The organism is Acinetobacter sp. TAC-1 (genome assembly GCF_029025845.1).
In the GTDB taxonomy this organism is placed as follows: Bacteria; Pseudomonadota; Gammaproteobacteria; order Pseudomonadales; family Moraxellaceae; genus Acinetobacter; species Acinetobacter guillouiae.
In genome coordinates, this window is sequence record NZ_CP118892.1 from 1,669,875 (window position 1) to 1,727,545 (window position 57,671).

Below are 57,671 nucleotides of genomic sequence, written 5' to 3' on the forward strand. Positions count from 1 at the left end.
TTATGATGCACTAGGTGATTTTAAAGCATATGGCTTGATGCATATGGGATCAAATTTTATTGTAAATGATCAGTGGGATATTGCTGTGGGTTTATATAATGTTTTTGATAAAAACTTTGTTGATTATCAAAAAGTAGGCGCAGACTATTATAATCGGTATAAAAATACCCAAGAAGGACGCCGAGTTCAATTGAGCACAACGTTTAAATTTTAATAAAACGCATCTTCGATTAGCATTAGAAAAGCCCTATTTGTATAGGGCTTTTCTATATAAAACTATAAAAGAAATAAGGGAATATTCAATACGCCCTTGTTTCGATTATTTTGGTTCAGGTGGTGTCATTCCAAACTGTAAATAGGCTTGGTTGGTTGCAATACGCCCACGAGCAGTACGCATAGCATAACCTTGCTGAATCAAATAGGGTTCAATCACATCTTCTAAGGTGCCTGAATCTTCAGCCATTGCTGCAGCTAAAGCTTCAACACCAGCAGGGCCGCCATCAAAACGCTCTAATAACATCGATAAATAACGACGGTCTAATGTATCTAAACCATCTTTATCAACATTTAACATATCCAATGCACGTTGTGCCATGTGTTGAGTAACTTCACCTGTGCCTTTAACCTGTGCATAGTCACGAACACGACGTAACAAACGGTTAGCAATACGCGGAGTACCACGCGCACGACGAGCAATTTCTTTTGCACCGTCTGCTGTTGTGGGAACATTCATTAATGATGCTGAACGCGCCACAATATGAGTTAAATCTTCAACTGAATAAAATTCTAAACGTTGCACAATTCCAAAACGATCACGCAAAGGCGAGGTGAGTAGACCAGCACGCGTTGTCGCAGCAACCAAGGTAAATGGTGGTAAGTCTAATTTTATCGAACGTGCGCCAGGGCCTTCACCAATCATGATGTCGAGTTGGTAATCTTCCATCGCAGGATAAAGAATTTCTTCAATTACTGGAGAGAGGCGATGAATTTCATCAATAAATAGCACATCACCTTCTTCCAGATTGGTCAGCATTGCAGCCAAATCACCTGCACGTTCCAATACTGGACCAGAGGTAGATTTAAGATTTCCCCCCATTTCACGAGCAATAATATTGGCCAATGTGGTTTTACCTAAACCGGGTGGGCCAAAGATCAAGGTATGATCAAGTGCTTCACCACGACCACGAGCAGCACCAATGAAGATTTCCATTTGCTCTCGTACAACAGGTTGGCCTATATAATCATCCAAAGAGGTTGGACGAATGGCACGATCAAAATGATCTTCGGGTTTTTCAGCCCCACTGATTAAACGGTCTTGCATGAGTGTCTTAATCTGTCTTATTTATTCATGGATTTAAGTGCAGCACGGATAATGTCGCTTGCTTCAGTATAGTCTGCTTTCACGGCATTAATCAGTTTTTGTGCTTCCAAAGGTTTATAACCTAAAGATTGCAATGCCGCTTCAGCTTCTGCAACAGCAGAATTACCCGTAAATTGTATTTGAGTTGAAGTTGAATTACTCGGTGTAGTACCTGTAGCAAAGGCTTTAAAGCGATCACGAAGTTCAATCATTAAACGTTCGGCTGTTTTCGCACCAACGCCAGGGACTTTAACTAAAGTTTTGACATCACCATTCTCAACAGTATGTACCAACATTTCGACACTGAGTGTAGATAGAATACCTAAAGCCATTTTAGGACCGACACCATTCACTTTTAGCAGGGTGCGAAAGATGGTTTTTTCTTGAGCATTAGAGAAGCCATATAGCAATTGAGCATCTTCACGGACGGCTAAATGTGTCCATAAGGTAACTTTTTGACCTTTTTGTAATTGGCAAAATGTTGAGAGTGGAGTGTCAATCTCATAACCCACGCCATTTACATTTAAAAGTACGGTAGGTGCTTCTAAAGCTAAGACTTCACCAATAAGACATCCGATCATTGAGTTTGTTCACTTATTTGTTAATGGTTGAATAGTAGATGCCATTTGCTCTAAACGCAAAATTGCTTTAAGAATTTCTTTGCGATTTCGGGCAGATTTTATCCAAGCAGGTAAACGATTAAAATAGGTTTTATTGGTATTTAAATAAGTTCTTTGTCTAAGGTTTGCAGAAATATAATCTTTTAAACAGTTAATATGTTCTTGATTATAGGCGAAAACAAGTCCATTTCTTGTTGATACACATAGTGTTAGGCAATAACCAAAATAAGGATCTGTATTGAAGCCGCGATTAAATTGTTTGCGTATATCAAATTGGTTAGGATAGATCCGTTTGGAAATTGGGCAAAAGTTGCAATTCAATTCAATAAATTGAGGAACAAAACTCTTTTTTGCATAGTATTGATGAAACTGAAATTTTCCACGTTTACAACGACAAGTTTCTTCAATATCTAAATAAACCCCAGAGAAATAGCCTAAGTTATTTTCCTGTTTGGCTTTTTGGTCAAATGATTTACAACAATTTTGGCAACTAAAAAAGGGTTGCTCGAAATCAACATCATCAATTTTTTCCGTATAGACGGTGGCATTTTTTAAACAAAATGGACATTCTACTAAAATAGGTTGCCGAGAAAATCTATTCAATGTGATTCCATCATCTACAAACCGTTTCATCAAAAGAATCCTACTTTATTACCTTGGAGTTCTTGCGCTAAGTTATAGGCTTGGTGGTCTGAAAATTTACTCACGATATCTAAGACTTGCATAATATTGTCATAGTGATGATCACTAAAGCGTGCACCAAACCGTTCTAAAATAGACAGTAAACGACCATCTTTAAAACTTAATGTTTTATTCGGTGTGGTAAGGGGAATAAAGGCATCTAAAATATGCTGTAAACTTTGATGGGCAATAATTTCCAAACCTGATTTTTGCGGGTGTTCAAAGATTTTTTCACGGGCAAGGTTCTTTGCTCGATCAATCCCAATCTCAATATCTTCAGCACAGTATTGCAATAACGAACCTTTTAGTTGCCCTGACAAAATTTGATAATGTTGTTTTGCGAAAGCAGTGGTTACTTCATCGACCAAACGTTTCATAACACGACCACGTAAAGCGGCAATTTTTTGTTGCCAAGTCATATACGGCATACTGAGTTCAGCGGGAACGCCATAATCTCCTAATAAATCAAGAAAAATAGGTTCAACTTCTTCATAGCTGAGCATATTGAGAATAATGCCGTCTTCTAAATCAATTAAGGCATAACAAATGTCATCAGCCGCTTCTAGTAAATACGTCAGCGGATGACGACACCAATGATATTCACCCAATTGAATTAAACCGAGTTGATCTGCAATCTGTTTAAGAATTTCTTTTTCAGCTTGATAACAGCCAAATTTAGCACGTTTGCTTGCAGGGGTATTTCCTTGAGATTCGATGGTCTTTGAGAGCCAAGGATACTTTAAGTAAGCTCCTAACGTTGCGTAAGTAAGACGCATCCCCCCATCATGAGGATGATAGTCAATTTTAGTAAGCAGTCTTAAACCTTGGGCATTACCTTCGAACTGTCGTACATCTGCTTGTTGTTCAGGGCTTAGGTCTTGTAAAAAATTTGTATGTGCAGCGTCATCAAACCATTCACGAATCGCATATTCACCAGCATGTCCAAAGGGTGGATTACCAATATCATGTGCCAAACATGCAGCTTGAATAATCGCCCCTACATCTGCTGGGGAGATCCAAACGGGGAGTTCATTTTTGATTTTTTCAGCAGCGAGCATTCCCAAAGAACGCCCAATACATGACACCTCTAAAGAGTGCGTAAGCCGTGTATGAATACCATCATGTTGGGTCAGTGGATGGACTTGAGTTTTACGATTGAGTTGTCTAAAGCTTTGCGAAAATATAATGCGGTCATAATCTTTATGAAATGGACTTCGTGCCTGTTCTGTACTTTGCTTTTTACTACCTAAACGAACTGTTGAAAGGAGTTCTAACCAACGCATTTGAGTCATTTATCATTATTCATTCTTTCGTTAATCGTATGATGCCAAATTTATTGAAAATGTACTAGGGGCGGGCGACATAAGTTGTCTTGGTCGGTTTATATTTGAGAAATATTTTCCCAGTATTTTTCACCCTTATATTTAAAATAATTCATAATGAAGTTATAAAAATTGGCCTCAACACTAAACCAATCATCTCTCGCTGTAATTGGATTCACGACAACAACAGAGCCATAATCAGGTTTTTTAGAATCAAGGCGAATTAAAAGCTGTTCACCATCATCTAAAAATTATCCAATAATACAATCGCCTGTTAATTTTTGATCTTTTCTATCCACTAAATATTGAGCAGTAAATTTTAGAATGATCAGTAAACCAATTTATAATCTAGATAGTCCAAACACTAGGAAAATTTCCATGATTAAAGTTAATATGTTTAGACTTATAAACAGTTAATATGAATAAATATTATCCTTGTATCATTAAAAAATAGAGTAAAGCATGAATAAAAATTTCTTCTTATTAACTATGATTATTCTATTTGCAGCGTGTAGCCCCACTGATAAAAATAGATCCAATCAAAACAAAGAAATCGAAACTCAGAAAAAGATTGAAGTGAGCAAACCTATAATCGAAGAAAGCATTCCTGCGAAGCCTGAACCAGTAGATCAAGCTTTAGCAACCTTTGCTTTTCAAGAAACGCCAGATGGTCATCTGATAAATAATTGTATTTGGACAGATGATCCAAATGCGCAAAATAAACAGTATTGGAGTATCTTACCGAGCAGTATGTTGAATGGAAAAGCTAAATTTACAATAGATGATCTTACGCCTAGCAAGGTGAAGGTTGGACAACCAATTAAAAACTGCAACGAAGCTTATAAAAATGATAGGGCAAACTATGCGTATGCGATCAATAAAAGTGGTGATTTGGTCAATGCGGTGGCACTGAAACTCGATCGAATGACTCAAAATGCGGATCATACCTATACAATTGATCTGAATAAGAACTCGCATCCTGAAAAAATCTATGTGTGCTATAACATGGAAAGTTTAGATGTATTTTTCCTTGACTCTGCATCTCAAAAACCATATTTGGAACATATCAATGTCCGATTATCCTATGATATTGATGGTGAAATCGATCCTGAGATTTCTTGTGGAAAAGTCTTTTATCAAAAAAGTGGAATCATTGCGAAAGAAGATCCTAAAATGGGTGAGTTTCATTATACAGCTCAATAATTCAATTGTTACGAATCATGTTTAAAGACGAAAGTCAAAGTAAATCGGATATTTAAAACCAAGATTTCAGCGTTTTTTAAGTGGGATATGACTAGCTGAAATCTTGCTTTCACAGTAGAATATGCGCTCTCTTCAAGTCACATTGAGGTAGGTTGCCAAAACCTGCCCGTGGAGCCAAAAACAGCATGTTTATCGTTGCCGGTGCACCTGCACACTCTTCTTTTAAGCAAACACAACTATTAACACGCCTTGCGTCGATCAGTTCTGTTCAATCAATAGAAAGCCAATGGGTTTACCTTTTCGACCAAACGCTCAACGAGCAACAACAGCAATCTGCTTTACAGCTTTTAAACGATGGCGCATCGTTTGAAGTTCGTCAGGCTGCAAGTGACGAAGTCCAGATTTTAGTCACGCCACGTGTCGGTACAATTTCACCGTGGTCATCTAAGGCAACCGATATTTTTGCCAACTGTAATACACCTGTACACCGCTTAGAACGCGGTGTTTTGTTTACTTTAAAGGGGATTTCTGAAATCTCTGATGCAGTAAAACAAATTTTACATGACCGTATGACAGAAAGCGTTTTCAATAAAATTGATGACGCAACAGCTTTATTCTCTGAAACTGAGCCTAAACCTTTAAACTCAATTGATATTTTGGGGCAAGGTAAAGATGCACTGGTTAAAGCAAACTCTGAGTTTGGCTTTGCATTGTCAGATGAAGAAATTGATTATTTAACCGCAGCATTTAATAAGATGGGGCGTAACCCACATGACATCGAGTTGATGATGTTTGCTCAAGCAAACTCAGAACATTGTCGTCATAAAATCTTTGGTTCAGAGTGGACAATTGATGGTGAAAAACAACCATTATCATTGTTCCAAATGATTAAAAACACTTATAAAGAATCACCTACAGATGTTTTGTCAGCATATAAAGATAATGCTTCTGTAATTGTGGGTTTTGACACACAGCGTTTCTATCCGAAAAAAGATGAAGCTACGGGTCACCATATTTATAAATATAAGAGCCAAGCTGCCCACATTCTCATGAAAGTGGAAACCCACAACCATCCAACAGCAATTGCTCCATTTGCAGGTGCTGCGACAGGTTCTGGTGGTGAAATTCGTGATGAAGGTGCAACAGGCCGTGGTGGTAAACCAAAAGCGGGTTTAACGGGCTTTACGGTTTCTAACCTTAATATTCCCGGTTTTGAACAGCCTTGGGAAGAAAACTACGGTAAACCATCTCGTATGGCATCACCACTTCAGATCATGATTGATGGTCCTTTAGGTGGTGCAGCATTTAACAACGAGTTTGGTCGCCCTGCGTTAAATGGTTACTTCCGTACTTTTGAGCAAAATGTTAATGGCGAAGTAAAAGGTTTCCATAAACCGATTATGATTGCGGGTGGTTACGGAAATATCCGTCCTGACCATGTTGAAAAAGATGCAATTCAGCCAGGCGATTTACTGATTGTACTGGGTGGCCCTGCGATGCTCATTGGTTTGGGCGGTGGTGCAGCTTCTTCTGTAGATAGTGGTAAATTGGGTGAAAACCTAGATTTTGCTTCTGTACAACGTGAAAACCCAGAAATGGAGCGTCGTTGTCAGGAAGTGATTGATGCATGTTGGAGAATGGAAGACTTTAACCCGATCGTATCTGTACACGATGTAGGTGCGGGTGGTGTTTCCAATGCAATGCCTGAACTTGTGAATGATCACGAATTGGGTGCAACTCTTGATCTTCGTAAAATCCCATCGCTTGAACCAGGCATGTCGCCAATGGAAATCTGGTCAAATGAAGCGCAAGAACGTTATGTGCTTGCCATCAAACCAGAATCATTAGAGTTATTTGAATCGATTTGTGCACGTGAACGTTGCCCATTTGCGGTATTGGGTGAAGCGACTGAAGCACGTCAATTAACTGTAAACGATCCATTGTTTGAAAACAAAGCAGTGGATATGCCAATGCAAGTTATGCTTGGTGGCACGCCACGTATGAGCCGTTCATATGAAACGATTCAACGTAAAGGTGATGAGTTTGATGCATCTAAAGTCGATTTAAAAGATGCGATCTTCCGTGTATTGAAAAACCCGACAGTGGCTTCAAAATCATTCCTAATCACCATTGGTGACCGTTCAATCACGGGTATGGTATCACGTGATCAGATGGTGGGTCGTTGGCAAGTTCCAGTTGCGGATGCTGCGGTAACCACAACAAGCTTACAAGGCTATACCGGTGAAGCAATGGCAATGGGTGAACGTCCTCCAGTTGCATTGTTAAATCCTGCTGCTTCGGCACGTTTGGCTGTGGCTGAGTCCATCACCAATATCATGTGTGCCAATATTGAACAGATCAGCGATATTAAACTGTCTGCTAACTGGATGGCGGCCGCAGGTCAAAAAGGTGAAGATCAAGCATTATTCGAAGGCGTAAAAGCTATCGGTATGGAAATGTGTCCTGCATTGGGTATCGCAATTCCAGTGGGTAAAGACTCATTGTCAATGCGTACGACTTGGAATGACGAAGGCGAAGATAAATCTGTGACTTCACCAATGTCTGGTGTTATCACTGCATTTGCACCTGTGTTGGATGTTCGTAAAACATTGACACCAGAATTGAAAAATGAAGATTCAGTTCTGGTACGTATTGACTTATCTAAAGGTCAGTTCCGTTTAGGCGGTTCGATCCTTGCACAAGTGTATAAGGCAATTGGTTCTGTTACACCTGATGTTGATAACTTTGATGAGTTCAAAGCATTCTTTGCATTGGTTCAAGATTGGAATAATCGCGGTTTGATCAAGGCATATCATGACATCGGTGATGGTGGCTTATTGGCAACTGTTGCTGAAATGATGTTTGCTTCACGCTTAGGTGTAGCACTTGAAGATCAATCTAATGAAAGCTTATTTGCTGAAGAAATCGGCGCAGTATTGCAAATTTCTAAAGCAGACTGGGCAAGTTTGACAGATGAAGTTGCAACTTCTAGTTTAAGAGAAGCAATTCGTGTTGTTGGTACTGTCAATGATTCTGATAAGTTGTCAGTGAATGGTTTGGTACTTGATCGTGCTGAATTGCAACAAGCTTGGACTGAAGTGTCTCATCAAATTCAACGTTTACGTGATAACGTAGAAACCGCTGATTCAGAATTTGCATTAATTGGTGATAAAAACCATAAAGGTATAATTGCATTACCAACATTTGATTTAAATGAGCCTGTTGAAGCACCTTATATCAATGAACGCCGTCCAAACATGATGATTTTACGTGAACAAGGCGTAAATGGTCATGTTGAAATGGCTGCGGCATTCGATAAAGTGGGTTTTAATACTGTTGATGTTCACATGAGTGATTTACTTTCAGGTCGTGTAGATTTAGACGACTTTGAAGGTCTGGTTGCTTGTGGTGGTTTCTCTTATGGCGATGTTTTAGGTGCTGGTGGTGGTTGGGCTAAGTCTGTACTGTTTAATCCGAAACTTCGTGATCAATTTGAGAAATTCTTTAACCGTGATAATACTTTCTCTGTAGGTATTTGTAATGGTTGTCAAATGTTGGCTCAGCTTGCGCCACTCATTCCGGGTGCAGACAACTGGCCACGTTTCCGCCGTAATACTTCAGAAGTATTTGAAGCACGTGTTGTGAATGTGAAAGTTGAGAAATCTCGATCGATTCTTCTAGAAGGTATGGAAGGCTCTATTTTACCAATCGCTGTTGCACATGGTGAAGGTCGTGCAGAAACTTCTGCTGAAAACTTTGCTGCGCTAAATGCGGGTAATCAAGTAATTTTACGTTATGTAGACAGCATGGGTAATGCAACTCAACAATACCCATTGAACCCTAATGGCTCTCCTGAAGCGATTTCTGGGGTGACTTCAAAAGATGGTCGTGCAACGATTATGATGCCGCATCCTGAACGTAATTTCCGTGCTATTCAGCATTCTTGGAAACCTGAAGAGTGGACTGAAGATGGTGCATGGTTACGTATGTTCCGCAATGCGCGTAAGTTTATTGGTTAATTAGACTAGACCAATAGATTAAAAAAGCCCCGTAAGGGGCTTTTTTGTTTTTAAACTGATCAATATTTTCATTATCTCCACTCAAGGGTGAGATTTATGCTGCTACGTGTGATAGTGGCACTATGTATGATTAAATAATGAAACATCAAAATGAGTTGATTTATATAAAGTTAATTATATAGATAAGTATAAGATAATTTTAGTTACAGTTTTAACGTTGGTTTATTTTTTGCATGTTATACATTGTCTATTAAAAGACCGATGTTTTGCCCCAATGATGTTCCATGATGTAGCAAGAATGAGGTGATAAAATGATAAGAACAGTCAATTATTCAACAGCAGATAAGGTCATCCTTCGCCAAAAAGGCTGGAAATGGTTTAGTGTTATTTTAGCTGTACAAATGCTGATTATTCTCAGTGCGTATTTAATTGCATAGCTAAAGAAACGAGTACGTTTTCTGATTGATAATTTTAAATGCTAATGACAAAAGCCACTTTATTGTGGTTTTTGTGCATTAAAGATCTTTCATGAATCAAAAAATGATCATGTGGAGTGAATTATATTAGTATTGAGAGTTCCTTCTCCCTATGGGCATAGGTATCTACACAATTAAATCTATTTAAGTTAAATTGGAGAGCATGCTCTCCAATTTAACATTCCACACTTAGATAACCGATTAGTTAAACGCTACGGACGTCTTGTAAAACTTAATATGAATCCACTTGCTTCATTAGCCCCAGCGCTTAAAGATATTGCCTCTACCCAAAAGACTAGCTTTGCTACAACCCAAGCAGTTTGGCGTTTCTTAAATAACGAAAACGTTTCATTTCAACAACTCAATCAGCCTCTTCAAAAACTTGCGTTTGAACAAATCGCTCTATCGAATCACCACTATGCCTTAGTTGCTCATGATTGGTCTCAACTACAATATTTCAAACATAACAACAAGTTAAATAGATTCAAAAGAACACATGCAAGTGACAAAGGCTATGAATTACAAAGCAGTTTATTAATTGATGCTGAAACGGGTTTACCCATTGCACCATTAGATCAAACTTTATGTGATGCTACTGGACGTTATTCAACATTTACTGATGGGCATAAAATAAAAGAAACCCACTTAAATGCACTATGTGAACAAATCGAACATATTGAGTCTTTACCAATAGAAAAGAAACTCGTACATATTATTGATCGTGAAGGAGATTCAATTGCTCATCTTAGATTATTGAATCAACAAGAACATTTATTTCTTATTCGAGGTAAAGAAGGAAATCGTGTTGAATATCAAGGAGAAGATGTTAAGTTAAGAGACGTATCAGACCAAATACCGACCTCACAAACCCATACAATTCAATATAAAGGGAATTGCGAACAACTCTATGTTGGTGAAACTCAAATCAGTATTACGCGTAATGCAAGACCAATGCAAAAAGACGAAACGGGAAAAAGAGTTCCACCACAAAAGGGAAAGTCATTAACCGTTCGACTGATTGTAGTTGAAGTTAAAAATAAGCAAGGAAAATCACTTTCTCGTTGGAGCTTATTAAGTAATGTATCATCAGAAATTCCAAGTATAGAATTGGCAACTTGGTATTATTGGCGTTGGAAAATAGAAAACTATTTTAAGTTGTTAAAACAGGCGGGCCATGACATTGAGTCATGGCTACAAACAACTCCGCAAGCGATATTAAGACGACTCTTAATTGCAAGTATGGCATGTGTGTTAACTTGGAGAATACAGCGAGAAAATGATGAGAAAAATTCAAGAGTTAGAGTCTTTCTAACACGTCTATCAGGAAGGCAACAAAAAAGAGGAACAAGGGAAAGTGCTCCTGCAATTTTGGCTGGTCTGTCAATATTACTGAATACACTACAATTATTATCTGAACATTCGGTGGATGACCTTAAGCTGATTGCTGAAATTGCATTAGAGTCTCTACAAAAAGATGTGTAGATACCAATGCCCTATGGGAGAAGGTTAGGATGAGGGTGCTTTTATGTTGATTTATGGTTTTAAAAAGGGCTTATGAAAGAAGTCTATTATGAATTTTTATAATTTTTTGTTCATAAAAATAAATGACCTAATCGTGACTTTAGAGTCCTTATAAAGCTTATTGCTTTCACAAACGACTGCTGGAAAATAATCTATGAAACAGTTTCAGAATATAAATAAAATAAGTTTACTAATCGTCGGTTTGATTTCTACACAATTGGTAAATGCTCAGAATATTCACATAGATACACTTATCGATACTAAAGCGATCAATTGTGATGCAATTTTTCAACATCCTGAAAGTAAAATAGCTGTTCTTTTGCAAGATTTTAGTCGTGATGGGCAGAAAAATGTAAAGCTGAATAAATCTAAACAGACGATGATTATTGGAAATAATACATATTATGGCGTGCAAGGTTATCGCTATTATAAAACTGCACACACTGAACAGGATGATTTAGCAGTAGATCGTCATGTTTTTGGATCACAACTGATCAAAATTGCCTTACAAAAACATAAATCGGGTAAAACTCAATCCAATGGCTACTATTTTGTATTTAAGGGTACACCGACAACGGTGCTTTATCATTTACGTAAGGTTGTGGGTGATAATTGGAATATTGAGAACGCTTTAGATGAAACACCACAAGGAAACTCAAAATTGAGCTGTGGCTATACAAGGTAAATGAATGAATAGATATATATTTCTAATACCAATACTGATTTCACTTAGCGCATGTTATCCATATATAGAAAAAACCATACCTGAAATTGAAGTAACTGTAAAAGATTCTGAAGGGAAATTGGTGGATCTTGCTTATGTCGTTTTAACGACGACAGTTAAAGAGGGTAAAACGATCAAAAACTACAAGACCCAATATACTAAAAATGGCAAAGCGTATTTTGATGTTAATAGATCTTTTGCACTGAATATGGGGTTGGAGAGAAAATATACATGGTCGCTCTGTGTATCTAAACAAGGCTATAAAAAGCAATATTATAGTATTTCAGATAAAAGTATTTTTGATATACATTTAGAAAGTTTGGAAGATCCAAAAGTGAATCAAAAATGCCAGAACAATAAACTTAGAATAAGGTGACTATAATTTCCCATATGTTAAAATTAATTTAGAAAAATCAAAAATTTTTTAAATAGATAAGATTATGAAAAGAAACATATTTCTAGTACCAATCCTTATTTTTTTAACTAGCTGTTATCCGATATATAAAACACAGAAGCCTCAAGTGACTGTGACTGTTCTAAATGAGCAGGGAGTAGCAATTCCTGATGTAAAAGTCGTGTTAGTAACGGCAGTACATCCTGCAAAAATAGATGATCAATATGATGAAAAGTTCACAAATAAATTGGGGATAGTGAATTTTAAAAAACAGGCCGAATGGAAAGTTGAAAGCTTAATGATTCATGGGGGGGCAAGTTTACGATTGGAATGTATGCCTTGCAAAAGATGGTTATTTAACCCAAAAATTTATTAAGATAGCTTCAGATTCAAAAATTAAAATAATATTGCTCAAAGGAAACAATCCATCAAGAGAGTTTCCTTATTTTTGTTAATTAATTAGAGAAAATCACAATTAATTTATAATAAAAATATCAAAATTACGGCTGTGTTGAACATGATATTGATTCTGCAACGGATCTAATTTTAAATCTCCAGCTTTTGCAAAGACGACCAATTTTTGCTTAGATTTAATTGCTTGGTTAAATTGTGAAAACTTCCAAAGATACTGCGCTTTGTTGGCTTCAAAAAGTAAGCCATCTTTAAGTTCAAGGGAGGAACTATCAGTATTTACTTTTGCCCAATCTTTTACAACATAAACAGGATTTTTGAGATTCAATAAGAAAGGAACATCATAGAAATAATTATCATAAAAAACGATAGGTAGATTCTTTGGAATATCTTGAACAAAACTAACCTGATTTGAGTTAGATTTAACATCAAAGAATTGCACGCTACTACTTGCCATACTACATAGCAGCATCATACAAGCAACAATAAAGGTAAAAAATTCAATTTTATGTTTTTTAAACAAGACGATTAAGATACCGCAGAGAATCATCACAATTCCTGCAACTGCGAAAATTTGGTTTTTCTCAGCGGAGTAAAAGCCAATATCTCGATGCATGGTAAATGGGGCAACGACTAAGCTACTCGCCAATGCAAATAGTAATGTTGGAAGTGCATAAACTTGGAACTTGCTCAATTTATTTTCTTCAATGATTCGATTTGTCATAAGTGCGAAAATCATTGTAAATGGGGCAATTGAGGGTAAAATATAACCTGCAAGTTTCGATGGTGGGATCGAGAAGAACAATAAAACGGACAACGCCCACCAAATGAGTAAACTAAAAATAGGTTGGGTTGTTTGTGCGCGAATGGCGGTGCTCGAAAATTTGAAGCCATTAGCGAGTATGATTGGTAAAAAATTCACAAACAGTAAGGCAGCATAAAAATACCAACCTTGTTTATTATTAAATTCGCCAGAGTTAAATCGACTAAATTGTTGCTCAATAAAAAAGTAGTGTAAAAAGTTTGGATAATGTTGTTGAACGATAAATACCCAAGGCAAAGCAATTAGCGCAAATAACAAGAGACCAAACGGGTTTAAAACTGCTGGGATTTTTTTCCATTGTCCTATGTAAATCATCCAAGGAAGAATAACCATTCCTGGAATCAGTACACCAATTAATCCTTTACTTAAAAATGCACATGAACATGCAAAATAACCCAAGAATAAAATATTTCTTTTACCACTGAGGATGAAATCTGCAAAGCAAAATACTGCTAAGCTAATCCAAGATGCAACTAATATGTCATGATTAATGTATTCAGCGCAGCCATAAAATAATAACCCAGTTGCTAAAATAGCAGTCGAAATTTGGGCAATTCTTTCATTCACATGTTTCTTAGTAAAAACAAATAAACTGACCAACATGATAATGCCAGCAAATGCAGGAACTAGACGAGCAACCCAAACATGTGAACCAAATATTTCCATTAAACTTGCTGTTAACCAGTGTAGTAAGGGTGGTTTATGCATAAATGGAATACCATTTAATCGTGGTATTAACCAATCACCACTTTCATACATCCAGCGGCTAATATCCCCATAACGTCCTTCATCTGGTACAGACATTGGGCGAATAAAAACTGAGATGAGTAACCAAAGTGATAAGCAAATCAGCAAAGTTTTAGATGAACGAAAAATAGGTTTCATGGCGCTTATCCTGAAAATTTAAAAGCAAAAAACTTGCTTAAAAAAAATGTAAAAATTGCTGTAATCACAATAGTTAAAATGATAAGAGTTGATAAATTTTCAGCATGGAAAAAATGCTGGGTCGTGAGTAGGAATGCTTCGTTAAAGATAAAACCTAGACAAGCAACAAGTAAAAATTTGGGTAATACATGTATATGTCGAGTTTTTTGCGCATTGAAGGTAATAATGCGATGCCCAAAGTAGCTCACCCAAAATGCAATGCTGAACGCGATTAAATTCTCTAACGCAAGTGTTATTGATGTGAGGTGGATAAGCAGCATTAACACCAAATAATGTGTTAATGCTGCAGCGCCACCAACGATACAAAACTTTGAAAACGCATAAATATTTGAATTAACCATATTTTTAAAAGATTTTATTTTTATTAGAAGGTGTGTAATGAAGGTACTTCGTATTGGAGTATTTATTGGAAACAATATAACGAGGTCGATCTTTTGTTTCCGTATAAATTCGGCTGATATATTCCCCCAATATTCCAATAAATAATAATTGAATACCGCCCAATAAGCTGATTTCAACAATTAATGTTGCCCAACCTGGGACTTTTATACCTTCGGCTAAAGTCTCAAAAATAATATAGAAGCCATAAGAAACCGAACAAAGTGCCAACAAAGCTCCAAATGCGATACACGCTCTTAAAGGAAGATTAGAAAATCCTGTAAGTCCTGAAAGGGCAAGGTTAAATAACGCCTTGAAGTTAAAGCTTGATTGACCATTTTTTCTTTCTAACTCAGAGAAGTGAATACCAATTGATTTAAAGCCGACCCACGCATATAAACCTTTCATATAACGGTTTTTCTCGGGAAGTGTTTTAATCGCTTCTACGACTTTTTCATCTAATAAGCGGAAGTCGCCTGCATTTTCAGGAATAACGACTTCTGAACTTAAATTGAGAATTCTATAATAAACATATGTAAATAAACGTTTTAGCCCAGATTCAGTATTTCTATTGCGAATTCCATAAACCATGTCATAACCATTTTTCCAAAGATTGATCATGGTGGGAATAGCATCAAGAGGATGCTGGAAATCAGCATCGATCATTAAGGTTAGATTCCCCGTTGTATGATCTAGCCCTGCACTTAAGGCGGCTTCTTTACCAAAATTTCGTGACAGTTCTAAAATTTTAAGCGGATAGCGATCCAACATACTTTCAAGCACGGTCATGGTATTGTCTTTGCTACCATCATCAATCACGATGATTTCAAAGGAAACTTTTTGCTGTTCCAATGTTGCTGCAAGAGCTGGAATAAATGTTTTTAAATTTTCTGCCTCATTATATGCAGGCACAACACATGAAATAAATGGTTCTAATCTATTCATAGCATTTCTACTCATAGCATTTGGCCTATTGGTTGGAGTTCAATATTGAAAGTTTTACAATCCCGAAAAAATTGTTCAGAGTTGAAATATTGGTACTCATCAATACGAGCATCTTGGATTTCATCAAATTCTTTTGGTTGAGCAGCAGCAGGGTGGCACATGATCAATAACCCATTTTGAGCGGATTTTAGCCATTCATAATTCAGTGCAGCATAATTTTCATTCTTGAAATCATAAATTCCAGCAAAATAAGTATTCGTTTTGAAATGATTTTTTTGATTAAGTTTTAGTGTCTTTTTAGCACCAAGATATTCTAATGTTTTGCTTTTGAATTGATATTTTTGAACAGAAATGGTGTGATCTAGATTGCGAATCCACCCGTTAAAGTTTTTTTCTTTTAATACATCGATTAAAACTTCACGAATGACAGGAAATTGGTGGATATGTTGGTGTCCATCTACAAAATTTGGCTGTGTACCAAGTGCTTCAACAAAAAGTTCCCATTGCTGAATAATGCTTGTTCTTATTTTTTCTTTATTTAAAGTTCTTGACCATGCTCTTAACATGAGTTCATTAAGTGGATAATAAAGGAAGTTGCTATGCTCAAAATAATGGGTAAAGTTAAGATGTAAACCAATTTCAATTGGATGATTTATCTCCGCTTTAAGCGCACGTAATTTATTTGCTTGTTTATGCCAAATTGGTGATTGGGTCATACATGATGTTGCTTGCAAGGCATTTTTTTTAAGAAGTACACATACGGCATGACTGATTTCATCATTCAATGCAAAATCATCAGCACAATAACAAATCATTTTCATGTGTAGCACTTCCAATTGTTTATAGTGATTGAAAATTAAACAAAATTGTATTCCACATGTTCTTAGAACATATTGGACTGCTACTATTAAAAAAATGACTTAAAATAACCTGAATCGGAACTTAAAACGTTTTAAGCAAGAGAAGCCTAATCAATTGTTATAATCTATGTTTATGAAATTTATAAAAATATTAAAATAATTATTTATCTGCAGTTTAAGCAAGTATATGCATTTATTTTGTAAGTAAATTTACCGCTTAAATTTTGATAACTATAGCGTATAAAAAAACCACCCGAAGGTGGTTTCTCTGATCTTAAAAATTAATGTGTGGCATCAAAATTATAAGATTTTTGTTTTTCAGTATCGAATTTGCCTTCCCATTTACTAATCACGAGAACAGCGAGTGCATTACCAATCACATTTAATACAGTACGAGCCATATCTAAAATACGGTCAATACCCGCAATAAATGCTAAGCCTTCTAGTGGGATACCCACGCTGCCTAAAGTTGCCAATAGAACCACGAAAGACACACCAGGAACGCCTGCGATACCCTTAGAGGTAATCATCAGGGTCAAGACCAAAACAAGCTGTTGAGTGATGGTTAAATTAATACCGTAAAGTTGTGCAATAAAGATAGCAGCAATACTTTGATAGAGTGTTGAACCATCTAAGTTAAATGAATAACCGATAGGAACAACAAAACTGGTAATTGATTTTGGCGCACCATAAGCTTCCATTTTTTCCATCATACGTGGTAAAACGGTTTCAGAGCTTGCAGTGGAGTAGGCAAGAATAAGTTCATCTTTTAAGATTTTGATAATTGTCCAGATACTGAAACCACAGAATCTAGCCACAAAACCAAGCACAATAAAGATAAAGAACAGAATTGCCCCATAAACTAAAACAGCAAGTTTAATTAACGGTAATAATGAACTAAAACCAAAGTTTGCTACAGTCGCAGCAATCAAGCCGAATACACCAAATGGTGCAAACATCATGATCATGTGAGTTACTTTGAACATTGTTTCAGAAACAGCTTTTAACACGTCAATTAACGGTTGCTTGGTTTCTTTAGACAATGAACCTAGACCAATACCGAAAATGACTGCAAAGAAAATAATCGGCAACATGTGCCCATCACCCATTGCAGCAAAAATATTCGGTGGGATAAGTGAAAGAACTGTATTCACTAAGCCATGAGCTTCATGGCTGACTTCCTGTGTCGTTTCTTTATATTGCGAAATATCAGAGGTTGTCAGTGTAGACATATCAATGCCTGCACCAGGTTGGAATACATTGGCAGCAACTAAGCCTACAATAATTGCAACTGTCGTAATAATCTCAAAATAAACAATGGTTTTTAACCCAAGTTTACCGACACTTTTACTGTCACCCGCATTGGCAATTCCTAAAATCAGCATGGAAAGCACAAGTGGAATTACAATCATTTTGATCAGATTAATGAAAATCTTACCCAATGGTTGTAAAAAGTTTGCAATGATGTCACCGCGAATTTCAGGTGCGTTGTGCAAAAAAGCACCAACAAGAATACCTAAGAAGAGCGCAATAACAATTTGCCAAGCGAGGCTAATTCTCATTTTCTTCATACTGAGCCCTTAAAATTCAGATTTTGGCGAAAAGGAAAACTCTATCAAAAAAACAGAAAAGAAATCCCGCTAAAGCATGTGGGTGCCTTAGGGTGGGAGATTCTGAGTATTCAGAGTATTTCGAAAATGGCCTATTCTGACGCTATTTGCGTCAGCAATACTAACTTTTTTATCAAAAACGCGTTCAAATGATTAAAAATAGTTCAGTTTGATTAAAAGATTCGATTTTATTGTTAATTTTAATTCATTATATAAATTAAATTTCACACAACTATTCTTATTTTTTATATGTTTGCGTTAGGCGTATATATGCCCATATCATCAAAATTCCTGTTAAGCATACGAGATAAATTAACTTAGGAATAATCACCTGAATCGGCACACCCATTTGATTTAACTGAATAAATAAATTAATCCCTTGAGTGGACGGGAAGAGGTGAGCAAAATACTGCATCCAAGTTGGCATTGCTTGCAGGGGCCAAGCTGCACCTGATAGTAAAAACAATGGAATTGAGGTGAAAACGATCAGATGTCCAGCACGTTCTGAAATATCTAGATAGCTGGCTAAAAGCATTGCCATTGCAATCACGCAACTAATAAAAATTGGAACGGAAAACAGCATGCCCCAGAAATTGCCGCCTCTCGGATAATCATTGATCCAGTAAGTGAAACCAAATAGATAATAGCAACCGAGGCAACCAATCGTGAGCGCTGCTAGATAGATTCCAAAAAACTCAGCGGTTGTGGCTCGCCATCGTCGTTCACGATACCCCGCAATCAACATGCACAGACCTAGAACAATAGTCTGGTGAATGATCAGCGGTGCAATTGCAGGAAAGATATAACTGCCATATCCTGAAAGTGTGTTAAACAACGGGATTTGATGGATCGGAAGCGCGACTTGGAAATGTGAAATTTTGCCAAACCTTTCGGCTTGCTCTGCAACAGCATTTTCAATTGCAGTGGCTAAGCCTAAACCAATTTGTTTGGTTTTAAGAAAATAAGCACTACTCAAATATAAACCAATACCACCAGCCTCACCTCGAACCACACTATTGGATAGGTTCTCTGGTAATAACAAAATACCATCGGCTTTTTGCTCTTGAACCATGCGTTTTGCTTGTTCAAAATTTCCAGTAATTTCAGTAATTTTTACATTGGGACTTTTGGCAACTTCAGTAATGATGGTATTACTTAGATAGCTTTGTTCTTCATCTACAATAATAATTGGCAAACTTTCAGCCGTTTGCGCTTTATAGGCTGTAGGATAAAAAATGCTATAAAAAAATACTGAAAGCACCATGGTGGTCAAAATAGACGAGTTTTTCCCAATATTTTTAAAAGTGTCTATATAGTATCGAGCGAGCGCTTTAAAGAATTTAATCATGTTTTACTCCTTTTAAATTTTTATTGAGGAGTAAACTTGATAATGCAAAATAGAAAATACAATATGCGGCAAGAATAGCTAGAGGAATCATCGAAATAAAACTAGGACTGCCAACAACCCATTGCTCAGTTTGTAATTTCGCATATGGTGTATAGGGAATAATATTGGCCCAAAATTTGGTAAAAATTGGTGCATTATTTAAGGGAAGCGTTACGCCTGCAAAACTCAGCGAGGAGCCACCATAGACTGCAATAAATCCAAAAGTTTTAGATAAATTTTTAGTTGCGAGAACAACGGTACTACTGATCAGTGCATAGGCTGAATAAAGTAAGAACTGTCCAAGTAAAATCATCCATAGACTGCCAGCAATGAACCAACCTCGGATCACCACCAGCCAAAACAGCCATACCCAAGTCCAAAAACAGAAAATTAACACATAGACCATATTTTTTGCCAAAAGTGCATTCAATACAGATTTGTCTTGGACCCATTGATTTAAAGTGCCATATTTCAATTCTTGACCCACTGCAAAAGCCACACAACAACACAGCAATAAGTGCAAAATTGCTGGAATCATAAAGGGTTCTAAGTAGAACTCATAACTGAGATTGGGATTGAACAGGGGAGAAATTTTTATATTTGCGGTGGAAAGTTCAGCATAAGGAATTTTATTTTCAAAATATGAATTTTTGGCAAAATCAGCAATGGCTTCAACTGTAGAGAGAAGCATTGCTGAAGAAATTCCATTACCAATACTAAAATAGGACTGATTAAAAGCAATACTGATCTGTGCATCTTGTGCTTGAACCATGCGTTGTTCAGCACCTGCTGGAATATGCACATATCCCCAAATCTTGGTCTGATTGAGCAGATGCTCAACTTCATTGGGATTGTCTGATACTGTGTAGATTGAAAGGGTATGATTATGACTCAGATACTTTTCTATATTGCGACTCAGTTCACTTTGATCTTGATCAATAATTGCAATCGGTAAATGTTCAGCTTTTCCTGCATAAAACATACTACTGAATAAAATAATCACAAAGAGCGGGGCAAGTGTGACTAAGCATAAATCCCATTTATGCTTGAGCAAATATTGAAGCTCTCTTAACATGCCCGCCCACATGTTTATTGGCTCTCTTTTAATTTAAAGATCACACTCATGCCTACTTTTAATTCAGGCACGGCTTCAGCGGGTGTAAGCTTGACTTTAAAACTACGAATATCATATCCACCTGTCTGACGGGTGGTTTTAATAGTCGCAAACTCACCTTCTGCATCTATATTTTTGATGTTAAATGACACTGTTTTATTGAGTGCGGGTATAAAACCATCTAAGCTTTTTGCTTGATAAACTTGGGTGTATTGATCTTCACGGACATTTAAACTGACCCAATTTTCTTCATCTTGAATAATACTCACAACAGGGACACCAATAGCCACCAGTTCTGAGGGTTTACCATAAGTTTTAGATACAGTGCCGTTTACAGGAGAATATAGTTTGGTTTCTGCCTCTAAAGCATTGGCTTCCGCAACAGCGGCTTTTGCAATTTCGACTTGTGCATCAGCCCCAGATTTTTGTTCAGCGGTACTGCCACGTTTTGCACGTGCATATTGCTGGTAAGCGGCTTCACTCATTTGAGTGGCTGATTGCGCAGCGGCATGCATTTCATCACGGCGTTGACGCGAAATTACCCCTTGTGCAAAGAGGTTAGCACCACGTTGATAGGTCATTTTTGCAAGATTTTCTTGTGCTTTTACACTTTGCCAATTGGCATATAAGGTATCAATATTTTCTTGTTGAGAACCTCTGTCTGCAGTCGATTGTAAGGCTAAGGCGGATTGTAAACTTGCCAGTGCTTGTTGTTTTTTGGCAGCAATTTCTGGACTACTTAGGGTAACTAACAGTTGTCCTTTTTCAATTTTTTGACCATCGCTGACAAAAATGCCTTCTATCCGACTTGGAATTTTAGTGCTGACATGTAATGTTTCAGCTTCAACACGTCCTTGAACATCGACTGTTTTAGGTTGATAACTTTTCCATAGACCAAACGCAATCAATCCCAATAATAGAATTAAAATTATTGCGCCAATGACCAAAATTGTTTTCTTTTTAGAAGGTTTTTGATCAGCGTTGATGTTTGTCGCAGCGCTTTGTTCCTGTGCTGAATCTCTGATTGGTGTCTCTTTTTCAGATTCAATTTGATTGGCTGTAGGTTGTTGCGCTACAGCTGCATCAGATAAAGCAGTCGGATCTGTATTGTTTTGTCTATTCATTTCTGGATGAACTAAATTTTCATTTGATGAAATATCTGAGTTTGCATCAGCTTGCGAAGTTGAAGATGAATCATTTTGTCCATTGTGATGGTCATGCTGTTTTGTCATTTTATGCTCCATCTTAACGAATATAATCTGTATTAGTTTGATTGACGTAGTCTTTAAATTGTTCAATAGAACCATGGCTTTGTAGCAAAGTTGCTAGAGAGAGTACGTATTTATAGGCATTGAGTGCTTTTTCTGTTTTGAGTAGGCTGAGTTGATTCTGTGCATCGATGACTTGAGTGGCGGTGCCCATATCTTCTTTAAATGATAATTGTTGGATTCTTAAATTCTCTAACACTGCTTGTTCATTTTGTTGCAGTAATTGATTGGACTGCTGTGCTGTGGCGAGTTCACTATAGGATTTGTAGATAATATTCTCAATCTCTTGTTGGGTGCGCGCTGTCATAAGCTCTGTTGCATATCTTTGTAATTCAGCGGCTTGGACATTTTTATTTTTATCAATCCCTGAAAATAGGTTGTAGCGAGCAGCAACACCCACAATCCAGTTTTGGTTTTGATCTAAACTATATTCCCCAAACGCAAAAAGGGTTGGTTTTTTTGCGGCGCTCTGTATTTTGACATTCTGATTGGCAAGCTGCGTATCCATTTGCATTTTTCGAACTAGGCTTGAAGTTTCAGGATAAGAAGCAAGGAGTTGGTTGAGTGATTGGCTTTGCTGACGATTGACAAATAAGGGTGTCGTCAGTTGATCAATTTTGGATTTATGCAATAAATTTTGAAGTTGGAACTGACTGGCTTGTAAATTTGCCGAAGCATTTTGTTCTGAACGCTGGGCATTATTGCGCGCAACTTCAAATTGCATGCGCTGTCCTTTGCTAATAAATCCCTGTTTTTCAAGTTTGAGTGAATTGTCATAGTGTTGTTGCATTGCACTCAAATTGAATTGACTGGCATTGAACAGCTGTTGTTGTAATTGCACATTAAAATACGCCTGAATCACTTCAAAACGTTGTGTATCTTGCTGTTGTTTAGCATCGAGTTGACTACGTTCAACTTTTAAATTGGCAATCTGCTTTGTTGTCGAGGTAATCCCGCCAGTATAAATTGGCATCATCACAGAAACTGTAGGGCGAACAACTTCATCTTCAAGGACAACATTGGCTGTATCTGGAATTAAGCCAATACCACTATGAATTCCTTGGTTTAGTCCTTGTTTTAAAGGATCTGTGATATTCGATGGAATGTTCTGTTCAGATTGCCATTGATCAACCCGATCATTCACCCCTTGTGAAAGCGTCTGTTCCAGATTATTTTTGACCCCATTTAGCGGAATATCTGTTTCAGTATGAAACTTATAGGCACGTACATTTAAATCGATGCGAGGTAGACCAATATTTTTGACAGCCTCTGCTTGAAGTTTAGATGCTTGATTGAGTGCTTGATTGGCTTGGGTGGTATAAGAATTTTCAAGTAAATATTGTTCTGCTTGTACATAGCTTAGATTTTCAGCAAAGGTGACAGATACAAAGGCCGTATTTAAGGCTGCAAAACTGCTTACTTGTATCAATTTTGATAATGCTTTAAGTGAATAGCAAGTTTTAAATTTCATCTGAAAAATCATCAGCATTTGTTTAAATTTGAGACTATTCTAACCTTGAATGACTAGAATAAATAATCTAAATGTATACTTTAATATGTGTGGTTTTTGTAGTTTCGATAATCAGTATAAACCCGATTAAATTATAATCAAAACTATGATAATTCAATCAATAAATTGAATCTCAAAATATATCTAGGGAGAATAAAAATGGCAAGAATTACCGTTGAGTCCGTGGTCACAGCACCAATTGAATTGGTTTGGGATATTTATAATAATCCTGAGGATATACAGCAATGGAATACCGCTTCAGCGGATTGGCACACGGTCAATTCTAAAAACGATTTACGTGTGGGTGGTCAATTTTCAAATCGTATGGAAGCCAAAGATGGCAGTATGGGCTTTGATTTTGCGGGTACATATACTGAAATTATTCCGCATAAAAAAATTGCCTATTCTTTTGGCGAGCGAAATGCTGAAGTTCACTTTGCACAGAAAAATGATGCTGTTGTGGTGAGAATTAGTTTTGATCCTGAAACGATCTATCCGATTGAACAACAGCAAGCAGGTTGGCAAGCAATTTTAGATAATTTTGCACGCTATGTAGAAAATAAAGTTTAGTTCTGCACAAACGTACAATACAAAACATTTCCACAGATTTACTTTGAGTTTCTGAAATTCGTTTAGATCAAAGTTGAGTGTTGTTGTGGAAATCTTTCTTTATACCTTGAGTGTGATGTATAGCCCCGGTCCTGTAAATTTCATTGGATTGAATTCAGGACTGCTTGGGCAGCTTAAACAATCCATCGGTTTTTTCATTGGGGTGGGTTGTGCAATGTTATTTCTATTTCTGACCTTGGGCTATGTTGGTGAGGCTGTTATTCCTCACCACTGGCTACACTATATTTCTTTGGTTGGGGCGGTGTATACCTTTTATATGGCTGTTAAAATGTTGACAGCCTATTTAGAAAGTACTGACAAAGCCGAACATCAACTGAGCTTCTTAAATGGTTTCTTAATTCAATTATTTAACCCTAAAGGGATTCTGGTTATTTTACCCGTCACGACAATTATGTATCCTGCTGCTAAAATTACAGGCGTGATGATTTTCGTTGTATCTTTGATCATTTCAATGGGTGCTGCTGGAGCGCCATTTGTATATGCTTTGGCGGGCAGGTTTTTAGGAGATAAAATTTCTGATCCTAAATGGTTTAATTATTTAAATAAAATTATGGCAATCATACTGATTGTTACAGGGCTTGGAATGCTACGCGATTTTATTATAGGAATGCATTTGCTGTGATGAAACACCAGTTTGAAATGAATCTTTATGTATTTTACGCCTAAGGCAAGTGATTGATCTTTTTCCAATGCGCAGGGCTGAGCCCAAACGCTTGTTTAAAATGTCGGGTCATATGGCTTTGATCATAAAATCCAGCATCTGTTGCCGCCGCAACCAAAGAAGCCCCTTTGATTAAATTGATTTTAACTTTTTCCAGCCTGCGCATGGTTAAATAACGATGTGGGCTGGTTCCAAACAATAAACGAAAGTCGCGTGACAAACTCCAGCGGTCGCGTCCAATACTTTTTTCTAAATCATCCAAGCTGATATTTCGTTCAGATACAGCATGAATAAATTCTCGAGCTTGTTCTGCTGCACGATAATCAAAACTCAACCGTTGTGATAATGGTTGAACAGAAATCTCATTTAAAGCCATGGCCAGATCATACAGCGCATCTTCTTCTTCCAAGACTTCCATATGATTTTCGATGCTTTGTAGAAAAGTATTGGTGGCTTTAAATAATCGAGGATCTGTGCTGATCCCGTGTTGGATAAAGGGGAGAGGTTTACCCTTTAAAATAGGTTGAATTTTTGCAGGTTCTATATACACCATACGATAGCGGAAACCGTCTTGAGTACCTGATTCACCATCATGTTTTTCATCAGGATGCAGCACCATGGTCATACCTTGCTGGCTATGTTGCATGACACCTTGATAATGAAAACTTTGAACGCCTGAAAGTGTGCGACCAATGGCATAGGTATCATGCCGATGTGGTTCATAGGCATGATCATTAAAAAATGCTTCGATACGTTCAAATCGATCTATTTCCGATGCTGTGCGAATCCAATCCTGATGATTTGATGTTGGCATTGAACATCACCAATGAATAAAGTTTAAGCTGGATAAATTATAACTGAGTTCAGCTGATAAATTGAGTTTTCTATTGGTATATGGTTATGCGCAACGAATGTTCTAGTCTTGTGCAGTCAGCTAGAAAAGCAGGTCGATAACAAGTCATTGTTTTAGCGTTGTGTTTAAAAATATCAATGAGTAGTCTAGCGACAATATTTTGCTTCTCTCAATATCGATAGTTAATTGAATTATCAACTCTAAATCTCTAAACATATTGAAATATTGACTGACAAAGCTACTGCATGAAAGGTCGATTTGTGGTTAAATGCGCCTATTTCATTCGTTTCACTTTAAAAAAGGGAAAAATCATGCGCGCGTACAATTTCTGTGCTGGTCCTGCTGCATTACCTACTGCCGTTTTAGAAAAAGCTCAGGCTGAGTTATTGGATTGGCATGGTAAAGGCTTATCCATCATGGAAATGAGCCATCGTAGCAAAGACTATGTGGCTGTCGCTGAAAAAGCAGAAGCAGATTTACGTAAATTGATGAACATTCCAGAGAACTATAAAGTATTGTTCTTACAAGGTGGTGCATCACTTCAGTTTTCTGCAATTCCACTCAATTTATTGGGTAAAAATTCTAAAGCTGATTATATTCATACTGGGATTTGGTCAGAAAAAGCCACTCAAGAAGCGCAACGTTATGGCGATATCAATATCGTTGAAGCGGCAACAAGCATCAATGGAAAGCTTGCAATTTCTGAGCAAAGTACATGGAACTTGTCAGACGATGCGGCTTATGTCCATTATGCTGAAAATGAAACAATTGGCGGTATTCAATTTGCCAATATTCCAGAAACAGATAAACCTTTAGTTTCTGATTTTTCATCAAGTATTTTATCTGCACCATTAGACGTATCTAAGTTTGGTTTGATCTATGCTGGAGCACAAAAGAATATTGGTCCAGCAGGTTTAACCCTTGTGATCGTGCGTGATGATTTATTGGATCAAGCAAAACCTGAAATTCCAAGCTTGTTAAAATATGGTTCACAAGCAAAGAATGATTCTATGGTGAATACGCCAGCAACTTATGCTTGGTATTTGTCTGGTTTGGTTTTTGAATGGTTACTTGAGCAGGGCGGTGTAGACGCAATGTATAAAACCAACCTTGAAAAATCTAAATTGCTATATGGTTATATTGATTCTAGTGATTTTTATAATAACCCGATCGCACTTCCAAACCGTTCAATCATGAATGTACCGTTTACTTTAGTAGATGAAGCACTGGATAAATTATTCTTGAAAGAAGCTGAAGAAAATCATTTGCTCAATCTTGCTGGTCATCGTTCAGTGGGTGGTATGCGAGCAAGTATTTATAACGCTGTACCTTTGGAAGGCGTACAAGCACTTGTCAACTTTATGGATGACTTTGCTCAACGTAACGGCTAATCTCACTTCAAAACATTTAAATGATTTGTTGTAGTTGAACAGGACCTTAATTTTTCCTTGATTGAATAAACAGGGGAGGGGAAATTAGGGTCTGTAGACATTTCATAAATGGCTTGCGTTGTAGGTTAAAATTGAGCAGGCAAGGCATGAAAAGAAGAGAATAGCGAGACTATTTTCGAGTTTCATAACGAAGGCTGAGATAATTTTAGCCACAACCCTTCGGGACTAGCGTGTTTTTTGCCGCTACTTTGTTACGAACTACTTATTTAGAATGACTAAATTTCGTATTTCGTGCCTAGTATCGCCTAAAAAACACACGTAGTCGCAAACGTAGACGAATTGTCAACAGACCCTAAAGTCTTAGACATAAAAAAATCCCTCCAGAGTGAGGGATTTTTTTATGTGAGATAAATGTCGTAAAACATTAAGTCGTCGGGAATATGCCTAATATATGGATCATCATTGCAGCTAAAAACATACCTAGAACAAAAAAGCAGCAGGCTCCTTTATCCAAGCGTAAGTGAAAACCACTAACTTGATTGATTAGACTAGTCGATTGTTCAGGTATAATTTTCATTACTGAGCCTAGATTTTTAAATTATTGTTTAAATCCTATTGGTTCGTCGTATTTTTAACATAATTGACTGGTTAAATAAAGTGCTAAATTACATTATTAATATGTTGCGGCTTTTATTATCTCCCGATCAATAAAAATATTATGAATTTATAATCATGATTTTGTGGATACATTGTGGATAACTTGTCTATTTTTTAGTCTTTATATCGAAAATAATCCGATTTAGGTATAAAAACGAAGTCTATTTTTTAACAAGATCATGATATTTATTGGTTTAATTTTTATGCTTAAGCTGCTGTTTTTAAATTTATTTTTGAATTCGTTTTCTTGAGATTTTTCAAATCGGGGAATGTATTTATTATTTAAATAAACAGGCGATATTCTTCAACTTAAATAATTTTAAAAAGGGCTGATTATTTAATTTTGAATTTAAACTGTGGATAACTGGTAATTTTGAATTCAAAAAGATAAAAAGTGAGAGCATCTATTTAGATATAATAGAAATGTTACAAAACATGTAATAAAAAAGCATGATGGGTTTTCCATCATGCTGATCATGTGTTTTTTGAATCAAGCAGCAGAATAAATGTTTGCTTGAATCCAGATATTACCGCGAATATATTGTCCAATTTCAAAATTTTTGAAAGCAGGATTCTTGGTTGCGATACGGACTAAGATTGCAGGTTGGTTCTCTTCAAGAATTAAAGTCACATCATAAAGGGTATAGTCTTGTTGCATAAACTGCATTTGAGTTTTACCGACCACTTTACCTTGAAACCAAGCTTCATCCTCTTGCCCTAGCGTTTCTCCATAGAGGTATGCCACCATTTTAGAAAAATCGACAGTAACAGGTGCTTTATCATCTTCTGACTTCGCTTCCCATGCATCAATTTGCTCTTGAAGGTTTTCAGGTGCAATACCATTATTTTGTGACAGGATATCGTTTAATGCACGATGGTGTTTGATTGAAGCAGGATCATCAACAATGATTTGTTCATGGTCAGAAACTTTTTCAAGTTCATAGGCCCATGCATTCAGTTGAACTTTATATTGCTGATCTTGCAAATATTGGTGGCCGTTTACACTGTACAAGCTGTCAAATGCATAAACTACGCTATTTGTTCCTACTTTTAAGCTAAGTACTGCTTGAGTATTGGTTTTACAGGTAATAATACGGTCAATAGAAGCATTTAATTGATAGGGACTTTCAAAACTTGGGAAAGCCGTTTTTACAGCTTTAGGTTTGTTATTCTCAACATCAATCACTTGACAGAGCTGTACAGAAGAACCGCTTGGACCTTGGATTAACCAAGTTGATACATCCATATCGCATTCTTTTGAACAAAGCCCCATGGGCATCACTGGTGCATCCAAAGCCAAACCTAACCATTTGGGCACTTCGGACGTTGGATTTTCAGTCAATAGACTCCAATGTTCGACATGGCTACCAAAATTCTGATCTTCTATGATAATTGTTTCAGGTCTGTTTTGATTGTTCATTTTCACGATTTTAAATGCCTCTCTTATGCTATTAAATCGAGGATGATTGCTAGATTTCAAGTCCTGAAATGTAAAATCATAAGAAAAACCAGAATATTAAACTCAATTACCATAAACCACGCCCGAAATTGTACTTTTAATCACCAAAAGCGAGATGCAAAGTTTGATTGAATCTGAAAGTCGTTAAAGATTTGCGCAATAAATAAAAGAATATGCATAGGACAGCGAAGCGGCATTTTGCTAAAATGTTGAAAAATCTTTATCAGAGATGTTGTGTGCTGCCATTTAAACTTTGGGTCGATGCAGATGCTTTACCTAAAATTCTTCGTGAAGTGATCTTACGTGCATCAGACCGTTATCAATTAGAAGTTACTTTTGTTGCAAATCAGCCTGTGGGCATTACGCCGTCTGTACGGATCAACTCAATTCAAGCAATGTCAGGTGCAGATCAAGCTGACCAAGAAATTGTTGATCGGATGGGTGAGCATGATATCGTGATTACTCAGGATATCCCTTTAGCGGCAGAGGTCATTGAAAAGGGTGGTGTGGCAATTCACCCACGTGGAGAGGTATACACTTCAGCCAATGTCAAAGCTCGCCTACATTTGCGTGATTTTATGGATACTTTGCGTGGTGCAGGTGTACAAACAGGTGGACCACCACCGATTTCTGAGCGTGATAAACGTGAATTTTCGAGTAGCTTAGACCAAACCATTCTCAAGCAGAAACGTAAGACTTCGATATAAGTTTAACTCATGCTTCGAATAATCATCTGCGACTGATTTTTTCGACCTTTTGAATGACTCGATCTTGCTTTTCAATAGATCTTCACATTGTGTGATTAAGATTTAATTGAATTTGCAAAGATCAATGTAGAAATTCATTTTTAAACCCAGCACATTTTAATTCACATCCAGCAGTCATTTAGGAATCTATATGCCCTCCAAATCCAACCTGATGACGACTTATATTTTATTGGTCTTCATTTGGGCAAGTACGCCTTTGGCAATTGTATGGAGTGTGGCAGATTTACATATGATGTGGGCTTTGGTTTTGCGGTTTTTTATCGCTTTGCCGATTGCTTTAATTCTATTGCTGATTTTAAAAGTTAAATTACCGTTCAATAAAATTGCTTTACATAGTTATTTAGCCGGCTCATTTAGTCTGATTGGTTCGCAAATTTTTACCTATGCTGCGACCAGTTATTTAAGTTCAGGTATTATTGCTTTGATGTTTGGATTAGCTCCAATTATGGCAGGGCTTATTGGTCGTTTTGTTTTTGGTCAAAGATTATTGGGGATTCAATGGCTTGGGATGCTGGTTGCTGTTATTGGCCTCGCCATTATTTGTACCAGTAGTGGGGCAAGTCAACATGTGCATCCTGTTGGAATCTTGTTGATGTTGATGAGTGTATTTACCTATGCTTTTTCGATCTTTTGGGTAAAAAAAGTAAATGCAGATGTTGTTCCGATGGCGCAAGCAACAGGTTCAATCTTGGTTTCTACGCTGGCTGCAATGTGTATTATTCCTTTTATTTGGCAGTATGCACCTACGCATATTCCCGAAACCAAATCATTATTGGCGTTGATTTATACCGTATTGATGGCTTCATTACTGGCGATGTTTTGTTATTTTAAGTTGGTGCAAAATATTAAAGCCACGACTTTATCATTGACGACTGTGATGACCCCGATGATTGCCATGTTTTTAGGTGCGATGCTCAATAATGAAAAACCGACAATGAGTGTGTTTATTGGTGCGGCGGTTTTGATCTTTGGACTAATTTTATACTTCTATAAAGATTTTAAAGCACGTCAATTGCTGGCTAAAAAGATTGAAAATTAGCATCGAATTTTTCTTTTGTTTTTAGATTTTATCCTGAGTGATTAACCTTAAACTAAGTTTGGATTCATGCTTTTTAAATAAGATGTGTTTTTAATTTTTATACTAAGTTAATCATGCTACTTACAAAATGATGAAAGCCAATATGAGTTATTTTAAATAAAGCACTTTGTATAAAATAGTATATTTACTTCACCATTTTAGATAAAAGCAATCATGATAATAATTGAAGATATTGAGATAAAAGAATAAAGATAAATGGCATAGGATAAAAATAATAACCAAAATGAGTTGAAGAGAAATGACGAAGCAGATCCGCTTTAACGCCTTTGAAATGAATTGTATTGCCCATCAATCTCCTGGTTTATGGCGTCATCCTTCAGATCGTTCGACAGAATATAAAGATATTGAGTATTGGACTGACCTTGCTAAAATCTTGGAAAAGGGCGTGTTTGATGGCATTTTTATTGCGGATGTACTCGGGATATATGATGTTTACCACCACAGTGCAGAACATGCATTAACAGGTGCAGTACAAGTCCCGGTCAATGATCCTTTGCAAATTGTTCCAGCGATGGCTGCGGTGACCAAGCATTTAGGTTTCGGTGTAACTACATCAATATCTTTTGAACATCCTTATCCTTTTGCACGAAGAATCAGTACATTAGATCATCTTACCAAAGGTCGGGTGGGATGGAATATTGTCACCTCTTATCTGGAAAGTGGTTCTAAGAACTTGGGGCTAACTACGCAATTAAATCATGATGATCGCTACGATATTGCCGATGAGTATTTAGAAGTGCTGTATAAGCTGTGGGAAGGGTCTTGGGAAAGTGATGCTGTTTTAAGAGATAAGCAGTCTGGAATCTTTGCTGATCATACAAAAGTTCATCCCATTTTACATGAGGGGAAATACTTTAAAGTCCCTGGTATTCATATTTGTGAACCTTCACCACAACGCACGCCTGTGCTATACCAAGCAGGTGCGTCAGCTCGGGGACAAAAATTTGCAAGTCAAAATGCCGAATGTATTTTTATTGCGCCACCGTCAAAAATAGCCGCTAAGAAAATTGTTCAAAGTATTCGTGAAAAATTAAAACAGGAAGGGCGAGATCCTTATGCTGTTAAAATTTATAGCTTATTGTCAATTGTAACGGATGAAACGGATCAAAAGGCACAGGCGAAATTTAAAGAATATCAGTCTTATGGGAGTTATGATGGTGCTTTAACTTTGGTGTCTGGTTGGTCTGGTGTGGATTTTTCACAGTATCAACCACATGATAAAGTTGAGTATATTGAAACCAATGCAATCCAATCAATGCTAGATGCTTATGTCAATGCAGATCCTAAGCGTATTTGGACCATAGAAGAAATTGCCCATTGGAATAGTGTGGGGGGAAATGGCCCTGTATTGGTTGGTTCAGCACAGACGGTCGCTGATGAGTTACAACAATGGGTAGAATATACCGATGTCGATGGTTTTAATTTAGCTTATATTCTTGCTCATCAAACTTTTATTGATATTGTAGATTTTATTGTACCTGAGTTACAACGCCGTGGTGTTTATCAAACAGAATATCGTCAGGGGACTTTACGAGAGAAACTATTTCAACAAAGTGCTTATTTGCCAGAGAATCATCGAGGTGCACAATATCGCAAAGACAATAAGAATAGCTTAGCGCAAGCAAGTTAGTCTAAGCCCAATTTTAAATAAGCATCTAAAATAATTGTTTATTGCATATTGATTGTGCCCATCCTTTAGAAATTAGTCCACATTATGTGGGCTTTTTTTATGATTTTAATAGTTATGAATTTTAATGATAAATTTATGATTTTGTTTTGAATAATAAATGCATTTATTCATATAAATAGTATAAAAAAATAGTGCTAGTTTAAATCCATGCTTATTTAAAAGAGTAACAACAATGACTGATTTAAACCAAAAAAACTTTTCTTCTCAGACAGCGGTTCCTTTGCAATTTTTTGAATTGAATCATGATGCACATGTTATTCAATCAGATGCGGAAGCTATTCAAGTGGCGAAAAATTTGGCTAAAGAATTTGCCAAAGAGGCATCACAACGTGATTATGAACGTCGTTTGCCGCTTGAAGAGATACAGCTCTATTCACAAAGTGGTTTATGGGGAATTAATATTCCTCAGGCATTTGGTGGGGCTGAAGTGAAATATCGTACTTTAGCCGAAGTGGTGAAGACGATTTCTAGTGTAGACCCTTCACTTGGACAAATTGCTCAAAATCATTGGGCTTTTATTGAGCATCTCCGTTTAGATGCCAGTCCTGAACAGCAACAATTTTTCTTTGCTGAAATTTTAAAAGGTCGACGTTTAGGCAATGCGTTTTCAGAAAAAGGCAGCAAGACCGTTGCTGACTTAGAAACCAAAATACATAAAACATCCCAAGGTTATGAAGTTAATGGTCAAAAATTCTTTGCTACAGGGGCTTTATTGGCACATTGGGTACCTGTCGTAGCAGTTAATGAAGATGGGCTGCCTGTGGTTGCCTTAACGCCACGAACCAGTACAGGTCTGGAAATTGTCAATGATTGGTCTGGATTTGGACAAAGAACTACAGCGAGTGGAACTGTGTTACTAAAACAAGTTCAAGTCGATGAAAAATATATTGTGCCGATTCACAAAGCCTTTGAAAGACCTACAGCAGCAGGTGCGATTTCTCAATTTATTCAAGCCGCAGTAGATGCGGGTATTGCTCGTGGTGCAATTGATGAAACGATTCAATATGTACGCTTACATTCACGCCCTTGGATTGACTCAGGTTTAGAAAAAGCCAGTGATGATCCGTATACCATTGCAAGTATAGGGGAGTTAAAAATCAAATTACGTGCAGCCGAGGCTGTTTTAGACTTGGCTGGTGATGCAATTGATCAAGCAATTGCTGATCCATCTGAAGAGAATGCCAATCAGGCGGCATTACTGGTTGCAGAAGCCAAGGTATTAACAACTGAAATTGCCATTCTGGCTTCAAATAGATTATTTGAATTATCAGGTACTCGTTCAACATTGTCTGAATTAAATTTAGATCGCCATTGGCGTAATGCCCGTACTCATACTTTGCATGATCCTGTACGTTGGAAATTTAATTTAGTCGGTAATTATTATCTCAATAACATTCACTTACCACGCCATGCGTGGAGTTAAGAATAACAATAACCAACAGATGGAGAGAAAAAATGGGTAACTTAGATATTCAAAACCGTTTTATTGAAGATTTATCAATCTCAGCAGACTATGAAAAGGTTGCATCAAAATATCGTGCAATTTTTGAAAAAATTGCACAGGGTGTCGTTGAACGTGAGCAACAGCGTATATTGCCGTATGAGCAAATCGACTGGTTAAAACATGCGGGTTTTGGTGCATTACGTGTACCAGTCAAGTTTGGTGGAGATGGGGTGTCTTTACCTCAGTTATTTCAATTGCTCACTGAACTAGCTCAGACCGATTCAAATATTGTACAAGCATTGCGAGGGCATTTCGCTTTTGTTGAAGATCGATTAAATGCACATAAGTTTAAGAGTCAAGAATTATGGTTTAAACGCTTTGTCCAAGGTGATTTGGTGGGGAATGCATGGACTGAAATCGGCCATGTAAAAATTGGTGATGTGATTACCCGAGTGACTCAAAATAATAATCAATTGCTGGTCAATGGGAAGAAGTACTATTCGACAGGCACAATCTTTGCGGATTGGGTTGATTTATTTGCCTACGATGAACGTACGGATCAGCATGTTATTGCTGCGATTTCTCGACATGCTTCTGGGGTTGAAGTACAGGATGATTGGGATGGTTTCGGTCAAAAAACTACGGGGAGTGGCACTTTAACGTTAAGCAATGTTGCAGTCGAAGCAGACCATATTTTGCCTTTTGAGCAACGTTTTAAATATCAGACTGCGTTCTACCAAGTGATTCATTTGGCGACCTTATCAGGGATTGCACAGTCAGCAGTTGCAACATTTATTCATGAAGTACAAAAGCGTGATCGTATTTTTAGTCATGGCAATGCAGATTTAGTACGTAATGATCCACAGATTTTACAGGTGATTGGTAAAGCTTCCGCACAAGCCTATGCAAGTGAAAGCATTACCACGCAAACAGCAGAAGCTTTACAGCGTGCATATATCAGTCACTTTAGTGAATCCGAAGTAAAAAATATTCAAGCAAATAATGATGCTGAATTAGAGGCAGCGCAAGGGCAGGTGGTTATTTCTGATTTAGTCTTGGAGTTAACCAGTAAGTTATTTAATGCGCTTGGCGCATCTGCAAGTACCACCACAAAACAACTTGATCGCTTCTGGCGCAATGCGCGGGTCGTATCTTCACATAATCCAGTCGTATATAAGGAAAAAGTGATTGGTGATTGGGAGGTCAATCGTGAACCATTGCCATTTGTTTGGCAAATTGGAACAAGTCCAAAAGTTGGCGCTGCCTAAAATTTAAATTTTAATCACATTTAGTCCAAAGCTTGCTTATGCAAGCTTTTGATTTTTATAAAGACCATAAAGAACAATAATTATTGTACTCATGAGTATACAAAATGGCAGATTTGGTACTATGAGGAGAAAAAAAAGTTAAGTAGATTAGGGTCTGTTGACACTTCTTCTATGTTTGCGACAACGAGTGTTTTTTAGACGATATGAGGCGCGAAATACGAAATTTAGTCATTCTAAATGAGTAGTTTGTAACGACATAGCGGCAAAAAACACACTAGTCCCGTAGGGTTGTGGCTAAAATTATCTCAGTCTGCGTTATGAAACTCAAAAATAGTCTCGCTATTCTTTTCGTTTCATGCCTTATCTGCTCAATTTTAGCCTACAACGCAAGCCATTTATGAAATATCAACAGACCCTAGTACAGCAAAAAACAAATACAACGAGGAAATCATGTCGCTTAAAGGAAAAACACTTTTTATTACCGGTGCAAGCCGAGGAATAGGGCGAGAGATTGCACTAAAAGCTGCACAAGATGGTGCGAACATTGTGATTGCTGCAAAATCTACACAAGAGCATCCTAAATTAGGAGGCTCGATTTTTACTGTTGCTCAAGAAGTTGAGGCGGTAGGTGGTCAAGCTTTAGCACTTCAACTGGATGTACGTGATCAAGATGCGGTTGTGCTTGCCATGAAACAAGCAGCTGCGCATTTCGGTGGAATTGATATTTTAATTAACAATGCTGGTGCGATTAAACTGTCTGGTGTGGAGACGCTTGACCCAAACCGTTTCGATTTAATGTATCAGATTAATACACGTGCTGTGATGGTATGTAGTCAAGCTGCGTTAGCGTACTTAAAAAACAGTGACAATCCACATATTTTAAATCTTTCACCGCCGTTAAACTTGGATGAAAAATGGTTTGCCAGCTATGCACCTTATACCATTACTAAATATGGCATGAGTATGCTGACTTTAGGAATGAATCAAGAGTTTGCCAGTTATGGCGTAAGTGTAAACTCACTATGGCCGAGAACGATTATTGCCACAGCTGCAATTGAGTTTTCTTTAGGCGGTAAGCAATTATTTAGCAGAGCTCGTAAACCGAACATTATGGCAGACGCCGCTTATCGTATTTTAAACAGTGAGAAACGTGCTTTAACAGGACGGTTGTTGATTGATGAAGAAATCCTACGAGAGTCGGGTATTACAGATTTTTCTGAATATCGCTATGCTGATTCAGAGGATGAGTTGATGGTTGATTTGTTTGTTAAAGAATAATTGCTGAGCGGATCGCGCCAATAATCCGTACCGATTTTAAAATCCTGGTTTGATTGTTTAAAATCGGTACATTAAAACATTGGAAATTTTTATAAAAAAGCAGAAGATATAATATTGAATCTAAAAAATGAGTGAGATGTAATTTCGTGTATGAGTTAGATTGTAAGTTGCTCAGTATTTTTTACTATATCTACAAGTTTAAAAGTGTTTCTGTTGCCGCAGATCATTTAGCGATGAGCCAACCTACAGTAAGCAATATTCTGAACAAAATTCGTGTTCATTATAACGATCCGTTATTTTTACGGATTGGTAATGAAATGGTGCCTACAGAATTATCTAAACAACTTTATCCTTTGATCAGTGAAGCACTGAGTAAAGTTGAAATTATTAATAATTTTAGTGTGGATTTTGATGAAACAGCATCTCAGCAACAATTTACAGTTGCGATGACGGATGTTTCTCACTTAGTTTTATTGCCAAAAATTTCTCAATATCTCAAAGCACATGCACCACATGTCAAATTAAATGTTCGCGCTATCACTTCTGAAACCAGTTATCAGATGGCAAATGGCGAAATTGATTTGGCGATTGGTTTTTTACCGCAATTAGAAAATGGTTTCTATCAACAAAAATTATTCGAACAATTTTATGTGGTGATTGCATCTAAAGATCATCCACGATTAACTCAACAAAGCATGACCGTTGAGCAGTATTTGAGTGAATCACACATCGATATTGATGCGGGTGTGGGGCATTATCACATCGCCAATGAGCTGTTAAATTTGGATTTAAAACGTAATGTATTGATGCGTATTCCGAGTTATCTTGGTGTTGGCTTAGTGGTGCAAGATACTGACTCGATTGCAACAGTTCCTTATTATTTGAGCGAAGTCTTGTTGTCACGAGGAAACTTACAAATTTTTCCAGCACCAATTTCGTTTCCGACTTATTCGATTAAGCAGTATTGGCATATGTCATGTCACCATAAAACCAGCCATCAGTGGTTAAGACATATGTGTTATGAGATTTTTAGTCAGGTGAACTCAATGCCTTTACCCAGTCAGTTGTTAAGCCATGGCGATCAGCCTGAAGTTTAAGGGTTTCTATAATCGATACATCCAGAATGATTGGTATCAACAGCTTGGTAAAATATTGTTGATGAAAAAGATTAATATTTTTGATTTAGAAAAATTTAAACGAGATCTATATGCAGGTCAGCAGTTGAATGGGCGTGTGTATAAACAATATGCACAGGATATTGAAGAATATCTTTTGCAATTAGATCATTTTCCCCATCAAGTCTTTCAAGTTTATCTTGATGTATTGAACTCAAGTTATATGACGCAAGTGCATGGCGCCTATCATTTTTTTAAACAGTTATATTTTGACTTTGAAAAGCTATCACCAGTTCAACGGTACCAACTTAAAAGTGTAATTAATCGTTGTTTAGAACGACCTCTAGATAATAATTTAGAACTATGGCTTTTAGAAATAAATCAAAATAAATTTTAAAAGGACTTTTTAAAGCTAAATAGCTTAAGAACAGTTATCCTTTTAAGATTAATTCGCTTGATGCTCTGAATCGGTTAGCTTATCAGGTGTCATCAATGCTTGATTGACATAGAGTTTGATTAAGCGTTCACGAGAGCCAATAGACTTTTGATAGTGCGTAGAATTTAACAATAATGATGCGCCATAAGTCACTGTCCAGATATAAGACAAGTAATCACGGATTGACATACTACTGTTTAAGGCTTTGAGATGTGCCCCGAAAAGATCTTTAATTTCTAAAATACGTTGCTCACGTATGCTATAAAGTTCTTCGAATAAGTCTTTGAGTTTACGTTCATTATTGGTTAAACGCTCTTCAATCACATGCAGTAAAATTGTTCGATTCGAATTTAACATGTTATATAACATGTATTCGGATACATAGATTTTAATATCATGATGATAGGCTTTAGAAATATCTAAAAGTCGTTTTTCATTCAAAATAATCAGTTCAAGATACAGCTGGTTTTTACTTTTAAAATGTTTATAGATCGTTCCTTTTGCGATATCAAGTTCAGCAGCAAGCTCACTTAACGTAATATCCTGATTATTATCAAGCAATAAGGTTTCTGCCATTGCTAAAATTTTCTCTTTGCGAAGAAGAAAATTCTGTTGGCGCACTGAACTCATTCTATTGATCCAAAACCGCTGATGAAGAACTGGACCCAGAGTATATCAGCTATTTCGCTGATTCAATAAAACTATAGTCCATCATATTCAATAAAATATTTATTTTTTTAATGTATTTAATAATTTAGCTTTTATATAAGTAAATTAGGAGAGATAAAATTTCAACAAACAATTTATAAAACTAAACTTAAGTATGGTCATACGATGAATATAAAGAAACTGTAAGAGATGTACCGTTTAAAAACATATTTAGTCAGCAACGACTTTACAAAAAAACCTGATCATTTGATCAGGTTTTTCTTTTTAATAAAGCTCTTAGAAATTAATCCGCGCGGCGCCAAATGGTACCTTGACGTGTATCTTCCAGTACTACACCTTGGGCAAGCAAAGACTGACGGATTTCATCTGCACGGGCAAAGTCTTTATTTTTCTTGGCATCAACACGTTGTTGAATGAAATCTTCAATATCAGCTTCGGATAAGCCAAGTGCTTCTTGACCAATGTCTGATTTTAAAAAGTCATCTACATTGTATTGAACTAAGCCAAGGATATTGGTCAAGTGGCGTAACGTAGAATAATAAAGCGTAGATTGCGCTGCATTCTCTTCTTTAACCGCACGATTCAATTCTTTAATAATTTCGAATAAAACTGCAATTGCTTCAGATGTATTGAAGTCATCACGCATTGCTGAATTAAAGCGCTCGACGAGCGTTTCATCTAACAGGTCTGTGGTTTTATTGCCATAGACTTGTTGATACGCTTTAAATGCATGATAAAAACGAGAAAGCGTAGTTTTTGCTTCTTTTAATGCAAAGTCCGAGAAGTTTACAGGGCTACGATAGTGTGATGACACAATAAAATAACGAATCACTTCAGGATGGAATTTCTCCATCACATCACGAATGGTAAAAAAGTTGCCTAAAGATTTAGACATTTTTTCGCCATCGACATTGATAAAGCCAACATGCATCCAGTAGTTTACATATTGTTCATCTGTTGCAGCTTCTGATTGCGCGATTTCATTTTCATGATGTGGGAATAAAAGATCTGAACCGCCACCATGAATATCGAAATGATTGCCTAAGCAGCAAGTTGACATTGCTGAGCATTCAATATGCCAACCTGGACGGCCATTGCCCCAAGGTGAAGCCCATGAAGGCTCATTTTCTTTAGCATGTTTCCATAGCACAAAGTCAAATGGATGCTTCTTCTCAACTTCAACATCAACACGTTCAGAAGCGCCAGCTTGCATATCGTCAAGTTTACGTCCTGAAAGTCGGCCATAGTTCTTAAATTTTTCAACTTCAAAATAGACATCGCCATTTGCAGAAGGGTAAGCCGTGCCTTTATTGACAAGGTTGCCAATCATATTCTGCATTTGATCGATATAATCTGTTGCGCGGGGTGCCTCATCAGGTGCTAAGCATCCTAGGTTTTCGGCATCATCATTCATCGCCTTGATAAAACGATCGGTCAAAGCTGTAATGCTTTCGCTATTTTCATTGGCACGCGCAATAATTTTGTCATCGATATCTGTGATGTTACGAACGTATTTAACATTCCAACCTTGACTACGTAAAAAACGAATAATGTAGTCAAAAGCAACCATCACCCGAGCATGGCCTATATGACAGTAATCATAAACTGTCATACCGCACACATACATGTCGATATGTCCTTCTTTACGGGGAACAAATTCAACTTTTTTTCGTTGCTCAGAGTTGTAAAGAACAAATGGTTGCATAGGTTTTCTAAAGGCTTCAACAAAATGATGATTAATCTTAACCTAAGCTCCATATTTCATAAAGTTTTATACGTTATTTTTCTAAGAAAATGAAATTTATACATTTAGGAAAGCAGCCTATTGTATTGCTATGCTAAAATAGCAAAAATATTCCATTCGATATTCAAAACTCTTTATAGAGTTAAGGTTAGCCCATTTTGAATCCTGAAAATAAATCAAATCAAGTTGATTTTCAAAAAGTTGCACTTGAAACTTTACGCATTGAAGAACATGCCATAGAGATTTTAGCGACTCAAATTGATGAACGCTTTACGCGCGCATGTGAAATTATTTTACAGTGCCAAGGTCGTTTAGTGATTACGGGTATGGGGAAATCTGGGCATATTGGGCGGAAAATGGCAGCAACTTTCGCATCAACAGGCACACCATCATTCTTTATGCATCCTGGTGAAGCAGGGCATGGCGATTTGGGTATGTTGGTCAAAGGTGACGTGTTGATTGCAATTTCAAACTCTGGAAAGAGTGATGAGATTATGATGTTGATGCCACTGATTAAGTATTTGGAAGTGCCTTTAATTACCATCAGTGGTGATGACAAAGGACCCATGCCACAAAATGCAGATGTTGCGTTGACACTTGGAAATATCAAAGAAGCATGTCCATTAGGTTTAGCGCCAACCTCAAGTACTACTGCAACATTGGTATTGGGCGATGCACTGGCTGTGGCGCTATTAGATGCACGTGGTTTTACTGCAGATGATTTTGCAATGTCACATCCTGCTGGTGCATTGGGTAAACGTCTGTTGTTACATGTAAAACATTTGATGCGTACAGGCACTGATTTACCTAAAGTATTTCCTGATACACCTATGAATAAAGTTTTGTACGAAATTTCCAATAAGCGTTTAGGTTTAACCACTGTTGTCGATGAAAATGACACCTTATTGGGCATATTTACCGATGGTGATTTACGCCGTTTAATTGATAGACAGCAAGGTTTTGATGTGAACTTGCCTGTTTCCGCGGTGATGGTTCAAAATCCTTCAACCATTTCTAAAGAAGCACGTGCAGTTGAAGCTTTAGAAAAAATGAATGAAAAGAAAATTAGTCAATTTATTGTCGTTGATGATGCCAATAAAGTGATTGGTGTAATTAGTATGCATGACCTGATTCAAGCTGGAGTAAATTAATCAATGGCTTCTTATGTTTTACTGGAACAAGCGCGTCATATTGAAGCATTGGTTTTAGATGTAGATGGAATTTTGAGTGATGGTTTTGTGACGTTGACCAATACAGGGGATGAAATTAAATCCTTTGATATTCGCGACGGATTAGGCATGAAGCTGGTGCAAAAATCTGGAATTAAAGTCATCATTATCACTGGACGTAAAAGTAATATTGTTGAAAAACGTATGGCTGATCTTGGCGTGGATTTGGTCTTTCAAGGTCGTGAAGACAAAGGTGCTGCACTTAAAGAAGCTTGTGCTCAATTCAATTTAGATCCTGAAGACTGTTTATATATGGGCGATGATTGGCCAGATCTTTCAGCCTTTGCAATTGCAGGGATGAAAGTCACTGTACCTAACGGGCATGTAGAAGTGCGTCGTCGAGCAGATTTAGTCACACAGGCAATGGGTGGGCGTGGAGCTGTGCGTGAAGTCTGTGATATGTTGCTGATGGCAAAAGGCACTTACCAAGAATTACTTGAAAAATATACAGCTATACCGCATTAATAGCGTAAATTCAGATTGATCAAATGTTGAATGTAATTTATGGATACTAAGGTTTTATATGTGACTGCAGTTGTCATCGCGGCAATCAGTGGTGGCTATTACTATTACAGTGGGAAAGGCAAAAAGTTGGATGCGAATTCAGCCAAAAGCATGACATATACTGCTGAGGGTATCCAGTTGGTCCAAACAGATGAAAAGGGCAATCTTTATGTTCGTGCTCAAGTGGATCGTTTAGAACAAGATTTACAAAGAAAAACTTCAACACTGAGTAACCTCAATGCTTCGATGTTTCATCAAAATAAAGTTGATTCAACTTTTTTTGCAAAACAAGCACGAGGATTTAATGACAATGAAAAAGTCGTTTTATCTGGACAAGTTAAAGCGACCAAGATTGGTGAACGAGGGACCATGGAATTTCAGACAGACGAGTTAACGGGGTATCCTAAAATACGTCAGTTTGAAACGACTCACCAAGTGACTGTTAATGCACCTGATGCAGAATTTATTAGTCAGGGTTTAAAAGCTGATTTAAACCAAGGTCAATATGAATTTGCACATATTCGAGGAAAGTATGTACCTAACTAAGCCTTTTTTAATGAAACAATCTTTCCTAATAAAAGCGATCTGCACTGCCGGTTTAATGGGCTTGTCTGCAGCAGCATTTGCATTACCGTCAGATCGTAATCAGCCAATCTCATTGGTTGCAGATAAAGCAACCTATAATGAAGCTGCGGGTATAACGACATATACCGGTAATGTCATCATTGAGCAAGGTACAATGAAGCTTCAAGCTGCTTCAATTGTGGCTCAATTGAATAAGAATAAGCAAATTAGTACCATTACTGCCACTGGCGGCCCAGCTAAGTTTCAACAACAAGTTGATACGGCAAAGGGTGTTGCTCGTGGGGAAGCACAAAAAATTATTTATAATGCCGAAACAGGTATTATTAATTTAATTGGTAATGCTTATTTATATCAAGATGGAGCAAGTATTCGCAGCAGTTCATTAAAATACAGTATGAACAAAGGTGATATTGAAGCTTCTGGTAGTTCAAATAGCACAGGTTCAGCGAAAGGACGTGTACAAATTATTATCCCGCCAAATAGTACCAAGTCTTTCCCTGGAGCGCGTGATTAATGACAGCATCGAATCAGCCTCAAGTGCTTTGTATCAAACATTTAGCAAAAGTTTATAGTAAACGTTGGGTGGTCAAAGACGTTTCATTCAGTATGCAAAGTGGACAAATTGTGGGTTTGCTTGGGCCGAATGGTGCGGGTAAAACCACCAGTTTCTATATGGTCGTTGGTTTGGTGCGAATGGATAAGGGCGAAATTCATCTTGATAATGAAGATATTTCTGATTTAGCTATGCATCAGCGCGCACGTAAAGGAATTGGTTATCTTCCACAGGAAGCTTCAATTTTCAGAAAATTGACGATTGCTGAAAATATCATGGCCATCCTTGAAACACGTAAAGATTTAAATAAACAGCAGCGCCAACAACGCCTCAAAGAATTATTGGAAGATTTTAAAATCACCCATATTAAAGATTCTCTTGGAATGAGTGTGTCAGGTGGTGAGCGCCGTCGTGCAGAGATCGCACGAGCACTTGCAGCTGATCCAAAATTTATGCTTTTGGATGAACCTTTTGCAGGTGTCGATCCAATCTCGGTAGGTGATATTAAAGATATTATTCGACAGTTAAAAGATCGTGGGATCGGGGTTTTGATTACCGACCATAATGTTCGTGAAACTTTAGCGATTTGTGAGCATGCTTATATTGTGAGTGAAGGTGCTGTGATTGCGGAAGGTACGCCAGAAGAAGTGTTGGCAGATGAAACCGTGCGCCAAGTGTATTTGGGTGATGATTTTACCGTATAACCACTCAGATTTTTTTAAAAGATGAAGGATCACCTTCATCTTTTTTTTTATTTTTTGAGACCCAAATTTTAAAAATTTCAATTTTGATTCAATATTTTATTAATTATTATTTCATTTAAATTTAACAACATAGTTTTAATGTGATGCTCTTCACATATAGAAAAATGTGTTACATGTTTTGTTTAAAATTTAATCTAAGTCAAATTCTTAAGTTTCTATAATACCCATAAAAATTAAATGGGAATTTATTATTTTTAAGCGCTATGAGCAGTATGGGAATAATAGAATGCTTCTTTTTAAAAAGGTGAGACTATTAATAAAATTTAAATAAATTTATAAAAGTGATCATTGATAATGTTAGTAATGAATATAAAGTGATAATTAAATTTAATCGCAATAAATTAGTAAAATAAACAAGTAAGATTTTAATTAAATGATAATTGCATCACAAAGTAATGGTTTTAAAAAAGATCAATCATTTAGCCATTATAGACAAGCACTGTTTTTTATATGTATATGTGATTTTAATATTAAAAATATACACTTGTGAAATTTATCTCACTTATTTATCTTTTTTGCATAACAGTAAATTATAAGACGGAAAAAATATTATGAAAAACATCACTATTTATGAAAAAGGAACAGCTAAAGTTCTCACTCAAGATTTAGTTAATAAACACTACTCAGTGTATAAAGTAAATCTTGATAGCGCAGAAATAGCCAAGATTGTAAAAGTTAATAATAATTTGGAGGTTTATTTAAAAAATGGAGAAAAAGTTGTTATTGATGATTTCTTTATTGGTGAAAAACCGAAAGACTTTACAATAGAAACTTCGGATGGAAAACATTATTTACTTAACTTTCTTGAATTCGATGCAACTGGCACTGTAACTAAAATTGATTATTTAGGGATTACCGATTTTCAAGAGTTTTTAGTTGGTCATCATGCTGCTGTACCTGCTTGGGCATGGGTTGCTGGGGCTGCTGGGTTGATTGGTATTGCCGCTGCTGCAGGGAGTGGGGGCGGTGGTTCAAGTCATTCAGGGGGTGGGGATAAAACAGGACCAAAACTAAGCTATGATATTTTAGATAATCAGAAAATTAAAATCACCACAGATGAAGCAAGTAAAATTACAATAGTCGATGCGAGTGGCAAAACAATTGGGTCAGGACAGCTAAATCAAGCAGGTGCACTTGAAATTAATTTAACAAGACCTTTGGTTGATAATGAAAAAATTACAATTACAGCAACAGATAATGCAGGGAATAAAACAACTGAAACAATAAATGTTGGCGACGTTACAAAACCTGAAGTCGAAATAAATATTATTGATAATGATACTATTCAGGTCACTTCAAATGAACCTGGTAGTAAAGTTATAATTAAAAATGAAGCAGGACAAATAATTGCTGAGGGTGTAATTGGTCCTGATGGAAAATTAATAGTTGATTTAAATTCGCCTTTAATTGACGGCAGTAAGATTATTGTTGACGTTATTGATGCCGCAGGGAATCAAACAGAAAAAGTAATTACAGTAGGTGATGTAACACCGCCAATTATTAGTACAACTATTCAAGATGCGACCCATATTCAAGTCACTTCAAATGAAGCTGGTCAAGTTAAAATCACGGATGGTCAAGGTAATGTAATTGGTACAGGTACAATTACAGGTAATAACACGGTTGATAATATTCAGTTAACACGACCACTTACAGACGGTGAAACTATTAAGGTTACTGTGACAGATGGTGCTGGTAATCCAAAAACAGTTGAAATTACAGCAGGTGATGTAACTGCACCAGTGATCACTACAACCATTCAAGACGCAACTCATGTTGAAGTTACTTCAAATGAAACGGGTCAAGTTAAAATCACGGATGGTCATGGTAATTTAATTGGTACAGGTACAATCACCGGTAACAACACTGTTGATAATGTTCAATTAACACGACCACTTACAGACGGTGAAACTATTACGGTCACTGTGACAGATGGTGCAGGTAATCCAAAAACAGTTGAAATTACAGCAGGTGATGTAACTGCACCAGTGATTACTACAACCATTCAAGACGCAACTCATGTTGAAGTTACTTCAAATGAAACGGGTCAAGTTAAAATCACGGATGGTCATGGTAATGTAATTGGTACAGGTACAATCACCGGTAACAATACGGTTGATAATGTTCAATTAACACGACCACTTACAGACGGTGAAACTATTACGGTCACTGTGACAGATGGTGCAGGTAATCCAAAAACAGTTGAAATTACAGCAGGTGATGTCACAAATCCACTATTTCAATCTGCGCATGTGGATAGTTCAGGAACACAATTAACCCTGACCTATAGTGAAGCACTGGATAGTGCTAACTTGCCTCCATCGAGCAGTTTTTCGGTTAATGTGGGTGGTCAACTTGTTAATGTGACAGGTATATCAGTCAATGGTAATGTCGTGATATTGACTCTCGGTACACCAGTGACAGCTGGTCAGACGGTTACTGTGGGTTATACCGACCCAACTACGGGTAATGATCCGAATGCGATTCAAGACATTGCTGGTAATGATGCAGCAACCCTTCCACCGACAGCGGTAGACAATGGTTCAACTGTGCCTGGTGGCGATACCACAGCACCGACCTTTGTCAGTGCAACGTTAGATACAGCAGGTACATCGCTTACCTTGACTTATAGTGAAGCGCTTGACGGCACGAACTTACCACCATTAAACAGTTTTGTGGTGACCGCAGATGGTCAGGTGGTGGCTGTAACAGGCGTTACCGTGAATGGCTCAAGTGTGGTGTTGACCTTAGCTACAGCCGTGACAGCAGGTCAAGCGGTTGAAGTGGGTTATACCGATCCAACTACGGGTAATGATCCAAATGCGATTCAAGACATTGCTGGTAATGATGCAGCAACACTTCCACCGACAGCGGTAGACAATGGTTCAACTGTGCCTGGTGGCGATACCACAGCACCGACCTTTGTCAGTGCAACGTTAGATACAGCAGGTACATCGCTCACCTTGACTTATAGTGAAGCGCTAGACGGCACGAACTTACCACCATTAAACAGTTTTGTGGTGACCGCAGATGGTCAGGTGGTGGCTGTAACAGGCGTTACCGTGAATGGCTCAAGTGTGGTGTTGACCTTAGCTACAGCCGTGACAGCAGGTCAAGCGGTTGAAGTGGGTTATACCGATCCAACTACGGGTAATGATCCAAATGCGATTCAGGATCTTGTTGGTAATGATGCAGCAACACTTCCACCGACAGTGGTAGACAATGGTTCAACTGTGCCTGGTGGCGATACCACAGCACCGACCTTTGTCAGTGCAACGTTAGATACAGCAGGTACATCGCTCACCTTGACTTATAGTGAAGCGCTAGACGGCACGAACTTACCACCATTAAACAGTTTTGTGGTGACCGCAGATGGTCAGGTGGTGGCTGTAACAGGCGTTACCGTGAATGGCTCAAGTGTGGTGTTGACCTTAGCTACAGCCGTGACAGCAGGTCAAGCGGTTGAAGTGGGTTATACCGATCCAACTACGGGTAATGATCCAAATGCGATTCAGGATCTTGTTGGTAATGATGCAGCAACACTTCCACCGACAGTGGTAGACAATGGTTCAACTGTGCCTGGTGGCGATACCACAGCACCGACCTTTGTCAGTGCAACGTTAGATACAGCAGGTACATCGCTTACCTTGACTTATAGTGAAGCGCTAGACGGCACGAACTTACCACCATTAAACAGTTTTGTGGTGACCGCAGATGGTCAGGTGGTGGCTGTAACAGGCGTTACCGTGAATGGCTCAAGTGTGGTGTTGACCTTAGCTACAGCCGTGACAGCAGGTCAAGCGGTTGAAGTGGGTTATACCGATCCAACTACGGGTAATGATCCAAATGCGATTCAAGACATTGCTGGTAATGATGCAGCAACACTTCCACCGACAGCGGTAGACAATGGTTCAACTGTGCCTGGTGGCGATACCACAGCACCGACCTTTGTCAGTGCAACGTTAGATACAGCAGGTACATCGCTTACCTTGACTTATAGTGAAGCGCTAGACGGCACGAACTTACCACCATTAAACAGTTTTGTGGTGACCGCAGATGGTCAGGTGGTGGCTGTAACAGGCGTTACCGTGAATGGCTCAAGTGTGGTGTTGACCTTAGCTACAGCCGTGACAGCAGGTCAAGCGGTTGAAGTGGGTTATACCGATCCAACTACGGGTAATGATCCAAATGCGATTCAGGATCTTGTTGGTAATGATGCAGCAACACTTCCACCGACAGTGGTAGACAATGGTTCAACTGTGCCTGGTGGCGATACCACAGCACCGACCTTTGTCAGTGCAACGTTAGATACAGCAGGTACATCGCTTACCTTGACTTATAGTGAAGCGCTAGACGGCACGAACTTACCACCATTAAACAGTTTTGTGGTGACCGCAGATGGTCAGGTGGTGGCTGTAACAGGCGTTACCGTGAATGGCTCAAGTGTGGTGTTGACCTTAGCTACAGCCGTGACAGCAGGTCAAGCGGTTGAAGTGGGTTATACCGATCCAACTACGGGTAATGATCCAAATGCGATTCAAGACATTGCTGGTAATGATGCAGCAACACTTCCACCGACAGCGGTAGACAATGGTTCAACTGTGCCTGGTGGCGATACCACAGCACCGACCTTTGTCAGTGCAACGTTAGATACAGCAGGTACATCGCTCACCTTGACTTATAGTGAAGCGCTAGACGGCACGAACTTACCACCATTAAACAGTTTTGTGGTGACCGCAGATGGTCAGGTGGTGGCTGTAACAGGCGTTACCGTGAATGGCTCAAGTGTGGTGTTGACCTTAGCTACAGCCGTGACAGCAGGTCAAGCGGTTGAAGTGGGTTATACCGATCCAACTACGGGTAATGATCCAAATGCGATTCAAGACATTGCTGGTAATGATGCAGCAACACTTCCACCGACAGCGGTAGACAATGGTTCAACTGTGCCTGGTGGCGATACCACAGCACCGACCTTTGTCAGTGCAACGTTAGATACAGCAGGTACATCGCTCACCTTGACTTATAGTGAAGCGCTAGACGGCACGAACTTACCACCATTAAACAGTTTTGTGGTGACCGCAGATGGTCAGGTGGTGGCTGTAACAGGCGTTACCGTGAATGGCTCAAGTGTGGTGTTGACCTTAGCTACAGCCGTGACAGCAGGTCAAGCGGTTGAAGTGGGTTATACCGATCCAACTACGGGTAATGATCCAAATGCGATTCAGGATCTTGTTGGTAATGATGCAGCAACACTTCCACCGACAGTGGTAGACAATGGTTCAACTGTGCCTGGTGGCGATACCACAGCACCGACCTTTGTCAGTGCAACGTTAGATACAGCAGGTACATCGCTTACCTTGACTTATAGTGAAGCGCTAGACGGCACGAACTTACCACCATTAAACAGTTTTGTGGTGACCGCAGATGGTCAGGTGGTGGCTGTAACAGGCGTTACCGTGAATGGCTCAAGTGTGGTGTTGACCTTAGCTACAGCCGTGACAGCAGGTCAAGCGGTTGAAGTGGGTTATACCGATCCAACTACGGGTAATGATCCAAATGCGATTCAAGACATTGCTGGTAATGATGCAGCAACACTTCCACCGACAGCGGTAGACAATGGTTCAACTGTGCCTGGTGGCGATACCACAGCACCGACCTTTGTCAGTGCAACGTTAGATACAGCAGGTACATCGCTTACCTTGACTTATAGTGAAGCGCTAGACGGCACGAACTTACCACCATTAAACAGTTTTGTGGTGACCGCAGATGGTCAGGTGGTGGCTGTAACAGGCGTTACCGTGAATGGCTCAAGTGTGGTGTTGACCTTAGCTACAGCCGTGACAGCAGGTCAAGCGGTTGAAGTGGGTTATACCGATCCAACTACGGGTAATGATCCAAATGCGATTCAGGATCTTGTTGGTAATGATGCAGCAACACTTCCACCGACAGTGGTAGACAATGGTTCAACTGTGCCTGGTGGCGATACCACAGCACCGACCTTTGTCAGTGCAACGTTAGATACAGCAGGTACATCGCTTACCTTGACTTATAGTGAAGCGCTAGACGGCACGAACTTACCACCATTAAACAGTTTTGTGGTGACCGCAGATGGTCAGGTGGTGGCTGTAACAGGCGTTACCGTGAATGGCTCAAGTGTGGTGTTGACCTTAGCTACAGCCGTGACAGCAGGTCAAGCGGTTGAAGTGGGTTATACCGATCCAACTACGGGTAATGATCCAAATGCGATTCAAGACATTGCTGGTAATGATGCAGCAACCCTTCCACCGACAGTGGTAGACAATGGTTCAACTGTGCCTGGTGGTGATACCACAGCACCGACCTTTGTCAGTGCAACATTAGATACAGCAGGTACATCGCTCACCTTGACTTATAGTGAAGCGCTAGACGGCACGAACTTACCACCATTAAACAGTTTTGTGGTGACCGCAGATGGTCAGGTGGTGGCTGTAACAGGCGTTACCGTGAATGGCTCAAGTGTGGTGTTGACCTTAGCTACAGCCGTGACAGCAGGTCAAGCGGTTGAAGTGGGTTATACCGATCCAACTACGGGTAATGATCCAAATGCGATTCAAGACATTGCTGGTAATGATGCAGCAACCCTTCCACCGACAGCGGTAGACAATGGTTCAACTGTGCCTGGTGGTGATACCACAGCACCGACCTTTGTTAGTGCGGTGGTTGACCCACTCGGACTGAGTTTGACACTGACGTATAATGAATTGCTCGACTTTAATCCACTGCACTTGCCAACAACAGGTAGCTTTACAGTGACTGCTGGTGGTCAATTGGTGACTGTAACCGGTGTTGCGGTGGTGGGTAATAACGTGGTGTTGACTTTAGGTAGCCCAGTGACAGTAGGTCAAGCGGTGACCGTGGGCTATACCGATCCAACCACAGGTAATGATCTAAATGCGATTCAGGATCTTGTTGGCAATGATGCGGCAACGCTTCCAACCACTACAGTGACCAATGATTCAGCTGTGCTTGATACCACAGCGCCAAGCTTTGTTAGTGCGGTGGTTGACCCACTCGGACTGAGTTTGACACTGACGTATAATGAATTGCTCGACTTTAATCCACTGCACTTGCCAACAACAGGTAGCTTTACAGTGACTGCTGGTGGTCAATTGGTGACTGTAACTGGTGTTGCGGTAGTGGGTAATAACGTGGTGTTGACTTTAGGTAGCCCAGTGACAGTAGGTCAAGCGGTGACCGTGGGCTATACCGATCCAACCACAGGTAATGATCTAAATGCGATTCAGGATCTTGTTGGCAATGATGCGGCAACGCTTCCAACCACTACAGTGACCAATGATTCAGCTGTGCTTGATACCACAGCGCCAAGCTTTGTTAGTGCGGTGGTTGACCCACTCGGACTGAGTTTGACACTGACGTATAATGAATTGCTCGACTTTAATCCATTGCACTTGCCAACAACAGGTAGCTTTACAGTGACTGCTGGTGGTCAATTGGTGACTGTAACCGGTGTTGCGGTGGTGGGTAATAACGTGGTGTTGACTTTAGGTAGCCCAGTGACAGTAGGTCAAGCGGTGACCGTGGGCTATACCGATCCAACCACAGGTAATGATCTAAATGCGATTCAGGATCTTGTTGGCAATGATGCGGCAACGCTTCCAACCACTACAGTGACCAATGATTCAGCTGTGCTTGATACCACAGCGCCAAGCTTTGTTAGTGCGGTGGTTGACCCACTCGGACTGAGTTTGACACTGACGTATAATGAATTGCTCGACTTTAATCCATTGCACTTGCCAACAACAGGTAGCTTTACAGTGACTGCTGGTGGTCAATTGGTGACTGTAACTGGTGTTGCGGTAGTGGGTAATAACGTGGTGTTGACTTTAGGTAGCCCAGTGACAGTAGGTCAAGCGGTGACCGTGGGCTATACCGATCCAACCACAGGTAATGATCTAAATGCGATTCAGGATCTTGTTGGCAATGATGCGGCAACGCTTCCAACCACTACAGTGACCAATGATTCAGCTGTGCTTGATACCACAGCGCCAAGCTTTGTTAGTGCGGTGGTTGACCCACTCGGACTGAGTTTGACACTGACGTATAATGAATTGCTCGACTTTAATCCACTGCACTTGCCAACAACAGGTAGCTTTACAGTGACTGCTGGTGGTCAATTGGTGACTGTAACTGGTGTTGCGGTAGTGGGTAATAACGTGGTGTTGACTTTAGGTAGCCCAGTGACAGTAGGTCAAGCGGTGACCGTGGGCTATACCGATCCAACCACAGGTAATGATCTAAATGCGATTCAGGATCTTGTTGGCAATGATGCGGCAACGCTTCCAACCACTACAGTGACCAATGATTCAGCTGTGCTTGATACCACAGCGCCAAGCTTTGTTAGTGCGGTGGTTGACCCACTCGGACTGAGTTTGACACTGACGTATAATGAATTGCTCGACTTTAATCCACTGCACTTGCCAACAACAGGTAGCTTTACAGTGACTGCTGGTGGTCAATTGGTGACTGTAACTGGTGTTGCGGTAGTGGGTAATAACGTGGTGTTGACTTTAGGTAGCCCAGTGACAGTAGGTCAAGCGGTGACCGTGGGCTATACCGATCCAACCACAGGTAATGATCTAAATGCGATTCAGGATCTTGTTGGCAATGATGCGGCAACGCTTCCAACCACTACAGTGACCAATGATTCAGCTGTGCTTGATACCACAGCGCCAAGCTTTGTTAGTGCGGTGGTTGACCCACTCGGACTGAGTTTGACACTGACGTATAATGAATTGCTCGACTTTAATCCATTGCACTTGCCAACAACAGGTAGCTTTACAGTGACTGCTGGTGGTCAATTGGTGACTGTAACCGGTGTTGCGGTAGTGGGTAATAACGTGGTGTTGACTTTAGGTAGCCCAGTGACAGTAGGTCAAGCGGTGACCGTGGGCTATACCGATCCAACCACAGGTAATGATCTAAATGCGATTCAGGATCTTGTTGGCAATGATGCGGCAACGCTTCCAACCACTACAGTGACCAATGATTCAGCTGTGCTTGATACCACAGCGCCAAGCTTTGTTAGTGCGGTGGTTGACCCACTCGGACTGAGTTTGACACTGACGTATAATGAATTGCTCGACTTTAATCCATTGCACTTGCCAACAACAGGTAGCTTTACAGTGACTGCTGGTGGTCAATTGGTGACTGTAACCGGTGTTGCGGTAGTGGGTAATAACGTGGTGTTGACTTTAGGTAGCCCAGTGACAGTAGGTCAAGCGGTGACCGTGGGCTATACCGATCCAACCACAGGTAATGATCTAAATGCGATTCAGGATCTTGTTGGCAATGATGCGGCAACGCTTCCAACCACTACAGTGACCAATGATTCAGCTGTGCTTGATACCACAGCGCCAAGCTTTGTTAGTGCGGTGGTTGACCCACTCGGACTGAGTTTGACACTGACGTATAATGAATTGCTCGACTTTAATCCATTGCACTTGCCAACAACAGGTAGCTTTACAGTGACTGCTGGTGGTCAATTGGTGACTGTAACCGGTGTTGCGGTAGTGGGTAATAACGTGGTGTTGACTTTAGGTAGCCCAGTGACAGTAGGTCAAGCGGTGACCGTGGGCTATACCGATCCAACCACAGGTAATGATCTAAATGCGATTCAGGATCTTGTTGGCAATGATGCGGCAACGCTTCCAACCACTACAGTGACCAATGATTCAGCTGTGCTTGATACCACAGCGCCAAGCTTTGTTAGTGCGGTGGTTGACCCACTCGGACTGAGTTTGACACTGACGTATAATGAATTGCTCGACTTTAATCCACTGCACTTGCCAACAACAGGTAGCTTTACAGTGACTGCTGGTGGTCAATTGGTGACTGTAACCGGTGTTGCGGTGGTGGGTAATAACGTGGTGTTGACTTTAGGTAGCCCAGTGACAGTAGGTCAAGCGGTGACCGTGGGCTATACCGATCCAACCACAGGTAATGATCTAAATGCGATTCAGGATCTTGTTGGCAATGATGCGGCAACGCTTCCAACCACTACAGTGACCAATGATTCAGCTGTGCTTGATACCACAGCGCCAAGCTTTGTTAGTGCGGTGGTTGACCCACTCGGACTGAGTTTGACACTGACGTATAATGAATTGCTCGACTTTAATCCATTGCACTTGCCAACAACAGGTAGCTTTACAGTGACTGCTGGTGGTCAATTGGTGACTGTAACCGGTGTTGCGGTAGTGGGTAATAACGTGGTGTTGACTTTAGGTAGCCCAGTGACAGTAGGTCAAGCGGTGACCGTGGGCTATACCGATCCAACCACAGGTAATGATCTAAATGCGATTCAGGATCTTGTTGGCAATGATGCGGCAACGCTTCCAACCACTACAGTGACCAATGATTCAGCTGTGCTTGATACCACAGCGCCAAGCTTTGTTAGTGCGGTGGTTGACCCACTCGGACTGAGTTTGACACTGACGTATAATGAATTGCTCGACTTTAATCCACTGCACTTGCCAACAACAGGTAGCTTTACAGTGACTGCTGGTGGTCAATTGGTGACTGTAACCGGTGTTGCGGTGGTGGGTAATAACGTGGTGTTGACTTTAGGTAGCCCAGTGACAGTAGGTCAAGCGGTGACCGTGGGCTATACCGATCCAACCACAGGTAATGATCTAAATGCGATTCAGGATCTTGTTGGCAATGATGCGGCAACGCTTCCAACCACTACAGTGACCAATGATTCAGCTGTGCTTGATACCACAGCGCCAAGCTTTGTTAGTGCGGTGGTTGACCCACTCGGACTGAGTTTGACACTGACGTATAATGAATTGCTCGACTTTAATCCATTGCACTTGCCAACAACAGGTAGCTTTACAGTGACTGCTGGTGGTCAATTGGTGACTGTAACCGGTGTTGCGGTAGTGGGTAATAACGTGGTGTTGACTTTAGGTAGCCCAGTGACAGTAGGTCAAGCGGTGACCGTGGGCTATACCGATCCAACCACAGGTAATGATCTAAATGCGATTCAGGATCTTGTTGGCAATGATGCGGCAACGCTTCCAACCACTACAGTGACCAATGATTCAGCTGTGCTTGATACCACAGCGCCAAGCTTTGTTAGTGCGGTGGTTGACCCACTCGGACTGAGTTTGACACTGACGTATAATGAATTGCTCGACTTTAATCCATTGCACTTGCCAACAACAGGTAGCTTTACAGTGACTGCTGGTGGTCAATTGGTGACTGTAACCGGTGTTGCGGTAGTGGGTAATAACGTGGTGTTGACTTTAGGTAGCCCAGTGACAGTAGGTCAAGCGGTGACCGTGGGCTATACCGATCCAACCACAGGTAATGATCTAAATGCGATTCAGGATCTTGTTGGCAATGATGCGGCAACGCTTCCAACCACTACAGTGACCAATGATTCAGCTGTGCTTGATACCACAGCGCCAAGCTTTGTTAGTGCGGTGGTTGACCCACTCGGACTGAGTTTGACACTGACGTATAATGAATTGCTCGACTTTAATCCACTGCACTTGCCAACAACAGGTAGCTTTACAGTGACTGCTGGTGGTCAATTGGTGACTGTAACCGGTGTTGCGGTGGTGGGTAATAACGTGGTGTTGACTTTAGGTAGCCCAGTGACAGTAGGTCAAGCGGTGACCGTGGGCTATACCGATCCAACCACAGGTAATGATCTAAATGCGATTCAGGATCTTGTTGGCAATGATGCGGCAACGCTTCCAACCACTACAGTGACCAATGATTCAGCTGTGCTTGATACCACAGCGCCAAGCTTTGTTAGTGCGGTGGTTGACCCACTCGGACTGAGTTTGACACTGACGTATAATGAATTGCTCGACTTTAATCCATTGCACTTGCCAACAACAGGTAGCTTTACAGTGACTGCTGGTGGTCAATTGGTGACTGTAACCGGTGTTGCGGTAGTGGGTAATAACGTGGTGTTGACTTTAGGTAGCCCAGTGACAGTAGGTCAAGCGGTGACCGTGGGCTATACCGATCCAACCACAGGTAATGATCTAAATGCGATTCAGGATCTTGTTGGCAATGATGCGGCAACGCTTCCAACCACTACAGTGACCAATGATTCAGCTGTGCTTGATACCACAGCGCCAAGCTTTGTTAGTGCGGTGGTTGACCCACTCGGACTGAGTTTGACACTGACGTATAATGAATTGCTCGACTTTAATCCACTGCACTTGCCAACAACAGGTAGCTTTACAGTGACTGCTGGTGGTCAATTGGTGACTGTAACCGGTGTTGCGGTGGTGGGTAATAACGTGGTGTTGACTTTAGGTAGCCCAGTGACAGTAGGTCAAGCGGTGACCGTGGGCTATACCGATCCAACCACAGGTAATGATCTAAATGCGATTCAGGATCTTGTTGGCAATGATGCGGCAACGCTTCCAACCACTACAGTGACCAATGATTCAGCTGTGCTTGATACCACAGCGCCAAGCTTTGTTAGTGCGGTGGTTGACCCACTCGGACTGAGTTTGACACTGACGTATAATGAATTGCTCGACTTTAATCCATTGCACTTGCCAACAACAGGTAGCTTTACAGTGACTGCTGGTGGTCAATTGGTGACTGTAACCGGTGTTGCGGTAGTGGGTAATAACGTGGTGTTGACTTTAGGTAGCCCAGTGACAGTAGGTCAAGCGGTGACCGTGGGCTATACCGATCCAACCACAGGTAATGATCTAAATGCGATTCAGGATCTTGTTGGCAATGATGCGGCAACGCTTCCAACCACTACAGTGACCAATGATTCAGCTGTGCTTGATACCACAGCGCCAAGCTTTGTTAGTGCGGTGGTTGACCCACTCGGACTGAGTTTGACACTGACGTATAATGAATTGCTCGACTTTAATCCATTGCACTTGCCAACAACAGGTAGCTTTACAGTGACTGCTGGTGGTCAATTGGTGACTGTAACCGGTGTTGCGGTAGTGGGTAATAACGTGGTGTTGACTTTAGGTAGCCCAGTGACAGTAGGTCAAGCGGTGACCGTGGGCTATACCGATCCAACCACAGGTAATGATCTAAATGCGATTCAGGATCTTGTTGGCAATGATGCGGCAACGCTTCCAACCACTACAGTGACCAATGATTCAGCTGTGCTTGATACCACAGCGCCAAGCTTTGTTAGTGCGGTGGTTGACCCACTCGGACTGAGTTTGACACTGACGTATAATGAATTGCTCGACTTTAATCCATTGCACTTGCCAACAACAGGTAGCTTTACAGTGACTGCTGGTGGTCAA

Annotated in this window: 42 protein-coding genes (2 of these 42 cut by a window edge); 25 read left to right on the forward strand and 17 right to left on the reverse strand. The window is 39.2% G+C overall.

What is annotated here, in order from left to right:
• Window positions 1–214 carry the final stretch of a TonB-dependent receptor gene (locus tag PYV58_RS07795; RefSeq protein WP_034611723.1) on the forward strand. Its footprint begins 1,979 nt before the window's first position, so only the last 214 of its 2,193 coding nucleotides appear in the window; the start codon falls outside the window, past its left edge; the stop codon is at window positions 212–214.
• A 105-nt stretch (window positions 215–319) separates the two neighbouring features.
• Here PYV58_RS07795 and ruvB read toward each other — a convergent pair whose 3' ends face one another.
• From ruvB to PYV58_RS07815, 4 genes are read right to left on the reverse strand one after another with little or no spacing between them, the layout of a single operon-like run.
• On the reverse strand, window positions 320–1,321 hold the full coding sequence (gene ruvB, locus PYV58_RS07800) for a Holliday junction branch migration DNA helicase RuvB (RefSeq protein ID WP_004724408.1): 1,002 nt from the start codon (window positions 1,319–1,321) through the stop codon (window positions 320–322).
• Between the two features lie 17 nt (window positions 1,322–1,338).
• A complete protein-coding gene (ruvA, locus tag PYV58_RS07805) occupies window positions 1,339–1,941 on the reverse strand; it encodes a Holliday junction branch migration protein RuvA (protein WP_004724404.1) in 603 nt (200 codons plus the stop codon).
• Window positions 1,942–1,950: 9 nt separating this feature from the next.
• Window positions 1,951–2,613: a hypothetical protein gene (locus PYV58_RS07810; protein WP_034611721.1), complete on the reverse strand. Its 663-nt coding sequence runs from the start codon at window positions 2,611–2,613 to the stop codon at window positions 1,951–1,953.
• Window positions 2,613–3,953 carry a deoxyguanosinetriphosphate triphosphohydrolase gene (locus PYV58_RS07815; RefSeq protein WP_004724400.1) on the reverse strand — a complete coding sequence of 447 codons (1,341 nt, stop codon included), beginning with the start codon at window positions 3,951–3,953 and terminating at the stop codon, window positions 2,613–2,615. Before PYV58_RS07815 ends, PYV58_RS07810 begins: the two co-directional genes overlap by 1 nt.
• Window positions 3,954–4,445: 492 nt before the next feature.
• Between PYV58_RS07815 and PYV58_RS07820 the strand changes: the two genes are divergently transcribed.
• From PYV58_RS07820 to PYV58_RS07850, 7 genes are all read left to right on the forward strand, one after another.
• Window positions 4,446–5,186: a hypothetical protein gene (locus tag PYV58_RS07820; protein ID WP_034611720.1), complete on the forward strand. Its 741-nt coding sequence runs from the start codon at window positions 4,446–4,448 to the stop codon at window positions 5,184–5,186.
• Window positions 5,187–5,371: 185 nt separating this feature from the next.
• Window positions 5,372–9,205, forward strand: a complete 3,834-nt coding sequence (gene purL, locus PYV58_RS07825) for a phosphoribosylformylglycinamidine synthase (protein WP_034611718.1) — start codon at window positions 5,372–5,374, stop codon at window positions 9,203–9,205.
• Window positions 9,206–9,516: 311 nt separating this feature from the next.
• Window positions 9,517–9,642 (forward strand): KGW motif small protein, encoded by a 126-nt coding sequence (locus tag PYV58_RS07830; RefSeq protein WP_004822645.1) that lies wholly within the window; start codon window positions 9,517–9,519, stop codon window positions 9,640–9,642.
• Window positions 9,643–9,918: 276 nt separating this feature from the next.
• Entirely contained in the window at window positions 9,919–11,163 is a 1,245-nt protein-coding gene (locus PYV58_RS07835) for a transposase (protein ID WP_034611715.1), read from the forward strand.
• A gap of 193 nt (window positions 11,164–11,356) precedes the next feature.
• Window positions 11,357–11,887 carry a hypothetical protein gene (locus PYV58_RS07840; protein ID WP_034613650.1) on the forward strand — a complete coding sequence of 177 codons (531 nt, stop codon included), beginning with the start codon at window positions 11,357–11,359 and terminating at the stop codon, window positions 11,885–11,887.
• A gap of 4 nt (window positions 11,888–11,891) precedes the next feature.
• The gene (locus tag PYV58_RS07845; protein ID WP_034613648.1) at window positions 11,892–12,302 is read left to right on the forward strand and encodes a hypothetical protein; all 411 of its coding nucleotides are present in this window, start codon (window positions 11,892–11,894) and stop codon (window positions 12,300–12,302) included.
• Window positions 12,303–12,366: 64 nt separating this feature from the next.
• The gene (locus tag PYV58_RS07850) at window positions 12,367–12,696 is read left to right on the forward strand and encodes a hypothetical protein (protein ID WP_227504233.1); all 330 of its coding nucleotides are present in this window, start codon (window positions 12,367–12,369) and stop codon (window positions 12,694–12,696) included.
• A 99-nt stretch (window positions 12,697–12,795) separates the two neighbouring features.
• Here the strand turns inward: PYV58_RS07850 and PYV58_RS07855 are convergent, their stop codons facing one another.
• The 9 genes from PYV58_RS07855 to PYV58_RS07895 all read right to left on the reverse strand — a co-directional run bounded on the left by PYV58_RS07855 (window position 12,796) and on the right by PYV58_RS07895 (window position 23,532).
• Window positions 12,796–14,439: a glycosyltransferase family 39 protein gene (locus PYV58_RS07855; protein ID WP_034613646.1), complete on the reverse strand. Its 1,644-nt coding sequence runs from the start codon at window positions 14,437–14,439 to the stop codon at window positions 12,796–12,798.
• Between the two features lie 5 nt (window positions 14,440–14,444).
• A complete protein-coding gene (locus PYV58_RS07860) occupies window positions 14,445–14,840 on the reverse strand; it encodes a GtrA family protein (RefSeq protein ID WP_034613645.1) in 396 nt (131 codons plus the stop codon).
• A gap of 4 nt (window positions 14,841–14,844) precedes the next feature.
• On the reverse strand, window positions 14,845–15,822 hold the full coding sequence (locus PYV58_RS07865) for a glycosyltransferase family 2 protein (protein WP_034613749.1): 978 nt from the start codon (window positions 15,820–15,822) through the stop codon (window positions 14,845–14,847).
• A gap of 11 nt (window positions 15,823–15,833) precedes the next feature.
• On the reverse strand, window positions 15,834–16,643 hold the full coding sequence (locus PYV58_RS07870) for a ChbG/HpnK family deacetylase (RefSeq protein ID WP_034613644.1): 810 nt from the start codon (window positions 16,641–16,643) through the stop codon (window positions 15,834–15,836).
• A 320-nt stretch (window positions 16,644–16,963) separates the two neighbouring features.
• Window positions 16,964–18,253, reverse strand: a complete 1,290-nt coding sequence (gltP, locus tag PYV58_RS07875; RefSeq protein WP_034613642.1) for a glutamate/aspartate:proton symporter GltP — start codon at window positions 18,251–18,253, stop codon at window positions 16,964–16,966.
• 277 nt (window positions 18,254–18,530) lie between these two features.
• On the reverse strand, window positions 18,531–19,640 hold the full coding sequence (locus PYV58_RS07880; RefSeq protein ID WP_034613639.1) for an ABC transporter permease: 1,110 nt from the start codon (window positions 19,638–19,640) through the stop codon (window positions 18,531–18,533).
• Window positions 19,633–20,766 carry an ABC transporter permease gene (locus PYV58_RS07885; protein ID WP_034613636.1) on the reverse strand — a complete coding sequence of 378 codons (1,134 nt, stop codon included), beginning with the start codon at window positions 20,764–20,766 and terminating at the stop codon, window positions 19,633–19,635. The genes PYV58_RS07880 and PYV58_RS07885 overlap by 8 nt, the downstream gene beginning before the upstream one ends.
• A 2-nt stretch (window positions 20,767–20,768) precedes the next feature.
• Window positions 20,769–22,025, reverse strand: coding sequence for an efflux RND transporter periplasmic adaptor subunit (locus tag PYV58_RS07890; RefSeq protein ID WP_034613634.1), 1,257 nt, complete (start codon window positions 22,023–22,025; stop codon window positions 20,769–20,771).
• A 13-nt stretch (window positions 22,026–22,038) separates the two neighbouring features.
• Complete coding sequence (locus PYV58_RS07895; protein WP_034613744.1) at window positions 22,039–23,532, reverse strand: TolC family protein; 1,494 nt, start codon at window positions 23,530–23,532, stop codon at window positions 22,039–22,041.
• A 198-nt stretch (window positions 23,533–23,730) separates the two neighbouring features.
• Between PYV58_RS07895 and PYV58_RS07900 the strand changes: the two genes are divergently transcribed.
• Both PYV58_RS07900 and PYV58_RS07905 read left to right on the forward strand, forming a co-directional pair.
• Window positions 23,731–24,141: an SRPBCC domain-containing protein gene (locus PYV58_RS07900; protein WP_034613630.1), complete on the forward strand. Its 411-nt coding sequence runs from the start codon at window positions 23,731–23,733 to the stop codon at window positions 24,139–24,141.
• 85 nt (window positions 24,142–24,226) lie between these two features.
• Window positions 24,227–24,823, forward strand: coding sequence for a LysE family transporter (locus PYV58_RS07905; RefSeq protein ID WP_034613739.1), 597 nt, complete (start codon window positions 24,227–24,229; stop codon window positions 24,821–24,823).
• Window positions 24,824–24,863: 40 nt separating this feature from the next.
• Here PYV58_RS07905 and PYV58_RS07910 read toward each other — a convergent pair whose 3' ends face one another.
• Complete coding sequence (locus PYV58_RS07910) at window positions 24,864–25,676, reverse strand: AraC family transcriptional regulator (protein ID WP_034613625.1); 813 nt, start codon at window positions 25,674–25,676, stop codon at window positions 24,864–24,866.
• Window positions 25,677–26,026: 350 nt separating this feature from the next.
• Between PYV58_RS07910 and serC the strand changes: the two genes are divergently transcribed.
• The gene (serC, locus tag PYV58_RS07915; protein ID WP_004822607.1) at window positions 26,027–27,106 is read left to right on the forward strand and encodes a 3-phosphoserine/phosphohydroxythreonine transaminase; all 1,080 of its coding nucleotides are present in this window, start codon (window positions 26,027–26,029) and stop codon (window positions 27,104–27,106) included.
• Window positions 27,107–28,253: 1,147 nt separating this feature from the next.
• On the opposite strand, the gene PYV58_RS07920 is transcribed toward serC, so the two are convergent.
• Window positions 28,254–29,183: a hypothetical protein gene (locus PYV58_RS07920; protein WP_034618229.1), complete on the reverse strand. Its 930-nt coding sequence runs from the start codon at window positions 29,181–29,183 to the stop codon at window positions 28,254–28,256.
• A gap of 245 nt (window positions 29,184–29,428) precedes the next feature.
• Between PYV58_RS07920 and PYV58_RS07925 the strand changes: the two genes are divergently transcribed.
• The 8 genes from PYV58_RS07925 to PYV58_RS07960 all read left to right on the forward strand — a co-directional run bounded on the left by PYV58_RS07925 (window position 29,429) and on the right by PYV58_RS07960 (window position 38,280).
• Entirely contained in the window at window positions 29,429–29,929 is a 501-nt protein-coding gene (locus PYV58_RS07925) for a YaiI/YqxD family protein (protein WP_171077817.1), read from the forward strand.
• A 190-nt stretch (window positions 29,930–30,119) separates the two neighbouring features.
• Window positions 30,120–31,028, forward strand: a complete 909-nt coding sequence (locus PYV58_RS07930; RefSeq protein ID WP_004822597.1) for an EamA family transporter — start codon at window positions 30,120–30,122, stop codon at window positions 31,026–31,028.
• A gap of 298 nt (window positions 31,029–31,326) precedes the next feature.
• Window positions 31,327–32,718: an LLM class flavin-dependent oxidoreductase gene (locus PYV58_RS07935; RefSeq protein WP_034618227.1), complete on the forward strand. Its 1,392-nt coding sequence runs from the start codon at window positions 31,327–31,329 to the stop codon at window positions 32,716–32,718.
• Between the two features lie 232 nt (window positions 32,719–32,950).
• Window positions 32,951–34,201 (forward strand): SfnB family sulfur acquisition oxidoreductase, encoded by a 1,251-nt coding sequence (locus PYV58_RS07940; protein WP_034618226.1) that lies wholly within the window; start codon window positions 32,951–32,953, stop codon window positions 34,199–34,201.
• Between the two features lie 32 nt (window positions 34,202–34,233).
• Complete coding sequence (locus tag PYV58_RS07945) at window positions 34,234–35,490, forward strand: acyl-CoA dehydrogenase family protein (protein WP_034618224.1); 1,257 nt, start codon at window positions 34,234–34,236, stop codon at window positions 35,488–35,490.
• Between the two features lie 450 nt (window positions 35,491–35,940).
• Entirely contained in the window at window positions 35,941–36,768 is an 828-nt protein-coding gene (locus tag PYV58_RS07950) for an NAD(P)-dependent oxidoreductase (protein ID WP_034618102.1), read from the forward strand.
• Window positions 36,769–36,914: 146 nt separating this feature from the next.
• Complete coding sequence (locus PYV58_RS07955) at window positions 36,915–37,865, forward strand: LysR family transcriptional regulator (RefSeq protein ID WP_004822592.1); 951 nt, start codon at window positions 36,915–36,917, stop codon at window positions 37,863–37,865.
• A 61-nt stretch (window positions 37,866–37,926) separates the two neighbouring features.
• Window positions 37,927–38,280: a hypothetical protein gene (locus PYV58_RS07960; RefSeq protein WP_034618104.1), complete on the forward strand. Its 354-nt coding sequence runs from the start codon at window positions 37,927–37,929 to the stop codon at window positions 38,278–38,280.
• A 48-nt stretch (window positions 38,281–38,328) separates the two neighbouring features.
• Here the strand turns inward: PYV58_RS07960 and PYV58_RS07965 are convergent, their stop codons facing one another.
• Window positions 38,329–38,949: a TetR/AcrR family transcriptional regulator gene (locus tag PYV58_RS07965; protein ID WP_004822589.1), complete on the reverse strand. Its 621-nt coding sequence runs from the start codon at window positions 38,947–38,949 to the stop codon at window positions 38,329–38,331.
• A 322-nt stretch (window positions 38,950–39,271) separates the two neighbouring features.
• Entirely contained in the window at window positions 39,272–40,693 is a 1,422-nt protein-coding gene (gene cysS, locus PYV58_RS07970) for a cysteine--tRNA ligase (RefSeq protein WP_004822587.1), read from the reverse strand.
• Window positions 40,694–40,890: 197 nt separating this feature from the next.
• On the opposite strand from cysS, the gene PYV58_RS07975 reads away from it, so the two are divergent.
• The 6 genes from PYV58_RS07975 to PYV58_RS08000 form a co-directional block, all read left to right on the forward strand.
• Window positions 40,891–41,883, forward strand: a complete 993-nt coding sequence (locus PYV58_RS07975; RefSeq protein ID WP_004822585.1) for a KpsF/GutQ family sugar-phosphate isomerase — start codon at window positions 40,891–40,893, stop codon at window positions 41,881–41,883.
• 3 nt (window positions 41,884–41,886) lie between these two features.
• Window positions 41,887–42,426, forward strand: coding sequence for an HAD-IIIA family hydrolase (locus PYV58_RS07980; protein WP_004822583.1), 540 nt, complete (start codon window positions 41,887–41,889; stop codon window positions 42,424–42,426).
• Between the two features lie 39 nt (window positions 42,427–42,465).
• The gene (gene lptC / locus PYV58_RS07985; RefSeq protein WP_004822582.1) at window positions 42,466–43,011 is read left to right on the forward strand and encodes an LPS export ABC transporter periplasmic protein LptC; all 546 of its coding nucleotides are present in this window, start codon (window positions 42,466–42,468) and stop codon (window positions 43,009–43,011) included.
• A gap of 10 nt (window positions 43,012–43,021) precedes the next feature.
• Window positions 43,022–43,564 carry a lipopolysaccharide transport periplasmic protein LptA gene (lptA, locus tag PYV58_RS07990; RefSeq protein ID WP_227504290.1) on the forward strand — a complete coding sequence of 181 codons (543 nt, stop codon included), beginning with the start codon at window positions 43,022–43,024 and terminating at the stop codon, window positions 43,562–43,564.
• On the forward strand, window positions 43,564–44,307 hold the full coding sequence (gene lptB, locus PYV58_RS07995) for an LPS export ABC transporter ATP-binding protein (protein ID WP_004724336.1): 744 nt from the start codon (window positions 43,564–43,566) through the stop codon (window positions 44,305–44,307). Before lptA ends, lptB begins: the two co-directional genes overlap by 1 nt.
• 611 nt (window positions 44,308–44,918) lie before the next feature.
• A protein-coding gene (locus tag PYV58_RS08000; RefSeq protein WP_275059794.1) for a SwmB domain-containing protein crosses the window boundary here: on the forward strand, window positions 44,919–57,671 show its 5' portion. The gene runs 3,633 nt beyond the window's last position; 12,753 of the gene's 16,386 nt are visible here — the first part of the coding sequence; it begins with the start codon at window positions 44,919–44,921; the stop codon falls past the right edge of the window.

What these genes read in the sequence shown, in the direction of transcription:
- ruvB (WP_004724408.1), bottom strand. Translation starts at nt 1,321, where the DNA reads ATGCAAGACCGTTTAATCAGTGGGGCTGAAAAACCCGAAGATCATTTT.
- ruvA (WP_004724404.1), bottom strand. Translation starts at nt 1,941, where the DNA reads ATGATCGGATGTCTTATTGGTGAAGTCTTAGCTTTAGAAGCACCTACC.
- PYV58_RS07810 (WP_034611721.1), bottom strand. Translation starts at nt 2,613, where the DNA reads ATGAAACGGTTTGTAGATGATGGAATCACATTGAATAGATTTTCTCGG.
- PYV58_RS07815 (WP_004724400.1), bottom strand. Translation starts at nt 3,953, where the DNA reads ATGACTCAAATGCGTTGGTTAGAACTCCTTTCAACAGTTCGTTTAGGT.
- PYV58_RS07820 (WP_034611720.1), top strand. Translation starts at nt 4,446, where the DNA reads ATGAATAAAAATTTCTTCTTATTAACTATGATTATTCTATTTGCAGCG.
- purL (WP_034611718.1), top strand. Translation starts at nt 5,372, where the DNA reads ATGTTTATCGTTGCCGGTGCACCTGCACACTCTTCTTTTAAGCAAACA.
- PYV58_RS07830 (WP_004822645.1), top strand. Translation starts at nt 9,517, where the DNA reads ATGATAAGAACAGTCAATTATTCAACAGCAGATAAGGTCATCCTTCGC.
- PYV58_RS07835 (WP_034611715.1), top strand. Translation starts at nt 9,919, where the DNA reads ATGAATCCACTTGCTTCATTAGCCCCAGCGCTTAAAGATATTGCCTCT.
- PYV58_RS07840 (WP_034613650.1), top strand. Translation starts at nt 11,357, where the DNA reads ATGAAACAGTTTCAGAATATAAATAAAATAAGTTTACTAATCGTCGGT.
- PYV58_RS07845 (WP_034613648.1), top strand. Translation starts at nt 11,892, where the DNA reads ATGAATAGATATATATTTCTAATACCAATACTGATTTCACTTAGCGCA.
- PYV58_RS07850 (WP_227504233.1), top strand. Translation starts at nt 12,367, where the DNA reads ATGAAAAGAAACATATTTCTAGTACCAATCCTTATTTTTTTAACTAGC.
- PYV58_RS07855 (WP_034613646.1), bottom strand. Translation starts at nt 14,439, where the DNA reads ATGAAACCTATTTTTCGTTCATCTAAAACTTTGCTGATTTGCTTATCA.
- PYV58_RS07860 (WP_034613645.1), bottom strand. Translation starts at nt 14,840, where the DNA reads ATGGTTAATTCAAATATTTATGCGTTTTCAAAGTTTTGTATCGTTGGT.
- PYV58_RS07865 (WP_034613749.1), bottom strand. Translation starts at nt 15,822, where the DNA reads ATGAATAGATTAGAACCATTTATTTCATGTGTTGTGCCTGCATATAAT.
- PYV58_RS07870 (WP_034613644.1), bottom strand. Translation starts at nt 16,643, where the DNA reads ATGAAAATGATTTGTTATTGTGCTGATGATTTTGCATTGAATGATGAA.
- gltP (WP_034613642.1), bottom strand. Translation starts at nt 18,253, where the DNA reads ATGAAGAAAATGAGAATTAGCCTCGCTTGGCAAATTGTTATTGCGCTC.
- PYV58_RS07880 (WP_034613639.1), bottom strand. Translation starts at nt 19,640, where the DNA reads ATGATTAAATTCTTTAAAGCGCTCGCTCGATACTATATAGACACTTTT.
- PYV58_RS07885 (WP_034613636.1), bottom strand. Translation starts at nt 20,766, where the DNA reads ATGTGGGCGGGCATGTTAAGAGAGCTTCAATATTTGCTCAAGCATAAA.
- PYV58_RS07890 (WP_034613634.1), bottom strand. Translation starts at nt 22,025, where the DNA reads ATGACAAAACAGCATGACCATCACAATGGACAAAATGATTCATCTTCA.
- PYV58_RS07895 (WP_034613744.1), bottom strand. Translation starts at nt 23,532, where the DNA reads ATGAAATTTAAAACTTGCTATTCACTTAAAGCATTATCAAAATTGATA.
- PYV58_RS07900 (WP_034613630.1), top strand. Translation starts at nt 23,731, where the DNA reads ATGGCAAGAATTACCGTTGAGTCCGTGGTCACAGCACCAATTGAATTG.
- PYV58_RS07910 (WP_034613625.1), bottom strand. Translation starts at nt 25,676, where the DNA reads ATGCCAACATCAAATCATCAGGATTGGATTCGCACAGCATCGGAAATA.
- serC (WP_004822607.1), top strand. Translation starts at nt 26,027, where the DNA reads ATGCGCGCGTACAATTTCTGTGCTGGTCCTGCTGCATTACCTACTGCC.
- PYV58_RS07920 (WP_034618229.1), bottom strand. Translation starts at nt 29,183, where the DNA reads ATGAACAATCAAAACAGACCTGAAACAATTATCATAGAAGATCAGAAT.
- PYV58_RS07925 (WP_171077817.1), top strand. Translation starts at nt 29,429, where the DNA reads ATGTTGAAAAATCTTTATCAGAGATGTTGTGTGCTGCCATTTAAACTT.
- PYV58_RS07930 (WP_004822597.1), top strand. Translation starts at nt 30,120, where the DNA reads ATGCCCTCCAAATCCAACCTGATGACGACTTATATTTTATTGGTCTTC.
- PYV58_RS07935 (WP_034618227.1), top strand. Translation starts at nt 31,327, where the DNA reads ATGACGAAGCAGATCCGCTTTAACGCCTTTGAAATGAATTGTATTGCC.
- PYV58_RS07940 (WP_034618226.1), top strand. Translation starts at nt 32,951, where the DNA reads ATGACTGATTTAAACCAAAAAAACTTTTCTTCTCAGACAGCGGTTCCT.
- PYV58_RS07945 (WP_034618224.1), top strand. Translation starts at nt 34,234, where the DNA reads ATGGGTAACTTAGATATTCAAAACCGTTTTATTGAAGATTTATCAATC.
- PYV58_RS07950 (WP_034618102.1), top strand. Translation starts at nt 35,941, where the DNA reads ATGTCGCTTAAAGGAAAAACACTTTTTATTACCGGTGCAAGCCGAGGA.
- PYV58_RS07960 (WP_034618104.1), top strand. Translation starts at nt 37,927, where the DNA reads ATGAAAAAGATTAATATTTTTGATTTAGAAAAATTTAAACGAGATCTA.
- PYV58_RS07965 (WP_004822589.1), bottom strand. Translation starts at nt 38,949, where the DNA reads ATGAGTTCAGTGCGCCAACAGAATTTTCTTCTTCGCAAAGAGAAAATT.
- cysS (WP_004822587.1), bottom strand. Translation starts at nt 40,693, where the DNA reads ATGCAACCATTTGTTCTTTACAACTCTGAGCAACGAAAAAAAGTTGAA.
- PYV58_RS07980 (WP_004822583.1), top strand. Translation starts at nt 41,887, where the DNA reads ATGGCTTCTTATGTTTTACTGGAACAAGCGCGTCATATTGAAGCATTG.
- lptC (WP_004822582.1), top strand. Translation starts at nt 42,466, where the DNA reads ATGGATACTAAGGTTTTATATGTGACTGCAGTTGTCATCGCGGCAATC.
- lptA (WP_227504290.1), top strand. Translation starts at nt 43,022, where the DNA reads ATGAAACAATCTTTCCTAATAAAAGCGATCTGCACTGCCGGTTTAATG.
- lptB (WP_004724336.1), top strand. Translation starts at nt 43,564, where the DNA reads ATGACAGCATCGAATCAGCCTCAAGTGCTTTGTATCAAACATTTAGCA.